Source organism: Streptomyces sp. Y309 (assembly GCF_056712025.1).
Genome location: NZ_CM160048.1, coordinates 2,529,593 through 2,582,500 on the forward strand (window position 1 = coordinate 2,529,593; position 52,908 = coordinate 2,582,500).

General features: G+C 70.9%; 40 protein-coding genes, 1 tRNA gene, 2 rRNA genes and 2 pseudogenes (2 of these 45 only partly in view). 17 read left to right on the plus strand and 28 right to left on the minus strand.

What is annotated here, in order from left to right; genetic code table 11:
* Window positions 1-530, plus strand: the 3' portion of a protein-coding gene (locus AC0KTA_RS09355) for an SAM-dependent methyltransferase (protein ID WP_481056366.1). The gene continues 259 nt to the left of window position 1, outside the view; only the last 530 of its 789 coding nucleotides appear in the window; the start codon falls outside the window, past its left edge; the stop codon is at window positions 528-530.
* Window positions 531-537: 7 nt separating this feature from the next.
* On the opposite strand, the gene AC0KTA_RS09360 is transcribed toward AC0KTA_RS09355, so the two are convergent.
* A complete protein-coding gene (locus AC0KTA_RS09360) occupies window positions 538-1,419 on the minus strand; it encodes an MBL fold metallo-hydrolase (protein ID WP_481054658.1) in 882 nt (293 codons plus the stop codon).
* 190 nt (window positions 1,420-1,609) lie between these two features.
* Here AC0KTA_RS09360 and AC0KTA_RS09365 point away from each other — a divergent pair, with 190 nt between their 5' ends.
* From AC0KTA_RS09365 to AC0KTA_RS09375, 3 genes are all read left to right on the plus strand, one after another.
* Window positions 1,610-2,107: a MarR family winged helix-turn-helix transcriptional regulator gene (locus AC0KTA_RS09365; protein ID WP_481054659.1), complete on the plus strand. Its 498-nt coding sequence runs from the start codon at window positions 1,610-1,612 to the stop codon at window positions 2,105-2,107.
* A gap of 107 nt (window positions 2,108-2,214) precedes the next feature.
* The gene (locus AC0KTA_RS09370) at window positions 2,215-3,156 is read left to right on the plus strand and encodes an aminoglycoside phosphotransferase family protein (protein WP_481054660.1); all 942 of its coding nucleotides are present in this window, start codon (window positions 2,215-2,217) and stop codon (window positions 3,154-3,156) included.
* 61 nt (window positions 3,157-3,217) lie between these two features.
* The gene (locus tag AC0KTA_RS09375; RefSeq protein WP_481054661.1) at window positions 3,218-4,213 is read left to right on the plus strand and encodes a TAXI family TRAP transporter solute-binding subunit; all 996 of its coding nucleotides are present in this window, start codon (window positions 3,218-3,220) and stop codon (window positions 4,211-4,213) included.
* 49 nt (window positions 4,214-4,262) lie between these two features.
* Here AC0KTA_RS09375 and AC0KTA_RS09380 read toward each other — a convergent pair whose 3' ends face one another.
* Both AC0KTA_RS09380 and AC0KTA_RS09385 read right to left on the minus strand, forming a co-directional pair.
* Entirely contained in the window at window positions 4,263-5,693 is a 1,431-nt protein-coding gene (locus AC0KTA_RS09380) for a sensor histidine kinase (RefSeq protein ID WP_481054662.1), read from the minus strand.
* Between the two features lie 9 nt (window positions 5,694-5,702).
* Window positions 5,703-6,392 carry a response regulator transcription factor gene (locus tag AC0KTA_RS09385; protein WP_481054663.1) on the minus strand — a complete coding sequence of 230 codons (690 nt, stop codon included), beginning with the start codon at window positions 6,390-6,392 and terminating at the stop codon, window positions 5,703-5,705.
* 362 nt (window positions 6,393-6,754) lie between these two features.
* Between AC0KTA_RS09385 and AC0KTA_RS09390 the strand changes: the two genes are divergently transcribed.
* The 8 genes from AC0KTA_RS09390 to AC0KTA_RS09425 all read left to right on the plus strand — a co-directional run bounded on the left by AC0KTA_RS09390 (window position 6,755) and on the right by AC0KTA_RS09425 (window position 13,524).
* Window positions 6,755-7,531, plus strand: a complete 777-nt coding sequence (locus AC0KTA_RS09390) for an amino acid ABC transporter ATP-binding protein (RefSeq protein WP_481054664.1) — start codon at window positions 6,755-6,757, stop codon at window positions 7,529-7,531.
* Window positions 7,532-7,577: 46 nt separating this feature from the next.
* A complete protein-coding gene (locus AC0KTA_RS09395; protein WP_481054665.1) occupies window positions 7,578-8,498 on the plus strand; it encodes a glutamate ABC transporter substrate-binding protein in 921 nt (306 codons plus the stop codon).
* A 199-nt stretch (window positions 8,499-8,697) separates the two neighbouring features.
* Entirely contained in the window at window positions 8,698-9,345 is a 648-nt protein-coding gene (locus AC0KTA_RS09400; RefSeq protein WP_481054666.1) for an amino acid ABC transporter permease, read from the plus strand.
* Window positions 9,342-10,223 carry an amino acid ABC transporter permease gene (locus AC0KTA_RS09405; protein ID WP_481054667.1) on the plus strand — a complete coding sequence of 294 codons (882 nt, stop codon included), beginning with the start codon at window positions 9,342-9,344 and terminating at the stop codon, window positions 10,221-10,223. Before AC0KTA_RS09400 ends, AC0KTA_RS09405 begins: the two co-directional genes overlap by 4 nt.
* Before the next feature lie 238 nt (window positions 10,224-10,461).
* A complete protein-coding gene (locus AC0KTA_RS09410) occupies window positions 10,462-12,261 on the plus strand; it encodes an FAD-dependent monooxygenase (protein ID WP_481054668.1) in 1,800 nt (599 codons plus the stop codon).
* A gap of 46 nt (window positions 12,262-12,307) precedes the next feature.
* On the plus strand, window positions 12,308-12,394 hold the full coding sequence (locus AC0KTA_RS09415; protein ID WP_346009348.1) for a putative leader peptide: 87 nt from the start codon (window positions 12,308-12,310) through the stop codon (window positions 12,392-12,394).
* A gap of 72 nt (window positions 12,395-12,466) precedes the next feature.
* Window positions 12,467-13,048, plus strand: coding sequence for a cupin domain-containing protein (locus tag AC0KTA_RS09420; RefSeq protein ID WP_481054669.1), 582 nt, complete (start codon window positions 12,467-12,469; stop codon window positions 13,046-13,048).
* 14 nt (window positions 13,049-13,062) lie between these two features.
* Entirely contained in the window at window positions 13,063-13,524 is a 462-nt protein-coding gene (locus AC0KTA_RS09425) for a rhodanese-like domain-containing protein (RefSeq protein WP_481056367.1), read from the plus strand.
* 110 nt (window positions 13,525-13,634) lie between these two features.
* On the opposite strand, the gene AC0KTA_RS09430 is transcribed toward AC0KTA_RS09425, so the two are convergent.
* From AC0KTA_RS09430 to AC0KTA_RS09465, 8 genes and pseudogenes are all read right to left on the minus strand, one after another.
* The gene (locus AC0KTA_RS09430) at window positions 13,635-16,193 is read right to left on the minus strand and encodes an FtsX-like permease family protein (RefSeq protein ID WP_481054670.1); all 2,559 of its coding nucleotides are present in this window, start codon (window positions 16,191-16,193) and stop codon (window positions 13,635-13,637) included.
* Window positions 16,190-17,023, minus strand: a complete 834-nt coding sequence (locus tag AC0KTA_RS09435; protein ID WP_481054671.1) for a helix-turn-helix domain-containing protein — start codon at window positions 17,021-17,023, stop codon at window positions 16,190-16,192. Before AC0KTA_RS09435 ends, AC0KTA_RS09430 begins: the two co-directional genes overlap by 4 nt.
* Before the next feature lie 100 nt (window positions 17,024-17,123).
* Window positions 17,124-17,948, minus strand: a complete 825-nt coding sequence (recX, locus tag AC0KTA_RS09440) for a recombination regulator RecX (RefSeq protein WP_481054672.1) — start codon at window positions 17,946-17,948, stop codon at window positions 17,124-17,126.
* A 3-nt stretch (window positions 17,949-17,951) separates the two neighbouring features.
* On the minus strand, window positions 17,952-19,085 hold the full coding sequence (recA, locus tag AC0KTA_RS09445; protein WP_481054673.1) for a recombinase RecA: 1,134 nt from the start codon (window positions 19,083-19,085) through the stop codon (window positions 17,952-17,954).
* Between the two features lie 368 nt (window positions 19,086-19,453).
* A pseudogene (locus tag AC0KTA_RS09450) lies at window positions 19,454-19,749 on the minus strand (DUF2267 domain-containing protein); the annotation flags it as partial.
* Window positions 19,718-20,139: pseudogene (locus AC0KTA_RS09455) on the minus strand (Hsp20/alpha crystallin family protein). The pseudogenes AC0KTA_RS09455 and AC0KTA_RS09450, both read right to left, overlap by 32 nt.
* A gap of 63 nt (window positions 20,140-20,202) precedes the next feature.
* On the minus strand, window positions 20,203-21,447 hold the full coding sequence (locus AC0KTA_RS09460; protein ID WP_481054674.1) for an AI-2E family transporter: 1,245 nt from the start codon (window positions 21,445-21,447) through the stop codon (window positions 20,203-20,205).
* A 124-nt stretch (window positions 21,448-21,571) separates the two neighbouring features.
* A complete protein-coding gene (locus tag AC0KTA_RS09465) occupies window positions 21,572-21,766 on the minus strand; it encodes a DUF3046 domain-containing protein (protein WP_189738749.1) in 195 nt (64 codons plus the stop codon).
* Between the two features lie 79 nt (window positions 21,767-21,845).
* On the opposite strand from AC0KTA_RS09465, the gene AC0KTA_RS09470 reads away from it, so the two are divergent.
* Window positions 21,846-22,787, plus strand: coding sequence for a prenyltransferase/squalene oxidase repeat-containing protein (locus AC0KTA_RS09470; RefSeq protein WP_481054675.1), 942 nt, complete (start codon window positions 21,846-21,848; stop codon window positions 22,785-22,787).
* A gap of 72 nt (window positions 22,788-22,859) precedes the next feature.
* On the opposite strand, the gene AC0KTA_RS09475 is transcribed toward AC0KTA_RS09470, so the two are convergent.
* The 3 genes from AC0KTA_RS09475 to AC0KTA_RS09485 form a co-directional block, all read right to left on the minus strand.
* On the minus strand, window positions 22,860-23,168 hold the full coding sequence (locus AC0KTA_RS09475) for an AzlD domain-containing protein (RefSeq protein ID WP_481054676.1): 309 nt from the start codon (window positions 23,166-23,168) through the stop codon (window positions 22,860-22,862).
* Complete coding sequence (locus tag AC0KTA_RS09480) at window positions 23,165-23,866, minus strand: AzlC family ABC transporter permease (RefSeq protein ID WP_481054677.1); 702 nt, start codon at window positions 23,864-23,866, stop codon at window positions 23,165-23,167. Before AC0KTA_RS09480 ends, AC0KTA_RS09475 begins: the two co-directional genes overlap by 4 nt.
* A gap of 131 nt (window positions 23,867-23,997) precedes the next feature.
* The gene (locus tag AC0KTA_RS09485) at window positions 23,998-24,969 is read right to left on the minus strand and encodes a helix-turn-helix transcriptional regulator (RefSeq protein WP_481054678.1); all 972 of its coding nucleotides are present in this window, start codon (window positions 24,967-24,969) and stop codon (window positions 23,998-24,000) included.
* 80 nt (window positions 24,970-25,049) lie between these two features.
* Between AC0KTA_RS09485 and AC0KTA_RS09490 the strand changes: the two genes are divergently transcribed.
* From AC0KTA_RS09490 to AC0KTA_RS09500, 3 genes are all read left to right on the plus strand, one after another.
* Window positions 25,050-29,720: an ATP-dependent helicase gene (locus tag AC0KTA_RS09490; RefSeq protein ID WP_481054679.1), complete on the plus strand. Its 4,671-nt coding sequence runs from the start codon at window positions 25,050-25,052 to the stop codon at window positions 29,718-29,720.
* Between the two features lie 546 nt (window positions 29,721-30,266).
* Entirely contained in the window at window positions 30,267-31,067 is an 801-nt protein-coding gene (locus AC0KTA_RS09495) for an Fpg/Nei family DNA glycosylase (RefSeq protein ID WP_481054680.1), read from the plus strand.
* Between the two features lie 135 nt (window positions 31,068-31,202).
* Window positions 31,203-31,979, plus strand: coding sequence for an SDR family NAD(P)-dependent oxidoreductase (locus AC0KTA_RS09500; protein ID WP_481054681.1), 777 nt, complete (start codon window positions 31,203-31,205; stop codon window positions 31,977-31,979).
* A gap of 80 nt (window positions 31,980-32,059) precedes the next feature.
* Here the strand turns inward: AC0KTA_RS09500 and AC0KTA_RS09505 are convergent, their stop codons facing one another.
* From AC0KTA_RS09505 to AC0KTA_RS09550, 10 genes are all read right to left on the minus strand, one after another.
* Window positions 32,060-32,299, minus strand: a complete 240-nt coding sequence (locus AC0KTA_RS09505; protein WP_481054682.1) for a hypothetical protein — start codon at window positions 32,297-32,299, stop codon at window positions 32,060-32,062.
* A 273-nt stretch (window positions 32,300-32,572) separates the two neighbouring features.
* A complete protein-coding gene (locus AC0KTA_RS09510; protein ID WP_481054683.1) occupies window positions 32,573-33,043 on the minus strand; it encodes a Dps family protein in 471 nt (156 codons plus the stop codon).
* A gap of 300 nt (window positions 33,044-33,343) precedes the next feature.
* Window positions 33,344-33,718: a helix-turn-helix domain-containing protein gene (locus tag AC0KTA_RS09515; protein WP_030778512.1), complete on the minus strand. Its 375-nt coding sequence runs from the start codon at window positions 33,716-33,718 to the stop codon at window positions 33,344-33,346.
* Window positions 33,719-33,827: 109 nt separating this feature from the next.
* The gene (locus AC0KTA_RS09520) at window positions 33,828-34,382 is read right to left on the minus strand and encodes a CinA family protein (protein ID WP_481056368.1); all 555 of its coding nucleotides are present in this window, start codon (window positions 34,380-34,382) and stop codon (window positions 33,828-33,830) included.
* A 65-nt stretch (window positions 34,383-34,447) separates the two neighbouring features.
* Window positions 34,448-35,158, minus strand: a complete 711-nt coding sequence (gene pgsA, locus AC0KTA_RS09525) for a CDP-diacylglycerol--glycerol-3-phosphate 3-phosphatidyltransferase (RefSeq protein ID WP_481054684.1) — start codon at window positions 35,156-35,158, stop codon at window positions 34,448-34,450.
* Window positions 35,155-36,687, minus strand: a complete 1,533-nt coding sequence (rimO, locus tag AC0KTA_RS09530) for a 30S ribosomal protein S12 methylthiotransferase RimO (protein ID WP_481054685.1) — start codon at window positions 36,685-36,687, stop codon at window positions 35,155-35,157. The genes pgsA and rimO overlap by 4 nt, the downstream gene beginning before the upstream one ends.
* An 83-nt stretch (window positions 36,688-36,770) precedes the next feature.
* Window positions 36,771-37,634, minus strand: coding sequence for a helix-turn-helix domain-containing protein (locus AC0KTA_RS09535; protein WP_481054686.1), 864 nt, complete (start codon window positions 37,632-37,634; stop codon window positions 36,771-36,773).
* A gap of 246 nt (window positions 37,635-37,880) precedes the next feature.
* Entirely contained in the window at window positions 37,881-40,679 is a 2,799-nt protein-coding gene (locus tag AC0KTA_RS09540; protein ID WP_481054687.1) for a DNA translocase FtsK, read from the minus strand.
* Window positions 40,680-40,918: 239 nt separating this feature from the next.
* Entirely contained in the window at window positions 40,919-41,602 is a 684-nt protein-coding gene (locus AC0KTA_RS09545) for a response regulator (RefSeq protein WP_189738697.1), read from the minus strand.
* 264 nt (window positions 41,603-41,866) lie between these two features.
* On the minus strand, window positions 41,867-47,395 hold the full coding sequence (locus AC0KTA_RS09550) for a HAMP domain-containing protein (RefSeq protein ID WP_481054688.1): 5,529 nt from the start codon (window positions 47,393-47,395) through the stop codon (window positions 41,867-41,869).
* Between the two features lie 262 nt (window positions 47,396-47,657).
* Between AC0KTA_RS09550 and AC0KTA_RS09555 the strand changes: the two genes are divergently transcribed.
* The gene (locus AC0KTA_RS09555) at window positions 47,658-50,339 is read left to right on the plus strand and encodes a SpoIIE family protein phosphatase (RefSeq protein ID WP_481054689.1); all 2,682 of its coding nucleotides are present in this window, start codon (window positions 47,658-47,660) and stop codon (window positions 50,337-50,339) included.
* 92 nt (window positions 50,340-50,431) lie between these two features.
* Here AC0KTA_RS09555 and AC0KTA_RS09560 read toward each other — a convergent pair.
* The 4 genes from AC0KTA_RS09560 to AC0KTA_RS09575 all read right to left on the minus strand — a co-directional run.
* Window positions 50,432-50,504, minus strand: a tRNA-Thr gene (locus AC0KTA_RS09560).
* An 87-nt stretch (window positions 50,505-50,591) separates the two neighbouring features.
* Complete coding sequence (locus tag AC0KTA_RS09565; RefSeq protein WP_481056369.1) at window positions 50,592-51,251, minus strand: DegT/DnrJ/EryC1/StrS family aminotransferase; 660 nt, start codon at window positions 51,249-51,251, stop codon at window positions 50,592-50,594.
* Between the two features lie 114 nt (window positions 51,252-51,365).
* Window positions 51,366-51,482: ribosomal RNA gene (rrf, locus tag AC0KTA_RS09570) — 5S ribosomal RNA — on the minus strand.
* A 95-nt stretch (window positions 51,483-51,577) separates the two neighbouring features.
* A 23S ribosomal RNA gene (locus tag AC0KTA_RS09575) occupies window positions 51,578-52,908 on the minus strand (it continues 1,793 nt past the right edge of the window).

Sequence of the window (52,908 nt, forward strand, 5' to 3'; positions counted from 1 at the left end):
CCCAACGGATCGCTCCGGAGTCACGCATCGTCTACGTAGACAACGATCCGCTGGTCCTCACCCACGCGCGGGCGCTCCTGACCAGCTCCCCCGAAGGGCGGACGGACTACCTGGACGCCGACATGCGCGACGTCGAGTCCGTCCTCGAACACGCCTCCCAGACGCTGGACTTCAGCCGCCCGGTCGCGTTGATGCTCCTGGGGGTGGTGATTTTCATCGAGGACGACCAGGAGGCATACGGTCTCGTACGCCGCCTCATGGACGCGCTGCCCTCCGGGAGCCACCTGGTGCTCTCGCACACCATCACCAGCCCGGCGATGCCCGACGTGGACGCGGCGGTGGCCTTCTGGAACGAGCACGGCACCCCGAAGCTGACGCAACGTACCCCCGAGCAGGTCGCCCGTTTCTTCGACGGCCTCGAACTGCTGGAGCCGGGCGTGGTGTCCTGCTCGCGGTGGCGCCCGGAAGAGACGGGCGACACCGAGCCGGACGAGGTGGCCATGTTCGGCGGGGTGGCCCGCAAGCGCTGAGCCCGGATCACGGCAGCGGAACCCACACCGCACGCCCCTCGGCGCCCTGTTCCGCCCGGCCGAACACCACGTCCGCGAAGTGGATGCCGAAGCCCAGCGTGCCCGGCTTGCCCAGCTCGTCGACGAGACGGTGGCGCTGCTCGGCAGACAGGACGGCGTCCTCGTCGACCCCCGCAGACCACTCGGGGTGGGCGACCTGGACGGGGGTGTGCAGTGCGTCGCCGAAGGCGAGGAGCCGCTCGCCGTCCGACGTGATCTCGAAGACCAGATGCCCCGGCGTGTGGCCGGGTGTCATGAGGGCGCGTACGCCCGGGAAGATCTCCTCTCTGTCGGTGACCGTGTGGACCTGCCCGGCGAAGACGGCCAGCTTCTCCGCCGGCGCCCCGTGTGCGGCGGCCAGGTGGCGCTGCTCCCACTCCGGCGCGCCGACGAAGTGGGGCGCGTGCGCGAACGGCGGCCGGGTCCCGCCGGGCGCGGGGCGCATGGCCCACCCGAGGTGGTCGCCGTGCAGATGCGTGATCGCGACCGCCTCGATGTCCTCCGGGCGGCGGCCCACCTGGCGCAGGCTGTCCAGGAGTTGGCCGCTCTGGAGCGCGCCGATGCGCTCGTTGGCGGGGTCGTCCGGGAAGGTCTGAGGACCGAAGCCGGTGTCGATCAGCAGGGCCCGGTCGCCGTGCTCCACGAGCAGGCCGCCGACGCTCGCCACCAGGTGTCCGCGCTCGTCGAGATGGTCCGCGTACGTCACCCAGTCGTCGGCGGTCGTCGCGGGCAGCCACCCGCGCGGCTTCAGGCCCACCGCTCCGTCCGCCAGGTAGCTGACCCGCAGGTCGCCCAGGCGGATGGTGCGGGTACGGGCAGGGCGGCGGAACCTGGCGTCCGAACTGGTCATGACACTCCCTAGTAATGGTGGCCGATGGTGGCCGACTGCTGCCGGGCAGGCGCCGGGCAGCACGGAATGAGCGGCCGGGCAGGGCTGTCCGAACCGAAGAGACAGCTCCCGGCCGACGCCATAACGTTAGAGCTGTAATCATTCGAGCTGCAACTATTACAGCTCGATGCGATTACGTAAGCTGGGCCACATGACGACATCGGGCAGGGACGGGCAGCCGCCGCGGCAGCCGCAGGCGCACTCGCAGACGCAGCGGGACGCGCAGGACGCCGCCGAGCTCCAAGCCGCCGCCGACCGCCGCGTCTGCGGCCTCGTGGGCAGCCTGGCCCGCCGGATCGACTCCCACGTACGCGACCGCGCCACCACCCTGGGCCTCACCGCCCCACAGGCCGTCGCGCTGCGCGAGCTCACCGGGCCGCTGACGCTGCGCGAACTGGCGGAGCGCATGAGCTGCGAGCCGTCCAACGCCACGTTCGTCTCGGACCGCCTGGAGGAGCAGGGTCTTGTCGAGCGCCGTCCGCACCCGAGCGACCGCCGCGCGAAGCAGCTCGTCCTCACACCGGAGGGCACCGCGCTGCGCGAGCGCCTCATGGCCCTGCTGTCCGACGAGTCGCCGCTCGCGCCGCTGACCCCGCAGGAGCAGGACACTCTGCACGACCTGCTCCTGCGTGCCGTCGGCCGCCCATAGCCATAGCCCCACAGGCCACCGTCGGCCGCCACCGAACCGGAACGCGCGCGCCCCCGCCACCAGGAATTCGCTTCCCCAGCACCCCCGCCACGATCAACAATGCGCGCATGCAGTCCTCGAACGACTCCCTCCCGCACGGCAAGCCGCACGGCAAGTTGCATGCCGACGAGCCGGACATCGACGTACCGCTCGTACGCGACCTGCTCGCCGCGCAGTTCCCGCAATGGGCCGAGCTGCCGGTCGAGCGGTTTCCTTCCCCCGGCACCGTGAACGCGGTGTTCCGGCTCGGGGACGACATGTCGGTGCGTCTCCCCCGCATCCCCGGGGGCGCCGACGACGTGGCCGTGGAGAGCCGCTGGCTGCCGTGGCTCGCGCCGCAGCTCCCGGTGGCCGTGCCGGCCGTGCTCGGCCGTGGTGAGCCCGGCGAGGGATACCCCTGGACCTGGTCGGTCCACCGCTGGCTCGACGGCGAGAACCCGGTCGCCGGGGACCTCACCGCACCGGGCCCGCTGGCCGCGGACCTGGCCGCGTTCGTCACCGCGCTGCGCCGCGCCGACACCGCGGACGCGCCGCCCGCCTACCGCGGCGGCCCGCTGGCGGCGGACGACGCCGAGACGCGGGCCGCGATCGCCGAGCTGCGGGGCCTCGACGTCGCCTTCGACCTGGACGCCGCGACGGCGGCCTGGGAGTCGGCCCTGCGCGCCCCCGCCTGGGACGGTCCGCCCGTCTGGGTCCACTCCGACCTCATGCCGGGCAACCTCCTGGTCCGCGACGGCCGTCTCAGCGCGGTGATCGACTTCGGGACCGCCGGTGTCGGCGACCCCGCCTGCGACCTGATCGCCGCGTGGAACCTCCTCCCCGCCGACGTACGCGAGGAGTTCCGCGCCCGTACGGGCGCCGACGAGGCGACCTGGGCGCGCGGGCGCGGCTGGGCGCTTTCCATGGCGCTCATCCAGCTGCCGTACTACACCGTGACGAACCCCTTGATCGCCGCCAACGCGCGCCACGTGATCCGCGAGGTCCTCGCCGACCACGCCCGCGGGAGCTGACGCCGCCGGCGCCGGAGCCGGCCCTGGCCAGCACGCCGCGCGAGGTGGCAGGATCGCGCCCATGTTCGCGGCCCTGCCCCACCTCAGCCGGCGCCGGGCCCTGCAGGGCTCGGCCGCCGCCTTCGTGGTGTGCGGGCTGCTCCTGTGGTGGCTGCTCCCGGTGGGCGAGAGCTCGCCCAAGGGACAGATGACCTTCAGTACGGGTGTGAAGGGCGCCGTCTACGAGACGTACGGCAAGCTGCTGCGCAACGCCGCGGCCAAGGACATGCCGGACCTCGACATCGAGCTGATCAATAGCCAGGGGTCGCAGCAGAACGTCGAACGGGTGGCCACGGGGCGGGCCGAATTCACCATCGCGGCGGCCGACGCCGTCGAGAAATACCGCCTCGACGGCCGGCCGGGCGCGGACCGGCTGCGGGGCTGCGCGCGGCTGTACGACGACTATGTGCAGCTCGTCGTGCGCCGCTCCTCCGGGATCCATGCGGCGCGGGACCTGCGCGACAAGCGCGTCGCCGTGGGGCAGCCGCGCTCGGGCGTGCGGCTGATCGCGGACCGGGTGCTCAAGGCCGCCGGTCTGCGCCTGGACAAGGACCTCACAGCGCTGCCCGCAGGCATAGACACCGCACCCGAACTGCTGCGGCGCGGCGAGATCGACGCGTTCTTCTGGTCGGGCGGGCTGCCCACGAGTTCCGTGCGCGAGCTGTCCGAGGGCTTCGCCATCCGTCTCGTACCGCTGGGCGACCTGGTCAACGCGCTGCACAAGCTGGGCGGCGCCTCCCGCTACTACCGCGCTGCCGTCATGCCCGCCGACGCCTACCCGCAGGCCCAGCAGAACGCAGCCGTCCCGACACTGGCCGTGGCGAACCTCCTGGTGACCACCGACCGCGCCGACCCGGAGCTCACCGAGGGCCTGACCCGGACGGTGATCGACAGCCGGGACCACATCGGCCTGCGCGTGCACGCGGCCCAACTCGTGGACCTGCGCACGGCCCTGTACACCGACCCGCTCGCCCTGCACGAGGGCGCGCGGCGCTACTACCGCTCGGTCAAGCCCTGAGGCACCGCTCGGCGGCTTCCAGGACGACCGCTGCACCCGGCCCGGACGGTCACCGCTTGGCCGCCTCCTGCCCCACAGGCGCCTGCCGCGGGATGCCGACCGTCACCTTCAGGCCGTGCGGTTCATGGCGCTCGTACGCCATGGTGCCGCCGCCCGCCGCGAGCAGCGCCCGTGAGATCGACAGGCCGAGGCCGGATCCCTTGACGTTCTGGTGGCGGTTGCTGCGCCAGAAGCGGTCGCCGACGCGGGACAGTTCGTCGTCCGTGAGGCCGGGGCCGCCATCGGTGATCACGACGGTGGTGGTCGAGTCGGCGGAGGCGACCCGCACCCGTACTTCCTCTCCCTCCGGTGTGAACTTCAAGGCATTGTCGATCACCGCGTCCAGCGCGCTGGACAGAGCGATCGGGTCGGCCCAGCCGGTGGTCGCCGGGCACTGCCCGGCGAGCCGCACGCCCCGCTCGTCGGCGAGCGGCCGCCAGGCGGCGACGCGCTCGGCCGCCAGCTCACCGATGTCGGTGAGCTGGAGATCCGCCGCCGCGTGTTCCGCGAGCGCCAGGTCGAGCAGGTCGTCGAGGACCTGCGCGAGGCGCTTGCCTTCGGTGCGCACCGAGGCGATCTCCTCGTTCCCCTCGGGCAGTTCGAGGGCCAGGAGCTCGATGCGGAGCAGCAGGGCGGACAGCGGATTGCGCAGTTGGTGCGAGGCGTCGGCGACGAAGGCGCGCTGCTGCTCGAGGACGTCTTCGACGTTGTCGGCCATCTCGTTGAACGACCGGGCCAGGCGTCTGAGTTCCGGCGGTCCGCCGGCGGCCGCGACCCGCGAGGCCAGGCGTCCGGTGGCGATGTCGTGGGTGGTGGCGTCCAGGACCCGTACGGGGCGCAGGACCCAGCCGGTGAGGCGCAGCGCGGCACCGACGGCGAGGAGCATCGCGGCGGACTCGCCCGCGCCGATGAGCAGCCAGCCGTGCAGGGTCTTCGCGCGCATGCGGCCGGTCGGCGAGTCGGTGACGACGACCGCCACGACGTCGCCGTCGCGGATCACCGGTGAGGCGACGACGATCCGCCCGCCCTCCTCCCAGGGCCACACCTGGGGCGGGTCGTGGCTGCCCCGGGAGCGCAGGGCCTCTTCGAAGGCACCGCCCACTCCGTCGCCGCCGGTGGGCAGGAACCAGTCGCTGGGGGCGTGCGCCATGGGGAAGCGGTCGCGGAAGAACACGCCCGCCTTGATGCCGTACACCTCGTGGTAGTAGTCGAGTTCCTTCTGGAGGGTCTCGCGCCGCTCGTCCTTGTCGCGCACGCGGGAGCCCGAGGGACGCTGGGTGACGAACTGCGCGAGCGAGGCGAAGCGCGCCGTGTCGTCGATGCGGTCGACGACCACCTTCTGCTGCTGTGCCGACGCCACGCTGACGGCGAGCGGGAAGCCCAGGGCCAGCAGCACGCCGGCCATCAGGACGATGAGGAGCGGCAGGAGGCGGGCGCGCACCTGTGCCCGCTACGACGCCGGGGCGACGAGTCGGTAGCCGACTCCGCGCACGGTCTCGATCAGGGCGGGCATGTGCAGCTTGGCGCGCAGGGACGCCACATGCACCTCCAGCGTGCGCCCCGTGCCCTCCCAGCTGGTGCGCCACACCTCACTGATGATCTGCTCCCGGCGGAAGACCACCCCGGGCCGCTGGGCGAGGAGCGCGAGCAGGTCGAACTCCTTGCGGGTGAGCTGGACCACGGCGCCGTCCACGCTGACCTGGCGGGTGGGCAGTTCGATGCGGACGCCGCCGAGCCGCAGCTCGGTGTCGGCGGGCGCCTGGGCCGCGTCGGCGGAGGGACGCCGGATGACCGCGTGGATGCGGGCGATGAGCTCCCCGGTGTCGTACGGCTTCACTACGTAGTCGTCGGCTCCGAGGTTCAGGCCGTGGATGCGGGAGCGTACGTCGGCGCGGGCGGTGACCATGATGACCGGGGTCGACGTGCGCTTGCGGATCTTCCCGCAGACCTCGTAGCCGTCCTGGTCGGGCAGGCCGAGGTCGAGGAGCACGACTCCGAAGGGGGCCGCTTCGCAGGGCAGCAGGGCCTGGAGTGCCTCCTCGCCGCTGCGGGCGTGGGTGACGGCGAAGCCGTGCCGGGCCAGGACCGCGGACAGGGCGGCGGCCACGTGGTTGTCATCCTCGACGAGCAGCAGTCTCATGCGGTCCCCCTCCAGCCCATCGGTTCCCCAGTGGTTCATCGGTCGTTTCGTTCCCGCTCAAACCGTGCTTCGCACGTGTTCGCGGCCGCCCGGCACGCGCGCGTACGCGCGGATTTTCAGCGGTGTGCGGACGCGCCCGTGCGCACCATGGCATCCACGCCGATGGATAAGGACCGCGTCAAGACCCTTCGGGTCACGGACACGTTCCGTTATGCACCCGGTACGCGGCCGGGGCGCCCTCTTCACACGGAGTGTCCGGTTGCGGCCGGATCGTTATGCTCAATTTCCCCTCAGATGTAATGACGCTGGTCGCACCGGGTTACTACTGTCCTCCCAACCCGAGGAGGATGGAGCAACAAGCCGTGACCGAAGTATCGGTGACCAAGGACGCCAAGCCCGCGGCGGACGACCTTGTCGTGCTGAAGGCTGTCAACAAGCACTTCGGCGCCCTGCACGTCCTCCAGGACATCGACCTGACCATCGCCCGTGGCGAGGTCGTCGTCGTGATCGGCCCCTCCGGGTCGGGCAAGTCGACGCTGTGCCGCACCATCAACCGCCTGGAGACCATCGATTCGGGAGCGATCTCGATCGACGGCAAGCCGCTGCCCGAGGAGGGCAAGGAGCTCGCCAGGCTCCGCGCGGACGTGGGCATGGTTTTCCAGTCGTTCAACCTTTTCGCGCACAAGACCGTGCTCGAGAACGTGATGCTGGGCCAGGTCAAGGTGCGCAGGACAGCCAAGGCGGAGGCGGAGGAGAAGGCGCGCGGCTTGCTCGACCGGGTGGGCGTCGCCTCGCAGGCCGACAAGTACCCGGCGCAGCTCTCCGGCGGTCAGCAGCAACGCGTCGCGATCGCCCGCGCGTTGGCGATGGGCCCCAAGGTGATGCTGTTCGACGAGCCCACGTCGGCGCTCGACCCCGAGATGATCAATGAGGTTCTCGAGGTCATGCAGCAGCTCGCCCGCGACGGCATGACCATGGTGGTCGTCACGCACGAGATGGGCTTCGCCCGGTCGGCGGCCAATCGCGTCGTCTTCATGGCGGACGGCCGGATCGTCGAAGAGGCGGTGCCGGACCAGTTCTTCAGCAACCCGCGCAGCGACCGGGCCAAGGACTTCCTGTCGAAGATCCTTAAACACTGAGGCTTCACGCCGTCTCAACGCCAGCCAAAACAAAGGATGTTCACTCATGAAGCTCCGTAAGTCCGCTGCCGTCGCAGCGGCCATCGCTGCGCTGTCGCTGACCGCCACCGCCTGCGGCGGCAAGGACGGATCCGCCGGCGACAAGCCGGAGGGCCCGGCCAAGTCCGGCGGCAAGGACCTCAGCTACACGGTCAAGAAGGACGTGACCGTCGACTCCTCGGTCTTCAAGGCGGCCAAGAAGCGCGGCAAGCTCGTCATCGGCGCCAAGGCCGACCAGCCGTACCTGGGCTTCGAGGACCAGTCCACGAAGGAGCGCTCGGGCTTCGACATCGAGATCGCCAAGATGGTCGCCGCCGACCTCGGCTTCTCCCCGAAGCAGATCGAGTGGAAGACGGTCGACTCCGGCGCCCGCGAGACCGCGGTCTCCAAGGGCGACGTCGACCTCATGATCGGCACGTACACGATCAACGACGAGCGCAAGAAGCAGATCGACTTCGCCGGGCCGTACTTCCACGCCGGTGCCTCGCTGCTCGTCCGCAAGGACGAGAAGGACATCAAGGGCCCGGAGACCGTCCGCGGCAAGAAGGTCTGCTCCATCGTCGGCTCCACGCCGCTGCAGAACATCAAGAAGCCGAAGTACGGCGCCAAGGTGACCGAGCTCTCCAAGTACTCGGAGTGCGTCGCCCAGATGCTGAACAACCAGGTCGACGCGGTCACCACGGACGACGCGATCCTGATGGGCTACGCCGCGCAGAACAAGGGCAAGCTCAAGGTCGTCGGCAAGCCCTTCTCGGACGAGCCGTACGGCGTCGGCCTGAAGAAGGGTGACGCCGCCCTGCAGAAGGCCGTCGCGGACGCCATCAAGGCGCACCAGGAGAACGGCGACTACAAGAAGGCGTTCGACGCCACCATCGGCATCTCCGGCTCCGAGTACAAGGAGCCGCCGGCCTTCACCGACCCGAAGTAGTCCCGGACGTCCCGCTCCGCGCGCGCCGACGCGCGCCCCGGAGCGGGACGTTCCCCGTAAGAGCCGATGCCGGAATCGCCGGAGCCGATGCCGGAATCGCTGTCGGACCCGTCGCGAAGACCTGCTGCCCGCCGACGTCGACGGCCTGGGCCTGTCGTGAACCCCCTGCGACCCGTCGCGAACACCTCGCGGAGAATTCATGGATGTATTGCTCGACAACCTGTCGCTCTTCCGCGAAGGGTTTTTCGGCACTGTCAAGCTGACTGTCGTCAGTGCGCTGGTCGCGATCGTGGTCGGCGTCATCATCGCCGGGTGCCGTGTCTCGCCGGTGCTGCCACTGCGCATATTCGGGACCGCCTGGGTCACCCTGCTGCGGAACACCCCGCTGACGCTGCTGTTCCTGGTGGCGTTCTTCATCGTGCCGAAGGTCCTCTACCCGGACCTGGACTCCTTCGTACTCGCCGTGGCCGCGTGCGGTTTCTACACCTCCGCGTTCGTCGCCGAGGCGGTGCGCTCCGGCATCAACACGGTGCCGCTCGGCCAGGCGGAGGCGGCGCGGGCCATCGGCCTCACATTCACGCAGAGCATGCGGCTCGTCGTACTGCCGCAGGCCACGCGGAACGTGGTGCCGCCGCTCTCCAGCATCTTCATCGCCCTGACCAAGAACACGGCCATCGCGGGCGCCTTCGACAACACCGATCTGTTCAATGTCTCGAAGACTCTGAGCAACGACGGCTACGACATCGTGATGATCTTTATCTGGATCACCCTCGCCTACCTGATCATCACGTACGCCATCAATGGTCTTTTCCGGGTCCTGGAGCACCGTTTGGAGGTCGCCCGATGAGTGCGAACGTCCTCTTCGACGCCCCGGGCCCCAAGGCCCGCGTCCGCAACATCATCTACACCGTCATCGGCAGCCTCGCCGTCATCGGCGGCATTGTCTGGATCATTCTGCGCCTGAACGACAAGGGCGAGTTCGACCCGGATCTGTGGGACATCTTCAATTACTCCGGAATCCGGCAGAACATTCTGGATTCGCTGGTCGCCACCCTCAAGGTGTTCGCCCTCGCCGGTGTCCTCTCGCTGGTGCTCGCCGTGGTGCTGTGCGTGGCGCGGCTCTCCGACCACCGTCCCGTGCGGTGGCTCGCGGTCGGCTTCATCGACCTCTTCCGGTCGATTCCGCTGCTCATCACGATCTTCGCGTTCTGGGTCGGCCTCGTCGGCGACATGACGCCGTTCTGGGCGCTGGTGCTCGGCCTGACGATCTACAACGGGTGTGTGCAGGCCGAGGTGCTCCGCGCCGGCATCAACGCCGTGCCCACGGGCCAGAAGGAGGCCGCGTACGCGCTCGGCCTGCGCAAGACGCAGGTCATGGCCACGGTGCTGTTCCCGCAGGCCATCCGGTCGATGATGCCGTCGATCATCAGCCAGCTCGTGGTGACGCTGAAGGACACCTCCCTCGGGTTCATGATCCTCTACCCCGAGCTGCTGCAGTCCGCCCGGCTCATCGCCAACAACACTCCGGTCAACGGCGTCTATCCGTTCGTGCAGACGGTCACCGTCTTCGGTGTCATCTACATTTCGCTCTGCATGATTCTTTCCGCGCTCGCCACCTGGATCGAGCGGCGCGGCCGCCGCGCGAAGACGGGCATCAAGGTGGCCGTCGCGGCCGAGCCCGCCGCGGTGGTGGAGATCGTCGACACGGCTCCGGAGACCAAGTGAGCATGCGGTGAGTACGCGCGCGTAAGACACCACCTGTATTGGCCCGTCGAGAATTCGGCGGGCCAATACGCTTTCCCTCCTCTGCACAGCACAAGGGGTTCTGTCCCCCAGCGTCCGGCTTGACGGGCTGCCACGCAGTCTGTTGCATACGTTCTGTGATCGTGCACCGGGCTCCAACTGCCAATTCCTGTACGTACGTCCAGCACTCGCGGACAGTCCTGGCAGGAGGCCGCGCGCCGTGGACCCGGTGATCGTCGTCGGCGCGGGTCCCGTCGGTCTCACGCTCGCCCTGTCCCTCGCGCGTCACTCCGTCCCTACCGTCGTCCTCGACGAAGGGCCCGGCAAGGACGAGCAGCGGCCCGCGCGGACCGCCGTCCTGCGCGACGACACCGCGGGCCTCGTCGAACGGCTCGCCGGGCGCTCGTTCGGCGACGCGGACACCGGTGCGCGCTGGACCGGCTGGCGTTCGATGCGCCGCAAGCAGATGATGCGTGAGCTCACGTTCAGTGACGAGCTGCCCTCACCTCTGCACGTACCCCAGCACGTGCTGACCGGCGCGCTGCGTGACGCCATCGCCGGCGAACACCTCGTCGAGCTCGCGGCCGAGAGCAAGCTCGACGCCCTGGAGCAGGACGCCTCCGGGCTCACCGCCCACACGCGCGGGCCGAAGGACACCTGGTGGCGGGGCAGTTACCTGGTGGGCTGCGACGGCCCCCGCTCGACCGTGCGCAAGCTGCTCGACGTCCGCTTCCCGGGGCGCACGGCCGTGGAGCGGCACGCGGTCGCCGCGCTGCGTACGGAACTTCCGTGGGCCGGTAAGGCGTTGTTGCATCGGAGCCCTCCTTGGCCCGGCGGCGGCGCCGAGGTGACGGGACGTCCGCTGGCCGACGGCGTCTGGCGGATCGACTGGCTCCTGCCGCCGCGCGGCGAGCTGGTGACGCCCGACGCCCTCGTGGCCCGCATCCGCGAGACGCTCGCCGGCTGGTGCGGCGGCGCCACACCGTCGTACGAACTGCTGGACACCGGCGTGCACACGGTCCACCACCGCCTCGCCCGCCGGTGGCGGATCGGCCGCGCCTTCCTCGCCGGGGACGCCGCGCACCTGCTCGGTGCGCTGGGCACCCAGGGCCTCGACGAGGGACTGCGCGACGCGGACAACCTCGCCTGGAAGCTGGCGCTCGCCTGGCACCACGGCCCGCGCCCCGCGCTGCTCGACAGCTATCAGGCCGAGCGGCGCGCCGTGGTCGCCACGCGGCTGCGCGCCGCCGACCAGGTGCTGCCGGTGCTGCGCGGCGGCAAGGGCCTGCGCGCGTACGTCCCGGGCGCGGCGCGCAGCCAGGACGCGCTGCTCACGGACGGCCATGTAGGAAGCGGGCAGTTGGGCGCGCCGGGGAGGTACGCCGACTCGCCGCTGGCTCCGCAGAGTTCGGACTCCGTGGTGGCGGTAGGCACGGCGCCGGGCGGCCCGGTCACCGACGTGGGCGTGACGGCGCCGGACGGTACGTTCGTACGGCTCCGGGACCGGCTCGGCCGCGGCCGGCTGCTCGTCGTGCTGGTGGCGCCCGGCACCGTCGTGTGGGAGCGGCGGCACTGGGTGACGGCGGGGATCATGCCCCGGCTCGCCGCCGCGGTCACCGCGCTCCCGCATCCCGCCGAACTCCTCGTCGCGGAGGCCTACCCGGGCGCGGCGGCGCACACGGTCCTTCTCGTACGTCCCGACGGCCATCTGGTCACCGCGCTCGGCGGGGTGCGTCCGGCCGAGCTGTACGCGGCCGCGGAGGCGGCGCTGGGTGTGGCGGCGGAGAGGCGGCGGCGTGCGCGCGGCCGCGAGGGCGATTCCGGGAGCGGTGCCGGGGGCGTGGGGTCCGGCGCGGATCTCGGTTCCGCGCCCGGGGCCACGCCCCGGGCGCCGTCCAGCGCTCCCGACACCACTCCGGGCACTGCCGCGAACACCGCCCCGAACACCGCTCTGACCAGCGGAAAAGGTAGCTCTGAAACACCCGCTGTCCCACCCGGGAGCGACCGACCGACCGGATGATGAACATGAGTTGACCGTCTCCCGGCTCCGTGGTCTACTCCGGACCATGACCGACACCGCTGTTCGCCTGTGGCGGAGGGTCCACATGGACCTCGTCCGCTACGCGGGCTGCGTGTGTCGGCCGTCTTGCTGAATTCGCCACCTCCCCCTTTCTGCGCGCGCCGTGCCTCGGCGCGCACTCTCGCGAACTCACAGGACGGCCCTCATGTCTGCCTCCGTACCGGCCTCTGCCTCCGTACCGGGCGCCACCCCTGCCTCCACCGCGGCTTCCGAGTCCGTACCGGCCCCGGGCCCTGCCCCCACCTCCGCCGATCTGCTCGACTTCGTGCGCCGTGCCGCGGCCGACTCCGACCTCATCACCTCACTGCCGCTTGATCCGGAGGGCCGCACCTGGGTGCGCCTCGAAGGTCCGCACGGCAGCGAGGCCTGGCTGATCGGCTGGCCACCGGGCACCGGCACCGGCTGGCACGACCACGCCGAGTCCGTGGGCGCCTTCATCGCCGCCGCGGGCGCCCTCAAGGAGAACTCCCTCGCCGCCCGCCTGCCCACCGACGGCTGGAAGACCCTGGAACTCACCGAAGGCGTCGACCGCGAACGCCGCCTCGCCACGGGCCAGGGCCGGGCGTTCGGCCGCAACCACGTGCACGAGGTGCTCAACGAGTCCACGACCGAACACGCCGTCTCCGTACACGCCTACTACCCGCCGCTGCCGCGGATCCGCCGCTACAGCCGCACGGGCGCCGTACTGCGCCTCGAACACGTCGAGCGTCCGGAGGACTGGCAGTGAGCGCGGGCCTGGAGCTGAACGGCGTCCCCGGCGTGCCCGCGACGGCGCACGCCTCCGGTGCACCCCAATCCCCCGTAGGGATCGACGAGTTGCTGGAACGGGTGCGGCGCGGACTCGACCGGGTCACTCCGGAGCAGGCGTACGACATTGCTGGATCGGGCGGGCTGCTCGTCGACACGCGGTACGCGGCGCTGCGCGAACGGGACGGCCTGATCCCGGGCGCCCTCGTCGTCGAGCGCAACGAACTGGAGTGGCGCCTCGACCCCCAGGGCAGCCATCGCGCACCCGAGGCGGTCAGCCATGAGCTGCGGGTCGTGGTGTTCTGCAACGAGGGCTACGCGTCGAGCCTCGCGGCGGCCTCCTTGCGGCAGTTGGGGCTGCGGCACGCGACGGACCTCGTCGGCGGGTTCCAGGCGTGGAAGGCGGCGGGGCTGCCGGTGCAGGGGCGAGGGCCGGGGCCGTCCGAGGCCGGGTGAGGGGCACGCGCGCGTAGGCGCTTGTGCGGGAGGCATGGGTAGTCGGGGAAGCGCGCGGTAAGGGGCAGCCCACAATGGTGGGCTGCCCCTTACGGCGTGCATACGACGCCTTACTCCCTGGCCGTCGCGACGGTGACGGGCCGCGGCTTGAGGGCGGCCCGGCCCGGGATGGCCGTCGCCGTCAGGGCGAGCAGTCCCGCGACGGCGACCACGGCCGCGTACACGAGGGGCAGGACCGCCGGTGCCGCGGCGCCGGTCATACCGATGCTGAAGCCGGTCAGGACGGCGAGCGCGATGCCGCTGCCGAGGGCCGTCGCGAGGAGCAGAACGGCCAGCACCTCGGTGCGCAGCATGCGCAGGATCTGCCGGCGAGTGGCACCCGCGAGGCGCAGCAGCGCGAACTCCCGGACGCGTTCGGAGACCGACATGGCGAGCGTGTTGACGACGGCGATCGCGGTGAAGGCCAGGATCAGGCCCATGGCCACGTAGTTCACTTCGGCGTTCTCCTGCCCGCGCTCGGCTTGGAGGGTGCCGACAGCGGAGGGTGACAGAACGCGTACGTTCGGGAACTTCTCGAGGGCGGCCGAGAGTTGATCCTTCGTACGGTCGGTCTTGACGAGGACCGTGGCAGCGAGCGGGTTGTCGACGTGGCGGGCTACCAGGTCGTGCGCCATGGTCAGGTCCCCGAAGCCGAGCCCGCGCGCGTAGACGGCGGTGACCTGGAGGGTCGTCGGGGTGCCGTCGCCGAGCGTGAGCTTGAGGCTGCTTCCCGGCTTCAAGTGGAGCTGGTCGGCGGCGACTTCACTGACGGCGACGTCGCCCGCGCCGAAGGACGTCAGCGAGCCCGCTGTGACGTCCGGGTCCCAGGTGTGGCTGAGTCCGGCGGGGGTCACGCCCTGCGCGGGGTATTTGTCGAGGCCGACGCGCACGGACGTGCGGACGACTTCGGTGACGGCGTCGACGCCTTCGGCGGTCCGGAGCTGCCGCGCGGCCTGCCCCGGCACGCCGGGGCCCTGCGCGCCCACGGTCCAGTCCGCGCGGACACCGTCGTGTGCCTGGGCGCGGGCCGCGGCGCCGAGCGTGGGCTGGACGAAGAGAACGGTGCAGGTCATGCCGATGAGCAGGACGAGGGGGGTGACGACGGCGGCCATCCGGGCGGCGTTGCCGCGCAGGTTGGCGTGCGCGAGGCGGCCGCCGGGGCCGGACAGCCGCAGCGGACGGGCGAGCAGGGCGGCGGTCGCCTTGACGATGAGCGGCCCGAGCAGGGAAACGGAGGTGGCGAGGACGACAACGGTCAGGAAGGTGACGGGAGTTGATGCGGGTTCGGTGCGCAGGATGCTGAGGACGGCGACGAGGACGACGCCTCCGGCGAGCAGGACGAGGCCGGCGCCGATCCGGGCCCAGCTGGGCCGGGCGGGCTCCACGCGCGCCTCCGCGAGGGCCTCACCCGGACGGATCCGCGCGATGCGGCGTGCCGAGAGGCGGGCGGCGGCCCAGGCGCCCAGGAGTGTCGCGGCGACGGCGGCGAGCGGCGGGAAGACACCGACGACGCGGTCGAGCGTCGCGGGGACGGCGCCACGGTCCACGAACGCGTCGTACAGCAGCGCCCCGAGCGGGATCCCGGCGAGCGCGCCGAGCACGCCCGCGACCGCTCCGACGATGAGAGCCTCACGGCCGAGCAGCTTGCGGATCTGCTTCGGACTCGCGGCGATGGCGCGCAGCAGGGCCAGTTCGCGGTGGCGCTGCTGGACGGAGAGCGCGAAGGTGCCGACGACCACGAGGACGGCCACGAGCAGCGAGGTGCCGCCCATCGCGCCGCCGATGCTGACGAGCTTCACCCGGGCGCCCGCGGCGTCGAGGAACTCCACCGGTCCACGGTCGCCACCGGTGCTGACCTGAGCCGTCGTCCCGGAGAGCTCCTTCTTGACCGCCGTCTTGAGCTCGGATGCGGACACTCCCTTGGCCGGCACGACGCCCACGGCGGTGACCTTGCCCGGGTGGGCGGCGAGGCGCTCGGCCTCCTCGGCGGAGAAGAAGAGTGAGGTCTGGTGCGCGAGGGCGCCGCCGCTTCCGGCGCCCCGGCCGGGGACGGCGATGCCCGTCACGCGGTACGTGCGCGGGGCCTGCGTCGACTGCACGGTGAGCCGGTCGCCGGGCTCGAGGCCGGCGCGGTCGGCGAGGCCGCGGTCGATGACGAGGTCGGCGGCGGCGCGCGGGGCCCGGCCGTCGGCGAGCCGGAAGGGCGTGAGAGCGGCAGACGTCCAGGCATGTCCGTACGAGGGGCGGCTCGCGTCCACCGCCCCGGCAGGCGTCACCGGCTGTGCCAGGAAGGTGAGTTCGGGTACGACCTCGCCGACTCCTTGAACGTCCTCGAGGCGTTGCGTGATGCCGCTCGGCAGCCAGGCCCGCTCGGCGATCGGCTTGGCCTTGTGCTTGACCTTGGTCTTGCCCTTCTTGTGCTTGACCGTCGTCTGGTGAACGTTCTGGTCCCCGGAGACGATCACGGGTGCGGCCGCATAGCGCTCGGTGCGGATGGTGCCGCGCAGGCCCGTATCCAGGAGCGTGCCGCAGGCCGTGATGAGCGCGGCGGCGCACATCAACGCGACGAAGGCGCCCAGGAAGCCGCCCTTGCGGTCCCGGATTGTCTGCAGTGCGTAGCGCAGCATCATGACGACTCGGTCTCTCTTCTGTTGTCTGCGGCGGCCTCGTCGGGCGCCGGGGCCGGGGTCGGGGTCGGGAAGGCCAGGAAGCGGGTGAGTACCGTGCGCGCGCCGGGCGGGGTGTCGGCGTCGGAGCGCTTGTAGCGGTTGAGGAGCGCGATGTACTCCTCGAAGAACTCCCGGAGTTCGGTCACGGTCAGCCGCATCGTGCCGCGCGAGTACGGGAAGGCGTCGGCCCATTCGCCCGCCTCGGCGCCGCCGGTCTCCCGCTGGAGCTGCTCGAAGAGTTCGAGGTCGGCGGCGTACGCGTGGTGGTGCAACTCGTCCATGACTAGCCGCATTTCGGCGCTCTGCCGACTGCGGGGCGGGAAACGCCGATCCCCCGGGATCAGTCGCCACCAGCGCTCACGGCCGCATCCGGAGACCTGGGCCTCCTCGACGAAGCCGTATCGGGCGAGCTCGCGGAGGTGGTAGCTGGTGGCTCCGGTGTTCAGCCCGAGGGCGCGCGCCAGCGTCGCGGAAGTGGCGGGCCCGTGCACGGTGAGGTGCTGCAGCATCTGCTGCCGCCGCGGCTGCGCGAGCGCCTTCAGAGCGCGGAGGTCGGTCAACTCCTGGGGCGCGGGCGGGAGGTCACCGCTCGCGGGGGCACCGCCGCGCGCACCCACCTCATCCGATGGGGCGCCGCCCATGGGTGCATCACCCGTGGTGACACCCTTCGTGGGGCCACCGCCCGGGGTGGCGACTCTCGTGGTGGCACCGCCCGCGGTGGCGCCCTTCGTGGGCGCACCGCCCGCACCGGTCACGACACCGTCGTCGGTCGTGCTCTCTTCCTGAGCCATGCGTACACAGTCGTCTGTGCACAGGGTTCTGTGCACTGCGGCGACCAGGCATCTTCAGGGTGGGGCTACCCCTACCCCCCAGGCCCCGAGGGGGCCTGGCTCAGAAGCCCTCGTACCCCAGCTCTTCCGTGTCCTCCCCCTCTTCCTCCAGCGCCTGCCGCACCACTCTGAGCGCCATGCCCTCCGCGTACCCCTTGCGGGCGAGCATGCCCGCGAGGCGGCGCAGCCTCTTGTCGCGGTCGAGGCCGCGGGTGGAGCGGAGCTTGCGGGCGACCAGCTCGCGGGCGGTGGCCTCTTCCTGCTCCGAGTCCAGCTGCCCGACGGCCTCGTCGATCACCGCCGAGTCCACGCCCTTCGTGCGCAGCTCCCGCGCGAGCGCCCGCCTGGCCAGGCCCCGGCCGTGGTGCCGGGACTCGACCCAGGCGTCCGCGAAGGCCTCGTCGTTGATCAGGCCGACCTCTTCGAAGCGGGACAGCACTTCTTCCGCCACGTCCTCGGGGATCTCCCGCTTGCGCAGTGCGTCGGCCAGCTGCTTGCGCGTGCGCGGTGTCCCGGTGAGCAGGCGCAGGCAGATCGCCCGCGCCCGCTCGGCCGGGTCCCCCGTGTCTCTTGTGTCCCCCGTGGGCGGTTCCCCGTCCTCGGCCCTCGACGAGGACGGGGAACCGCGGTCCTGTTGGCTGCCGAAGCCGCCGGAGCCGCCGGAGCCGCCGCGCCGCCGACGGCCGCTTTTGCCGCTCCTGCCGCCACGGCCGCCACCCCGCGGGCCACCGCCCTCGTCGACGCCCGGGGCCTCCGGGTCGGCGTCGTCCTGGGCGAGGCCGTCGAGGCCGAAGACATCCGGGCCGAAGGCGTCCGGGCCCACGGCAGTGGAGCGGCTTCGCCCCGTGGAGCCGGCGTGGTCCGCCCAGTCGGTTCGTCGCGTCACGGTCTAGCTCTTGGCCGCCGCGGCCTTGGACTTGGTGGCCTTGGCGGCCGCGGGGGCGGGCACCGTCTTGGCCGCGTCGTCCGCGGCGGGGGCGGCCGCGACCGCGGCATCCGCGCCCGGCTCCGCCGCCGGGGTCTCCGGGCGCACGCCGACGCCCAGCTTCTCCTTGATCTTCTTCTCGATCTCGTTGGCGAGGTCGGGGTTGTCCTTGAGGAAGTTGCGGGCGTTCTCCTTGCCCTGGCCGAGCTGGTCGCCCTCGTACGTGTACCAGGCGCCGGCCTTGCGGACGAAGCCGTGCTCCACGCCCATGTCGATCAGGCCGCCCTCGCGGCTGATGCCCTGGCCGTAGAGAATGTCGAACTCGGCCTGCTTGAAGGGCGGCGCGACCTTGTTCTTGACGACCTTGACGCGGGTGCGGTTGCCGACCGCGTCCGTGCCGTCCTTCAGGGTCTCGATGCGGCGGATGTCCATGCGCACCGAGGCGTAGAACTTCAGTGCCCGGCCACCGGTCGTGGTCTCCGGCGAGCCGAACATCACGCCGATCTTCTCGCGGAGCTGGTTGATGAAGATCGCGGTGGTCTTGGACTGGTTGAGCGCGCTGGTGATCTTCCGCAGGGCCTGGCTCATCAGGCGGGCCTGGAGACCCACGTGCGAGTCACCCATCTCACCCTCGATCTCCGCGCGCGGCACCAGGGCCGCGACGGAGTCGATGACGATCAGGTCGAGGGCGCCGGAGCGCACCAGCATGTCGACGATCTCCAGCGCCTGCTCGCCGTTGTCCGGCTGGGACAGGATGAGGTTGTCGATGTCGACGCCGAGCTTCTTCGCGTACTCCGGATCGAGGGCGTGCTCCGCGTCCACGAAGGCGACGGCGCCGCCGGCCTTCTGCGCGTTGGCCACGGCGTGCAGGGTCAGGGTCGTCTTGCCGGATGACTCCGGGCCGTACACCTCGACGACGCGGCCGCGCGGGATGCCGCCGACGCCGAGCGCGACGTCGAGTGCGGTCGACCCGGTGGGGATGACCTCGATGGGCTCGTTCGGCCGCTCGCCCATGCGCATCACTGCGCCCTTGCCGAATTGCCGTTCAATCTGTGCGAGCGCGGCGTCGAGCGCCTTCTCGCGGTCGGTTCCTGCCATGGGTTCCACCCGGTTTGCTTGAGTCGATCGCTTCACGTCAAAGACGCTAACGCCTGCCACTGACAATGCGCCCCGACGCCCGCCCCGCCTGTGGATAACTCGGGCTCTCCGCCCGCCGCAATCCACCGGCGCAGGCCCGGGGATCCCCCCGTGAACCCCCGGAACAGCGCCGCCGGAACCCCCATATGAATGGATGTTCGATTTTACTGTCAAGCGCACCACGCGGCGACGCCGCCAGGCGGAGGAGAGCGTCGGCAACCGACGACCACGCCGCAGATGCGCGTGCCGGACTCCGCGGGGCACCCCGCCAGGGCCCCGCGGACGCGCCTCAGGCCGCGGGCCTCAGTTGCGCCCGACCGAACAACAGGGCGCACCCGGGCCGGCGTGGCTCCCTCGATGCGGGCGGCAACGCTCTCGACGAACTCGGCGGCGTCCAGGGGCCGGGTCACCGGGATCTGGTCCGTGAGGACCGCGCGGCCTCGTCCGGCAGGCTCCGCGCCAGGTCGACGCGCTCGTCCCCCACCACATGCCCGCCCGAAGAGTTTCCTGGGCGCGCCCCAAGGAGCGCCCTCGGGGCGAGGCGCCACGGTCGCGCAGCTCTGGACGAGGGCGCGCGACTGTGGCGAGCGGCGTCAGCCGCTGATCTGCTTGCGCTTGCCGCCACCCGAGATCTGGATCTTGCTCGGCTTCGCCTGCTCGGCGACGGGAATGCGCAGCGTCAGCACGCCCGAGTCGTACGAGGCGTCGACACGGTCGGTGTCGAGCGTGTCACCGAGGAACAACTGCGGGAGAACGTGCCTGTGGGGCACTCGGCCGCGACCAGCTCGGCGCCCTCAGGGGCGGGCGAGCGGCGCTCGGCGTGCACGGTGAACACGTTGCGCTCGACGTTCAGGTCGACGTTCTCGGGATCGATTCCGGGCAGATCGAAGTGCACTACGAAGTCGTCGCCGTCGCGGTGGGCGTCCATCGGCATCGCGGCAGGCCGGGCGTTGCTGCCCAGGACCTGCTGGGCGAGACGGTCGAACTCGCCGAACGGGTCGGTGCGCATGAGCATCACAGGTCACTCCTTCCGTCGGCTACGGGGAAGGACCCGACCCAAAAGCCCTGGACCTGGGGCTCAGACCGGGCGGTCGTCGCCCGCCTCGTCCTGCCCCATCAGCGCGCGCCGCACGCGCGCGAGGAGGGGCGATCCGCCGCGGCGGTGGTGCCCGTGGACGCGGGGGTCGTCCATCACGTCGTACCGCTTCACGTACGCCCCCAGGAAGGCCTGCAGCGTCGCGACCGCCGGGATGGCGATCAGGGCGCCGACCGCGCCGAGCAGCGCCGTGCCCGCGACGACCGACCCGAAGGCGACCGCCGGGTGGATGTCCACGCTCTTGGCGGTGAGCTTGGGCTGCAGGACATAGTTCTCGAACTGCTGGTAGATCACGACGAAGATCAGCACCCACAGCGTGTACCAGGGGTCCACGGTGAAGGCGATCAGCATCGGCAGGGCGCCCGCCAGGTACGTGCCGATCGTCGGGATGAACTGCGAGACCAGGCCGACCCAGACCGCGAGCACGGGGGCGTAGGGCACCTCGAGGACCTGCAGCAGGATGTAGTGCGCTATCCCGGAGATCAGCGCCATCAGGCCGCGGGAGTAGAGATAGCCGCCGGTCTTGTTGACCGCGATCTCCCAGGCGCGCAGCACCTCGGCCTGCTTGGCGGGCGGCAGCACGGAGCACAGCGCGCGCCGCAGCCGCGGTCCGTCGGCGGCGAAGTAGAACGAGAACAGCAGGATCGTCAGGAGCTGGAACAGGCCGCCGAGCACCTGCGCCGAGACGTCCAGGACGCCGCTGGCGCTGTTCTGCACGTACTTCCGCAGCCAGTCGGAGTGGATCAGGCTGTCCTGGACCTCGACCCGGGACAGGTCCGTGTCGAAGGTCTGGTTGATCCAGCGGATGACCTTGTCCAGGTAGTCCGGGAAGTCCTCGACCATGTCGACGATCTGGCCGGCGAGCATGGACCCCATCATCGTGACGAAGCCCGCGCTCGCGACCACGACGCCCAGGAAGACGACGGCCGTGGCCAGGCCGCGGCGCAGCCCGCGCGCCGCCATCCAGCTCACGGCCGGCTCGACGGCGAGGGCGAGGAAGAACGCGATCAGAACGTTGATCAACAGCCCGGTGAGCTGATGGAAGGCCCAGCTGCCGAGCTGGAAGCAGGCGACCAGAGCGAGCGCGAGCACCATGGCACGCGGCAGCCAGCGCGGCATGCCGACGCCACGCGCCTGCTCCGCCCCGGCGGGGGCCTGGGCGGGCGGGGTGGTGCCGAGCGGTGCTGCCTCTGGCGTGATCTGTGCGGTCTCGTCTGTGGGTGCCACCGTGACAGTCTCGCCCACGCCACCGGCATTCAGCTGCCGCCCCCGGATTTAGCGGCCCAGCACACACGGGAAGCACACGGGAAGCGCTTTCCGCGCGCGTGGAGAGCGCATACGGGAACCGGCGTCAGCGCTTTTCGGCCGGTACGTCCATGGCCGAGCACACCACCCGCCAGACGTCCTTCGCCTCCCAGCCCGCGTCCAGCGCCTGATGGACCGTGCGCCCGCCGAGCTCCGTCATCACATGATCGCGCGCGAAGGTGTCGGCGTACCCCGCACCGAAGTGGGCCGCCATCCGCTGCCAGAAGACCGTCAACCGCATGCCTTCAGTATCGCGCCCCTGAGAGTGCAGCCCGGCCCGGAGGGCTTGCCGACGCCGCGTTCCGCCCTACCTTCGGAACATGGCCGAAAACGGAGCGTCTCCGCACGCCGCTTCCTCCCCGCTCGCTCGCGCCGAGCAGTTCGTCTGGCTCACCGCGCGCGTTCTCGAACAGCGACGGTTCGCGTACCACTTCCTGGACGGCGGTTCCTGGAACGCCGATGCCGTGGAGACCGCGCTGTCCGCGTACGCCAACGAGGACGGCGGATACGGCCACGCGCTGGAGCCCGATCTGCGCGGCCCCGTGAGCCAGCCGCTGCACACCGCGCACGCACTGCGCGTCCTGGACACCATCCGCCGCTGCGGCGGCATGCGCGTGGAGCGCGTGTGCCGCTATCTGACCGCGGTGTCGACGCCCGACGGCGCGCTGCCGGCGATCCATCCCAGCCAACGCGGCTACCCCTCGGCGCCGTTCGTCCCCGTGGTGGACGACCCGCCGAGCGAACTGCTCGCCACCGGGCCCGTGGTGGGCCTGCTGCACCGCAACGAGGTGTGGCACGCCTGGCTGTTCCGCGCCACCGACTTCTGCTGGCAGAGCGTGGAATCCCTGGAGAAGTCGCATCCGTACGAGATCATGGCGGCCGTCGCCTTCCTGGACGGGGCGCCCGACCGCCCGCGCGCGGAGGCGGCCGCCGACCGGCTCGGCCGCCTCGTACGCGAACAGCGCCTGGTGGTCCTCGACCCCGAGCATGCCGACGCCAACCCGGTTCCTCCGGGGTACGGCCCGGGCGAGCACCACTTCCCGCACGACTTCGCGAAGGCACCCGAATCGCTCGCCCGCGCGTGGTTCACGGACGACGAGATGGCACGCTCCCTGGACTTCCTGCTGAACGAGCAACAAGAAGACGGCGGTTGGCCGATCCGGTGGCGAAAGTGGGCTCCGGGTACGGCCCTGGAGTCCCGCCCGATGGTCACGATCGAGGCGCTGCGCACGCTGCGGGCGTACGGGCGGCGTATCGGCTGAGGCCGAGGCCGCCCGCGGCCGTCCGTACGAGCCCGTGGGCCACCGGATGAGACCCGCCGTCCCGGCCGCCCGTCAGCCCGCCATGGCCCGCACCCCCGCCGTGACGAGCACGGCCGCCGCGATGACGAGGAGGAAGGGCGCGCGCAGCAGCAGCGCCACGGCGGCCGCGGCGAGTCCCGCCGCCTTGGCGTCGAGCACGAGGGCCCGGCCGTCGGCGAAGGTCTGCTGGGCCGTGAGAGCGGCCAGCAGCGCCACCGGCAGCAGCGCGGCCATCCGCTTGACGAGCGGCCGCTCCAGGGTGCCCACGGGCACGAGGAGGCCCGCCAGCTTGACGGCGTAGCAGCCGACGGCGGTCACGGCGATGGCGGTCCAGATGTTCAACGGTCTTTCCCTTGCGTGCTGTTGGGCTTCGTGTCGTCCGCGCGGGATGCGGAGGCTTTGCGGCCCACTCCGTAGAGGACCATCGGAACGGCCAGCGCAGCGGCGAGAACCGGCACTCCCTGGGGCAGCACCGAAAGCAGTCCGAGGCCCAGAAGGACAGCGATCACGGCGACCGCGCGCTCCGTGGAGGTGCGCACCATCGGGGCGAGCAGCGCGAGGAACACGGCGGGGCCCGCGGCGTCGAGCCCCCAGGTGTCGGTGTCGCCGATCGCCTCGGCACCGAGCGCGCCCAGGAAAGTGGTGAGGCACCACAGGAGGTACAGGCTGATTCCGGTGACGGCGAAACCGATGCGGACGGCCCGTCGCCCTGACTGCGCCAGGGAGACGGCCGTCGTCTCGTCGATCACGAAATGGGCGGCAAGGGGGCGCATCGCGCGCGGGAGGGCGAGCAGTTGGGAGAGCCGCAGCCCGTAGAAGGCGTTGCGCATGCTCAGGAAGATGGCTCCCACTGCAGCCGTGAGCGGATTCCCGCCACCCGCGAGCGCGCCCACCAGAGCGAACTGGGAAGCACCGGTGAAGGCCAGCAGGCTCAGCGCACAGGTCTGCGGCACGGTGAGGCCGCTGCCGGCCGAGGTGACCCCGAAGGCGAAGCCGGAGAGCCCGACGGCGATTCCGACGCCGAGGGCGTCACGGACCACGGCGGAATCGGGACGGCCTGCGGCGTCGGCGGAATCGGCGCAACCCGTGACGTCGGAGGAGTCGGGGCAGCCGACGACATCAACGGCGTCGACGGCCCGCCCGCCGTCCTCGTGTGCCGATGCGTGCCCTCCTAGAGGTCCACCGGTGCGCTCGGCCCCGGCGCCGTCCCCACGATCGGGAGCTTCAGGGGCGCCGGTCCGGCACCCGGATATGTCTGCGGATGATGTTCGCTCTGCCACGCCGTGGACGCTACGAGGAGGGGGTCCGGGCGGTCTTGTACGTTCTTGCGCTCCCGCTGATAGGCGCCCGGAGGCACCCCGACGATCCGCGCGAAGTGCCGGTTCAGGTGCGGCTGGTCGGTGAAACCGACGGCGACGGCCGCCTCGGCGGGCGTGGTACCGGCGTCCAGGAGATGCCGGGCACGCCGCACGCGCGCGTCGGTGAGCCAGGCGTGCGGCGGCATGCCGTACGCGTCACGGAAGGCGCGCAGCAGGGCGAAGGAGCTCACGCCGAGACCGGCCGCGAGCCGCTCCAGGCTCGGCGGGTCGGCGAGCCGCTCCTCCAGGACGGCACGCGCGCGTGCGGCGACCCCCGCGCCCGCCGAGCGCACACCGCGCTGCGGCAGGTTGCCGCCGTTCAGCCGCAGCAGCCGGGTGACGGCCACCCGCAGGAACGTGTCGGCGGCGAGCGCGTTGCCCTCCTCGGCAGCCCGCAGCACCCGGTGGACCAGGGCCACGGCGTACGGGTCGTCGAGCACCGGCAGGACGAAGCCCGGCGTCCCCCGCAAGGTGGTCGTCTCCGCGGCGATGGCGGCGACCACGTCCGGGGCCGGGTAGACCGCTCCGTACAGCCAGCCCTCGGGGGCTCCGGCGCGGCCGGTGTGCGGGGTGTCGGGGTTGATGAGGGCGAGGCTGCCGGGCCCCGCGTGCCGGTCGGCGCCGCTGTGCCGGAAGACGTCGACGCCCTGGAGGATCGCCGCCATCACGAAGTGCTCGTGGGTGTGGCGCGCGAAGGTCTTGTGGACGTAGCGCGCCCGCAGCAGGTCAACGCCGGGCAGCTCCGCGTACGTCCAGTGCCGCGCCTGCTCCGCCGAACCTGCCATATCCCCATTCTGCGCCCCGGGCGCAAGCCCTTTTTCGCAGGTCGGAGGGCATTGTCAGTGGCGGGGTGCACGATGGGGTCATGGTCAGGTCCGCCCGCAGCCCCCGCGCTGTCCTCGACGGCTTCTCCCCCGCGACCCGCGGCTGGTTCACGGGGGCCTTCTCCGCGCCCACGTCCGCCCAGGCCGGGGCGTGGCAGGCGATCGGGGAGGGTTCGGACGTGCTGGTGGTCGCCCCGACGGGCTCCGGCAAGACCCTGGCCGCCTTCCTCGCCGCCCTGGACCAGCTGGCTTCGACCCCGCCCCCGGCCGACCCCAAGAAGCGCTGCCGGGTGCTGTATGTCTCACCCCTGAAGGCCCTCGCGGTCGACGTGGAGCGCAATCTGCGCAGCCCGCTCACCGGCATCCGCCAGGAGTCCGTGCGCCTGGGCCTGCCCGAGCCCGAGGTGCGGGTGGGCATCCGCTCCGGTGACACCCCCGCGGCCGAGCGCCGCGCCCTGTCCACCCGCCCGCCCGACATCCTGATCACGACACCCGAGTCGCTGTTCCTGATGCTCACGTCCGCCGCACGGGACGCCCTGACGGGCATCGAGACGGTGATCGTGGACGAGGTGCACGCCGTCGCGGGCACCAAGCGCGGCGCCCATCTGGCACTGTCCCTGGAGCGGCTCGACACGCTCCTGAAGCGCCCCGCGCGCCGCATCGGTCTGTCGGCGACGGTCCGCCCGGTGGACGAGGTGGCGCGCTATCTCTCGCCGCAGCGGCGGGTGGAGATCGTCCAGCCCGCCGCGGGCAAGGAATTCGACCTCTCCGTGGTCGTCCCGGTCGAGGATCTCGGCGAGCTGGGCGGCTCACCGGCGACCGACTCCGACGAGAACGCGGAGCGCCCCTCGATCTGGCCGCATGTCGAGGAGCGCATCACCGACCTCGTGCAGGCACACCGCTCGACGATCGTCTTCGCCAACTCCCGCCGCCTGGCGGAGCGCCTGTGCAACCGGCTCAACGAGATCGCGTACGAGCGCGCGACGGGCGAGGCCCTCCCGGAGGACCACACACCGGCCGAGCTGATGGCGGAGTCGGGCGCCGCCAAGGGCGCACCGCCGATCCTCGCCCGCGCGCACCACGGCTCGGTCTCCAAGGAGCAGCGCGCCCAGGTCGAGGAGGACCTGAAGGCGGGCCGGCTGCCCGCCGTGGTCGCCACGTCCAGCCTGGAGCTGGGCATCGACATGGGCGCGGTGGACCTGGTGGTGCAGGTCGAATCGCCCCCCTCCGTGGCCTCCGGACTGCAGCGGGTGGGCCGCGCGGGACACCAAGTGGGCGCGGTCTCCACGGGAGTCGTCTTCCCGAAGTACCGCGGCGATCTGGTCCAGGCCGCCGTCGTGACGGAGCGGATGCGCACGGGCTCCATCGAGTCCCTGCGCGTCCCGGCGAACCCCTTGGACGTGCTGGCCCAGCAGCTCGTCGCCATGGTGGCCCTCGACACATGGCAGGTGGACGACCTGCTGGCCGTGGTCCGCCGCGCCGCACCGTTCGCGTCGCTCCCGGAGTCGGCGTTCACGTCCGTCCTGGACATGCTGGCCGGCCGCTATCCGTCCGACGCCTTCGCGGAGCTGCGCCCGCGCGTGGTGTGGGACCGCGTCGCGGGCACGGTGACCGGGCGGCCGGGGGCGCAGCGCCTGGCGGTCACGTCGGGGGGCACGATTCCGGACCGCGGCCTGTTCGGCGTCTTCCTCGCGGGCGCGGACCCGAAGAAGGGCGGCGGCCGCGTCGGCGAGCTCGACGAGGAGATGGTCTACGAATCCCGCGTGGGTGACGTCTTCACACTCGGCACGAGTTCCTGGCGCATCGAGGACATCACCCGCGACCGCGTCCTGGTCTCGCCCGCGCCCGGCGTCCCCGGAAGGCTGCCGTTCTGGAAGGGCGACCAGCTCGGCCGCCCCCTCGAGCTGGGCCGCGCCCTGGGCGCGTTCCTCCGGGAGATCGGCTCGCTGCCCGCGGACGACGCGCGCGGACGCCTGCTCGCCGCGGGCCTCGACACCTGGGCCGCGGACAACGTCCTGACGTACCTCACCGAGCAGCGGGAGGCCTGCGGCCACATCCCGGACGACCGCACGATCGTGGTCGAGCGCTTCCGGGACGAGCTGGGCGACTGGCGCGTCGTGGTGCACTCCCCGTTCGGCGCCCAGGTGCACGCCCCCTGGGCGCTGGCACTCGGCGCCCGCCTCACCGAGCGGTACGGCATGGACGCCCAGGTGATGCACGCCGACGACGGCATCGTGCTGCGCCTGCCGGACGCCGATTTGATGGGCCTCGACCTGCTCGACCAGGAGCCGGTGGACGTCACGGTGGACTCGGCCTTCGATCCCGAGCAGGCCCCCGTGGGCGCGGGCGACGTGGCCTTCGACAAGGGCGAGGTCCGCCAGATCGTCACCGACCAGGTGGGTGGCTCGGCGCTGTTCGCGTCCCGCTTCCGCGAGTGCGCGGCGCGCGCCCTGCTGCTGCCGCGCCGCAGCCCCGGCAAGCGCACGCCCCTGTGGCAGCAGCGCCAGCGTGCCGCCCAGCTCCTCGAAGTCACCAGCGAGTTCGGCTCTTTCCCGATCGTCCTGGAGGCGGTCAGGGAGTGCCTCCAGGACGTCTTCGACGTACCGGGCCTGACCGAGCTGATGGGCGACATCGAGTCCCGCCGCGTCCGCCTCGTCGAGGTCACCACCCCGGAGCCGTCGCCCTTCGCCCGCTCCCTCCTGTTCGGGTACGTGGCGCAGTTCCTGTACGAGGGTGACTCACCGCTCGCCGAGCGCCGCGCCGCCGCCCTGTCCCTGGACTCCCGCCTCCTCGCCGAACTGCTGGGCCAGGCCGAGCTGCGCGAGCTGCTCGACGCCGACGTCCTCGCCACCCTGGAGCAGGAGCTCCAGTGGCTCACGGAGGACCGCCGCGCCAAGGACATCGAAGGCGTGGCCGACCTGCTGCGCCTCCTCGGTCCGCTCACGGACGCCGAGCTGGCCGAGCGCGGCGCGGAGCCCGAGTGGGCCGGAGAGCTGGCCGGTGCCCGCCGTGCCCTCCGCGTCCGCATCGCCGGAGCGGATCACTGGGCGGCGATCGAGGACGCCGGCCGCCTGCGGGACGCGCTCGGCACGGCGCTGCCGGTCGGTGTCCCGGAGGCCTTCACCGAGCCCGTCAAGGACCCCTTGGGCGACCTCCTCGCGCGCTACGCCCGCACCCACGGCCCGTTCACCTCCGCCACGGCCGCCGCCCGCTTCGGCCTGGGGACAGCGGTCACGGACGGGGCGCTGCACCGCCTCGCGGCGAACGGCCGTGTCGTACAGGGAGAGTTCCACCCGGCGGGGATCGGCCAGGAGTGGTGCGACGCCACCGTCCTGCGCCGTCTGCGCCGCCGCTCGCTGGCCGCCCTGCGACACGAACTGGAACCGGTGCCACCGGCCGCACTCGCCCAATTCCTGCCGCAGTGGCAGCACTTGAGCGGGCACGGCCTGCGCGGAATCGACGGCCTGGTGCGCGCCGTCGAGCAGCTCCAAGGCGCGTCGGTCCCGGCGTCCGCCCTGGAGAAGCTCGTCCTGCCCTCCCGGGTCACCGGCTACACCCCCGCGATGCTCGACGAGCTCACGGCGGCCGGAGAGGTCGTCTGGGCGGGCGCCGGAGCCCTGCCCGGCAAGGACGGCTGGATCAGCCTGTATCTGGCGGACGCGGCTCCGCTCCTCCTCCCGCCGCCGCACCCTTTGGAGCTCACCGCGCTCCACCAGTCCGTTCTGGACACCCTCTCCGGGGGCTACGGCTTGTTCTTCCGGCAGATCGCCGATCAGATCCGCGCCACCACGCATCCGGACGTCTCCGATCCACAACTGGCGGATGCCGTCTGGGACCTGGCGTGGTCCGGCCGCCTCACCAACGACACGCTCGCCCCGATGCGCTCCCTCCTGGGTTCGGGCCGCACCGCCGGTTCCACCGCCCACCGGGCCAAGCGCAGCATCCCGCGCGGGCGGTACGGCTCGCTCACGGCCGCGGCCCGCCCCGTCTCGCGCACCGGCCCGCCCACGGTCGCGGGCCGGTGGTCGCTGCTGCCCGCCCGCGAGCCCGACCCGACGCTGCGGGCCCACGCCCTGGCCCGCACGCTCCTCGACCGGCACGGCGTGGTGACACGCGGAGCGGTCGCGGCAGAAGGAGTCGAGGGTGGCTTCTCGGCTGCGTACCGCGTCCTGTCGGCCTTCGAGGACAACGGCCAGGCACGGCGGGGCTATGTGGTGGAGGGCCTCGGGGCCGCGCAGTTCGCGATGGACGGTGCGGTGGACCGGCTGCGGGCCGGGGCCAACGCCCGTGAGCGCGGGGACGGTTCCCGGCTGTCCGACGCCCAGACCGTCGTGCTGGCCGCCGCCGACCCCGCCAACGCGTACGGGGCCGCGCTGCCGTGGCCCGAGCCGCCCACCGAGGCCGGCCACAAGCCGGGCCGCAAGGCGGGCTCGCTGGTCGTCCTCGTCGCCGGCGAGCTGACGCTGTACATGGAGCGCGGCGGGAAGTCGCTGCTGGCCTGGTCCGCGGCGCCCGGCGACGCACACTCCTCGGAGGACCCGCGCCTCCCAGCCGCCGCCGCGGCGCTGGCCTCCGCGGCCAAGGCGGGCGCCCTGGGCACGGTCACCGTGGAACGGATCAACGGCTCCCCCGCCCTGACCTCCCCCTTCGCCCCGCTCCTGGAACACAACGGCTTCCACGCCACCCCACGCGGCCTACGCCTCCGCCCCTGACCCACCCCGGACAGCCACCAAGCCCCCCCACCGCGCCCACCTGCCGGACAGCCACCAAGACCCCCACCGACCGGACAGCCGCCAACAGACCGGAGGGGACGCGGCGGTACGTCCACGCGCGGCACGGATGCGCACGCCGTACAACACGCACCTACGCCCCCAACCTTCCGCCCCTGACCCTCACCGGCGAGGAACAGACACCAAGACCCCCACCGACCGGACGGCCGCCAACGGACCGGAGGGGACGTGGCGGTATGTCCGCGCGCAGCTCGGGTGCGCACGCCGTACGACACCGGACCAGCATCCGGCGCCCCAGGCGCGAGCACGGACATACCGCCGCGGCCCCGCCCCACAACCGAACCGAAGGCGGCGCAACCCCCACCGGGGGGACGGACAAGCAGCGCACCCCCACCGGAGGAACGGGCAAGCAGCGCACCCCACCGGAGGACGGACAAAGGCCGGGCCAGCAACCCAGCCACCCAACCCGCCCAAGGCACCCAACCCGCCCAAGGCGCCCCCGCCAGCAAAAGTGCAACGCTAGGCCCCATGCCCGAAGGAGACACCGTCCACCAAACGGCCCGCCGCCTGCACGCGGCCCTCGCAGGTCACCCCCTCACCCGGTCCGACCTCCGCGTCCCCCGCCACGCCACAGCCGATCTCACCGACCGCACCGTCCTGGACGTGACCCCGCGCGGCAAGCACCTCCTCACCCGCGTGGAAGGCGGCCTCACCCTCCACTCGCACCTGGGCATGGACGGCTCCTGGCGGGTGTACGCCCCGAAGGAGCGCTGGCGCGGCGGCCCCGCCCACCAGATCCGGGCCGTCCTCGCCACCGCCGGCCACACAGCGGTCGGCTACCGCCTGCCGGTCCTGGAGCTGCTCCGCACCACCGACGAACACCGCGCGGTGGGCCACCTGGGCCCGGACCTGCTGGGCCCCGACTGGGACCCGGAGCAGGCGCTGCGCAACCTCCGCGCGACCCCGGAACGCCCGCTGGGCGAGGCACTCCTCGACCAGCGCAACCTCGCGGGCATCGGCAACATCTACAAGAGCGAGCTGTGCTTCCTGCTCGGCGCCACCCCCTGGCTCCCGGTCGGCGAGCTCCCCGAGGAGACGGCCGCCCGCATCCCGGCGCTCGCGAAGAAGCTCCTGGAAGCCAACCGCGACCGCCCGGCCCGCACGACGACGGGCAGCACCCGCCCCGGACAGCGCCTGTACGTGTACGGCCGCGCACCGCGCCCCTGCCTGCGCTGCGGCACGTCGCTGCGCTCGGCGGAACAGGGCGACGGCGCACGCAGTCGCCCCACGTACTGGTGCCCGACCTGCCAACAGGGCCCCACTCCCTGAAGAACAGGGGCCCACCCCCTGAAGAACAGGGCCCGCCCCCTGAAGACACGGCACCCCACCTCCCCACAATCCACCCACAATCACGACGGCGCACACTAGTTGACGACCCGTCAGATTCCGCCGTACGGTCCCGCCATGCCCATCAAGGCGTACGACCTCACCGACCGCACCGCGTTCGTCACGGGCGCCGCCAGCGGAATCGGCCGCGCCACCGCCGTACTCCTAGCCGAGGCGGGTGCGGCCGTGCACTGCGCCGACCGCGACGCCCAGGGCCTCAAGGAGACGGCCACCCGCATCAAGGCGGACGGCGGCGCCGCGTACCCGTACCCCCTTGATGTCGCCGACAAGGCGCAGGTCGACCAAGCCGTGGCCGAGGCGGCCGGGACGGCGGGCCGTCTCGACGTCATGGCGGCCATCGCCGGGATCATGCACAGCAGCCCGGTCCTGGAGACCCGCGACGAGGACCTCGATCGGGTTCTGGGCGTGAACTTCAAGGGAGTGCTGTACGCGTGCCAGGCGGCGGCCCGCGCGATGATCGACGCGGGCACGGGCGGCAGCATCGTGACGATGGCGTCGAGCGCCGTCGACACCAGCCACCCGGGCCTGCTCTGCTACGCCTCCGCGAAGGCGGCCGTCGTGCAGTTGACGAAGACACTGGCGACGGAGGTCGGCGCGCACGGCATCCGTGTCAACGCCGTGGCGCCGGGGTGGACGCGTACGCCGATGACGCATCGCCACGAGGAGGAGGCCCAGGCGGCCGCCGAGGCCGCGCTGGCCCGCAGGTCACCCCTCGGCAGGGTCGGCGAACCCGAGGACGTCGCGCACGTCGTCCTGCACCTGGCGTCGGACGCGTCCTCATTCACGACGGGCCAGATCCTCCGCCCGAACGGCGGCGTAGCAATGCCTTGGTAACCCAAGCAAGCCCCCACTTCGGCCTCGGGCACAACCTCGCCCCGCCCCCTGACGTCCCTGCTCCCATCTCGCACCGCGCCCTACTCCCGCCCCGCGCCACTCCCCCGCGCACCCCCACGCGCCCGCCCCCGCCGCCCCGCCCCCACAGCCCGCGCCTTCGGCACGCAGTGCACCGGAAGCAGGCTCAGGCCCCACCCGCCGGCCGCCACAGCCCCCTCCAGCACCCCCGCGTCGGGCGCGAGCGCGAGCCGGAAGACGGCCCACCACCACAGCGCGGCAAGCCCCAGCGCAAGCCCCCACCGCAGCATGCGCCGCGCCACGGCTGTCACCTCCCGCCAGGAGCCGGACCGACCGCACGGCCACACCCCAGGAGCCCGCCACCCACCACCCGACCTGGACGCGAGCCTTCCGAGTCTCCCCCGCTGCCTGCCCCCGGGCGCCCGTCGAGGGAGCCCACCAAGGAGGCCCACCAAGGAGGCCCAAGGGGGCCCACACCAAGGGGACCTGCCAAGGAGCCCGTCAAGGCGGCCTGCCAAGGGCCCAGGCCAACCGCCCCCCGGGCCCGGGGCCCCGCACAAGGCCCCCGGCCAGCCCTACCCGTTCTCGGCCTGGAACATCCAGTGATGCTTCTCCAGGTCAGCCGTGATCTGGATGAAGATGTCCTGGCTCACCGGATCGGGCTCGCCGGTCGCCTCCACCCGCGCCCGCATCCGCGTGATCACCGCGCCGAGCGCGTCCACAAGCGCGCCCACGGCGTCCGTGTCCTTGACCCAGCCCTCGGCGATCTTGCCGATGCCGCTGCTCGACGCCACCGTCCCGGCCCGCCCGTCGGGCGAGACGCCGAGGGTCGAGGCGCGCTCGGCGACGGTGTCGGAATGCTGCCGGGCGGTGTCCACGACCTCGTCGAGCTGGAGGTGCACGGAGCGGAAGCGCGGGCCGACCACGTTCCAGTGGATCTGCTTGGCCACCAGGGACAGGTCGACGAGGTCCACGAGGGCCCCCTGAAGGGCCTCGGACACCGTCTTCAGATCGGCGTCGGGCAACGGGCTCTTCACGACGTACATCGGTTCCTCCGCGTCTCGGCTGTCAGTCAGAGTCGTCCAAAACCACCACCAACCATCGCGCAAGCATGTGATTGCGGCCACTTCGGACGCCGCACCCGGCACGACGCCGCACCCGCGCCCCCGGCTCGACGCCGCCCCGCCCACCCCGGCACTACGCCGCACCCGCATCCCCAGCACTACGCCGCACCCGCCCCCGACTCGACGCCGCCCCCAGCAAACTGCAAGCAAAAGGCCCCGGCGCAAGCAGAAAGCCCCGGCCGATGACCCGGCCGGGGCTTCTGTGCGCGTGCGTGCCTGACGTCAGGCGGCGACGACGTCGACCGCCTCCGCAGGCGCCTTGATGGTCACCCGTTCCGGTGGCACGCCGGTCACCGAGACGGAATTGAGCATCGGACGTACCGGTGCGCGCACCGGCTCCGTGACTGTTGCCGACTCGGCCAGCTCGGCGAGCGAGAGCTCGTCGCTCACTTCCCGCATGAGCTCGGACATCCGTACGTCAAGCGCGTCGCAGATCGCGGAAAGCAGCTCGGAGGATGCCTCCTTCTGCCCCCGCTCCACCTCGGAGAGATAGCCGAGTGAGACTCGGGCGGACGAGGAGACTTCGCGCAGAGTACGGCCCTGGCGCTGGCGCTGCCGACGCAGCACGTCACCCAGCAGGCGACGGAGCAGAATCATCGGTGGCTCCCTCCTCGGACCGCGTAGCCGCATCCTTCACGCCCCACCGTACCGCCTTGCGCGGCGGCCGTGCGGGGAGCGATGTCGTGTTCACTCAGGGCTGCAAACATCAAGTCCCCCCGTTCTGTTCCGTATCCTGTGCCCGCCCATTCCCGGCGCGTTCGCCGGAGAGCTGCCGAAGGAGCAGCCCCAGCACACTGCGTACACTCTCTCTACGGATTTCCGTACGGTTTCCGTTCAACCTCAGTGCGGCCACATTCCCCTCAGAGCGAAGCGGGGAACCCGGGCCCACGACCGCCAGGAACACCGTTCCGACGGGCTTGCCGTCCTGCGGATCGGGGCCCGCGACGCCCGTCGTCGCCAGCCCCCAGTCCGCCCCGAGCAGCCCGCGCACCCCGGCGGCCATCTGCAGTGCGACGTCGGCGTCCACAGCCCCGCGGGCGGCGAGCAGCGCGCCGTCGACCCCCAGGACCTGCTGCTTCAGCTCCGTCGCGTACGCCGTCACGGAGCCCCGGAAGACCCGCGAGGCACCCGGCACCGACGTCACCTCGGCGGCCACCAGGCCCCCGGTGAGCGACTCGGCGACGCCCAGCGTCTCCCCGCGCCCGGCCAGCAGCCGCAGCACCTCGGCCGCCGCCTCGGCGGCGTCCCCGACGGCAGCCACGGCCTCCGCGCCCACCGCGGACGGCGGAACCTCCGCGCCCACCGGCGACGACGGCTCGGGGCACGTCACTTCGCGGCCTCCTGGGCCGACCCCGGCTCGGCCTCCTCGGCGGCCTCGGGCGACCCGGACTCCGCCCTCCCCTGCCGCCGCAGCACGATGGCCTGCTTCACATAGTCGAGCCCGGTCACGACGGTGAGGACGACCGCGACCGCCATCACCCAGAACCGCAGCGTCGCCAGCGGTCCGGTCAGCGCCAGGACGTACATCCCGACGGCTGTGCCCTGCGCCAGCGTCTTCATCTTGCCGCCGCGGCTGGCCGGGATCACGCCGTAGCGGATCACCCAGAAGCGCAGCAGCGTGATCCCGAGCTCGCGCCCGAGGATCACGCCCGTCACCCACCACGGCAGGTCGCCCAGCCAGGACAGACAGATCAGCGCGGAGCCCATGATCGCCTTGTCGGCGATGGGGTCGGCGATCTTCCCGAAGTCCGTGACCAGGTTGTACGTGCGGGCCAGATGACCGTCGAAGAGATCGGTGATCATGGCGATGGCGAAGGCGGCCCAGGCGAAGGAGCGCCAGGCCGGGTCGTATCCGCCGTTCCCGAGCAGCAGCATCACAAAGCCGGGCACGAGCAGCAGCCGGACCATGGTCAGCAGATTCGCGACGTTCCACAGACTGGCCTGGTCGACCGCCGCGGCGCCCAGCTTTCCGCCGCGCACCGGCGTCGCGCCGTGCGCGCCGGAGCCGCCCGCCGCGGATGCCGGGACTTGGGTCATCTGCCCACCCCTTCCGCGGCGCCCTGGGACCGGCCCGCGGCAGGGCCCTCGGACCCGGCGCCACCGGGCCCGGCTCCCAGGAGCTCGCACTGCTCAGCCACCAGATCCACGCCTTCCGTGCCGATCACCTTTGCCACGACCATACGGCCGACACGCAAGGCCTCCCCAGCCGTCGCGTCCGCGAAGCGGATCTGGCCGTCCGTCTCGGGCGCCTGGTGCGCGGCACGCCCCACGGCGCCGTCCTCGTCGTCCACGGACTCGATCAGCACCTCGAGGCGCTCGCCGACGCGCTCCTCGGCGCGCTGCGAGGTCAGCTCCTCCGCGAGCCGCGAGACCCGCGCGAGCCGCTCGTCGACGACGTCCTGGTCGAGCTTGTGGTCGTACGTCGCCGCTTCGGTGCCCTCCTCGTCGGAGTACCCGAAGACGCCGATGGCGTCGAGCCGCGCACCCGTGAGGAACCGCTCCAGCTCGGCCACGTCGGCCTCGCTCTCGCCGGGGAAGCCGACGATGAAGTTGGACCGCACGCCGGCCTGCGGGGCCTTCTCCCGGATGGTGTCGAGCAGCTCCAGGAAGCGGTCGGTGTCTCCGAAGCGCCGCATCGCGCGCAGCACGCCGGGCGCGGAGTGCTGGAAGGACAGGTCGAAGTAGGGCGCGATCTTCTCCGTGGACGTCAGGACGTCGATGAGCCCGGGGCGCATCTCGGCGGGCTGCAGGTAGCTGACCCGGACGCGCTCGATGCCGTCGACGGCGGCCAGCTCGGGCAGCAGCGTCTCCAGGAGGCGGATGTCGCCGAGATCCTTGCCGTACGAGGTGTTGTTCTCGGAGACCAGCATGATCTCCTTGACGCCCTGCTCGGCCAGCCAGCGCGTCTCGCCGAGCACGTCCGAGGGGCGGCGCGAGATGAACGAGCCGCGGAAGGACGGGATGGCGCAGAAGGAGCACCGGCGGTCGCAGCCGGAGGCGAGCTTCACCGAGGCGACCGGGTTGCTCCCCAGGCGGCGGCGCAGGGGCGCACGCGGCCCGGAGGCGGGCGCGACGCCCTCGGGCAGGTCGACGGGTGCGTGGCCCGGCAGGGAGACGTCCGTGCCCGCTTCCTGGCGCTCCGCGGGGCTGATCGGGAGCAGCTTGCGGCGGTCGCGCGGGGTGTGCGAGGCGTGGATGCCGCCGTTGAGGATGGTCTGCAGGCGGTCGGAGATGTCGGAGTAGTCGTCGAAGCCGAGGACGCCATCGGCTTCGGGCAGCGCCTCGGCGAGCTCCTTGCCGTACCGCTCGGCCATGCAGCCGACGGCCACGACGGCCTGGGTTCTGCCGTGCCCCTTGAGGTCATTGGCTTCGAGCAGGGCGTCTACGGAGTCCTTCTTGGCGGCTTCGACGAAGCCGCACGTGTTGACGACTGCGACGTCCGCGTTCTCGGCGTCCTCCACGAGGTCCCAGCCGTCCGCCTCCAAGCGGCCTGCGAGCTCCTCCGAGTCCACTTCGTTACGGGCGCAGCCAAGCGTGACAAGGGCGACGGTGCGGCGTTCGGGCATGGACTCAAGACTACTTCGTCCATGCGTCGGCGCCCGCCGCCAGGGTTCCTGGTGCTCGCGACGGGCGCTCGGGACGGGGCAGGTCAGCCGACTTCCGGGTCACCCTTCGTGTACGAGAGGCGCTCGACCTGGCCCGGTTCGAATTCGTTGTCGACCTGCTTGCCGTTGACGAAGAGCCGGATGGCCCCGGCGTCGCCGAGCACGAGATCGATCTTCTTCTTGTCCTGGAAGGTCTTGGTCTCGCCCTGCTTGAGCAGCCCGTCGTAGAGCAGCCGGCCGTTGTGGTCCTTCACCGAGATCCAGCTGCGGCCGTCGGCCGCGTCGACCTTCACGGTCACCTTGTCCTGCGGCATCCCGGCGATCGCGCTGTCCGAGGGGTCCGGCTTGGGATCGGCGGGCTTGCTGCCGGTGGGCTTCGGGGCGGGCTTGCTGGGCGTGGAGCCCTCGGCGACCTGCTGGCCGCCGTCGCCGTCGTCGTCGCCGCTGAACGCGGTGTACCCGACGAAGGCGATGACGGCGACGATGGCGGCCACCATGGCGGCGGTCCAGTTCGGCCGGCGCGGGTCGGACCGGATCCGCTCGGCCTCGAACAGCGGGGCGGCCGGGGTGGGCGCGGGCGGCCTGCCGCCGTGCGCCTCGTCGTACTGCGCGATCAGCGGGGCGGGGTCGATGCCGACGGCCCGCGCGAGCGTACGGATGTGCCCGCGCGCGTACACATCGCCGCCGCAGCGCGAGAAGTCGTCCTGCTCGATCGCGTGCACGACCGGGATGCGCACCCGGGTGGACGTACTGATCTCGTCGACCGTCAGTCCCGCGTCGACACGTGCCTGCCGCAGGACCTGGCCGACCGAGGGGCGGTCTTCCGCGGGCCGGTCGGCTGCGGGGCTGTCCTCTGCGGGGCGGTCGTCTGAAGGGTGGTCGTCTTCAGGGGAGTTGCCGATGGACACGGGTGCGCCTTTCGAGCGTGTAGCCACCTGCCGGACATTCAGTCTAGGGGGGCCGAGAAAGGGTGGGGCAACCGGGCGGACGGACTTTGTACGCCATCAGAATGGCCGGACATCCTGATGGTGGGGCATGCTCCTGCTCTTCCCCTCAACTTGACGTGAGACGAAGAGAAACGGTTGCTTCCACCCTCGAAGGGGTGAGCCGCTCCCCGTACGGGTGACCAGGCTCCGTACGGGTTAACCGCTCCGTCAGTCAGCCTCCCCGCGGATCACGGCGAGCACGCCATCCAGCTCATCGGGTTTCACAAGAACGTCACGTGCCTTCGAACCCTCGCTCGGGCCGACGATGTTCCGCGACTCCATGAGGTCCATGAGGCGGCCCGCCTTGGCGAAGCCGACCCGCAGCTTGCGCTGGAGCATCGACGTCGACCCGAACTGGGTGGAGACGACCAGCTCGGCCGCCTGGCACAGCAGGTCGAGGTCGTCGCCGATGTCCTCGTCGATCTCCTTCTTCTGCTTGGTGGCCACGGTGACGTCGTCGCGGAAGACGGGCGCCATCTGGTCCTTGCAGTGCTGGACGACCGCGGCGACCTCGTCCTCGGTCACGAAGGCGCCCTGCATGCGGATGGGCTTGTTGGCGCCCATCGGCAGGAACAGGCCGTCGCCCTTGCCGATCAGCTTCTCGGCGCCCGGCTGGTCGAGGATGACGCGGCTGTCGGCGAGCGAGGAGGTCGCGAAGGCGAGCCGCGACGGAACGTTTGCCTTGATCAGGCCGGTCACGACGTCCACGGACGGCCGCTGGGTGGCGAGCACCAGGTGGATGCCGGCGGCGCGCGCGAGCTGCGTGATGCGCACGATCGAGTCCTCGACGTCGCGCGGCGCGACCATCATCAGGTCGGCCAGCTCGTCGACGATGACCAGCAGGTACGGGTACGGCTGCAGCTCCCGCTCGCTGCCCTCGGGGGCGCTGACCTTGCCCGCGCGCACGGCCTCGTTGAAGTCGTCGATGTGCCGGAACCCGAATGCCGCGAGGTCGTCGTAGCGCAGGTCCATCTCGCGTACGACCCACTGGAGGGCCTCGGCCGCGCGCTTGGGGTTGGTGATGATCGGCGTGATCAGGTGCGGAATGCCCTCGTACGCGGTGAGCTCGACGCGCTTGGGGTCGACGAGGACCATGCGGACGTCCTCGGGGGTGGCCCGCACCATGATCGACGTGATCAGACAGTTGATGCACGACGACTTACCGGAACCGGTGGCTCCGGCGACGAGGATGTGCGGCATCTTCGCCATGTTGGCCATCACGTAGCCGCCCTCGACGTCCTTGCCGAGCGCGACCAGCATCGGGTGCTCGTCCTCGGCGGCGTCCGCGAGCCGCAGCACGTCGCCGACCTTGACCATCTCGCGGTCGGTGTTCGGGATCTCGATGCCGACCGCGGACTTGCCGGGGATGGGCGAGATGATCCGCACGTCCGGGGAGGCGACGGCGTACGCGATGTTCTTGGCGAGGGCCGTGATCTTTTCGACCTTCACGGCGGGGCCGAGCTCGATCTCGTAGCGCGTGACCGTCGGCCCGCGCGTGAAGCCGGTGACGACGGCGTCGACCTTGAACTCGGTGAAGACGTTCGAGAGCGAGTCGACGACCGCGTCGTTGGCCGCGCTGCGGGCCTTGCCGGGGCCGCCGCGCTCCAGGAGGTCGAGCGAGGGCAGCGCGTAGGTGATGTCTCCGGAGAGCTGCAGTTGCTCCGCGCGCGGGGGCAGGTCGCGGGGCGCGTCGGGGGCCGCCTTGGTCAGGTCGGGGACGCCGGTGCCCGCGGGCTCCTTGGGCGGGTTCTTCCGGCCGACCACCGGGGCTCCGGTCGCGCGGGCGGGCGGCACCGGCGAGGACCGCTCCTGCTCGTCGCGGTCCACGGAGACGCCCTGCGTGAGGTCGGCCACCAGGGCGGAGGGCGGCATGCCGTGCATCACGGCCCCGTCGAGCGCCGCGGCCGCGGCGGCGGCGACGTCCACCGCGTCCATGGGCCGGTCCAGGTCGGGCTGCGCGGAGGCGCGACGCGGCCTGCGCCGCTTGGAGAGGGCCGCCTCCTCCGCCTGGTCCGGCGAGGGCTCCTGCGGGCCGCCTGCGGGCTTCCTGCGGCCCCGGGAGCGGCCGGGCAGGGCCTCGCGCCACTGCTCGTCGTACCGCTCGTCGTCATCGGAGTGGTCGGCGTACTCGATGTACTCGCCGTGCTCCCCGTACGCGCCCGCCTCCCCCACGGCGGGCTCCCCCTCGAGGATCCCGAGCCGCACGCCGAGCTGCCGCAGCCGCTGCGGAATGGCGTTGACGGGCGTGGCCGTGACGACGAGCAGCCCGAAGACCGTCAGGAGCACCAGCAGCGGTACGGCGAGGACCTCGCCCAGCGCCTTGTTCAGCGGCGTGGACGCGCCCCAGCCGATGAGCCCGCCCGCGTCCCTTATCGCCTGCATGCCGTCCGCGCGCGCGGGCGAGCCGCACGCGATGTGCACCTGGCCGAGCACGCCGATGACGAGCGCGGACAGGCCGATCACGATGCGGCCGTTCGCGTCGATCTTCTCGGGGTGCCGGATGAGCCGCACGGCGATGGCCGCGAGCAGTATCGGCACGAGCAGGTCGAGCCGCCCGAAGGCGCCGGTCACCAGCATCTCGACCAGGTCGCCCACGGGGCCGCGCAGGTTGGACCAGGTGCCCGCGGCGACGATGAGGGCGAGGCCGAGCAGCAGCAGCGCGAGCCCGTCCTTGCGGTGCGCGGGGTCGAGTCCCTTGGCGCCGCGCCCCACTCCCCGGAACATCGCTCCCACCGCGTGCGCGATGCCGAGCCAGATGGCGCGCACGACGCGGTAGAGACCGTTGGTCGGATTGGGCGCCGGCTTCGGGGCGGGCTTCTTGGCCGCGGCCTTCTTGGCGGGCGCCTTCTTCGCCGCGGACTTCTTCGCGGGCGCTTTCTTGGCGGCGGCCTTCTTCGCCGGAGCCTTGGTCGGCGCGGCCGCCTTCTTCGCGGGCGTCTTCTTGGCTGCGGGCTGACGTGAGGCCATGGGTGTGAGGTTACCGGGGGAGACGACGGTGGACACGTGTGCCTACTGCTTCACCCGTCTGTGTCGCCCTTGTCGAGGAGGCGAACTGACGGGTGCTCACAGCGGACGTACGGAACCTACGCTTCCGTTCACCGCGCGGACGCACGGAATTGTCGCTTCCGCACTCGGCGAATCATCGCTTCCGCAGTCAGCGCATTGCTGCTTCCGCACTCAGCGCGGCGTACGGGCCGTGGCTCGCGTCAGTTCTGTGACGGCACCGAAGCCGCGCCGCTGCCCGTGCCTGGCTCCAGAGCGTCAAGAGCCCTGCGCAAACCGGTCAGTTTGCGTTCGAGATGGGCTGCCGTGGCGACGGCGGCCGCGTCCGCGGAGTCGTCGTCGAGCTGCTTGGAGAGCGCCTCGGCCTGCTCCTCGACGGCCGCGAGACGCGCGGACAACTCGGCGAGCAGCCCGGCCGGCTCCTTGGTGTCCGCGGCCGCGGCCTTGGCGCCGCCCTCCAGCTGGAGGCGCAGCAGCGCGGCCTGCTCACGCAGTTGGCAGTTCTTCATGTACAGCTCGACGAACACCGAGACCTTGGCGCGCAGCACCCACGGGTCGAAGGGCTTGGAGATGTAGTCCACGGCGCCCGCCGCGTACCCACGGAAGGTGTGGTGCGGTCCGTGGTTGATGGCGGTGAGGAAGATGATCGGGATGTCCCGGGTCCGCTCCCGCCGCTTGATGTGCGCCGCGGTCTCGAAGCCGTCCATCCCCGGCATCTGGACGTCCAGCAGAATGACCGCGAAGTCGTCCGTCAGCAGCGCTTTGAGCGCTTCCTCCCCGGACGATGCCCGCACCAGCGTCTGATCGAGCGCAGAGAGGATGGCCTCCAGCGCCAGCAGATTCTCCGGCCGGTCATCGACCAGGAGGATCTTGGCCTTCTGCACCATGGCCCGCCCTCCTCGCCCCGGCGGTACACCGGGCGCCGCCCCAGAGGACGGCTCCCTTGCGCCGTCCGTCCTTGTGCCGGTCATGGTAGCCGCACCCCGCCTGTCGCCACACCCTGTCACCGCGATGTCACTGTGCACGTAGCAGAAACGCCGCGGCGGACCAGAAGGTTCCCCGAATACCGCGGTTCTACACGACGTCGGCCACACTCTGTCAGCAACTCCGCGTAATGGTGCGGCTTCTTCCGTAGTCCGCGCGCCGCCGCGTCACTCCCCGTGCATCCACTGCTCCATCACCGACAACAGGTGATCGGGATCGACCGGCTTGGTCACGTAGTCCGACGCTCCGGAGTCGATGGCCTTCTCCCGGTCGCCCTTCATGGCCTTGGCGGTGAGCGCGATGATCGGCAGCCCGGCGAACTGCGGCATCCTGCGGATCGCCGTCGTCGTCGCGTAGCCGTCCATCTCCGGCATCATGATGTCCATCAGCACGACCGTCACGTCGTCGTGCTGTTCCAGGACTTCGATACCTTCTCGGCCGTTCTCCGCGTACAGCACGGAGAGGCCGTGCTGCTCCAGGACGCTGGTGAGCGCGAACACATTACGGATGTCGTCGTCGACGATGAGCACCTTCTCGCCGTCGAACTGCAACCGCACGCGCGGGGCCGGCGCCTCCTGCCCCGCGCCGTCCTGCCACCGCTCCGGCGTCCCCGCGGTCCCGCCCCCGGACTGCCCCGGAAGGCCGCGCGCCGGCTCCCCGGCGGGCGGCGCGGACCGGCGGCGGCGCCGGAACAGCGCGGCGGGGCCGGGCTGCGCCTGCGGGGGCATGGCGGCGGGCGCGTCCGGTGCCTGGGGCTCGGGCCCCTCACCGTCCTCCGAGGACGCCGGGGAATCCAGGGACTCCAGGGCGATCAGTTCGGGCGTCGCGGGCGGCGGCGGGAGCTGGGTGTAGCCCTGCGGCGGCAGTTCGCTGGGGTGCAGCGGCAAATACAGCGTGAAGGTGGAGCCGCGGCCCGGTTCGCTCGCCGCGTGGATCTCACCGCCGAGCAGCCGCGCGATCTCCCGGCTGATCGAAAGCCCGAGGCCCGTGCCGCCGTACTTGCGGCTGGTGGTGCCGTCGGCCTGCTTGAAGGCCTCGAAGATCACCCGCATCTTGCTGGCGGCGATGCCGATGCCCGTGTCGGCCACGGAGAACGCGATCAGATCGGCGTCCGCGTCCCGCAGGGAACCGGCTTCGAGGAGCTGCTCGCGGATCTCGTTCGGCACGTCGTTGTTGGCGAGCCGGATGACCAGCTCCACCGCTCCGGAGTCGGTGAACTTCACCGCGTTGGCCAGCAGGTTGCGCAGCACCTGAAGGAGGCGCTGTTCGTCCGTGTGCAGCGTCGCGGGGAGCTCCGGCGACACGCGTACGGAGAAGTCGAGCCCCTTCTCCGCGGTCAGCGGACGGAAAGTGGCCTCTACGTAGTCGACGAGTTGGACGAGTGCGATGCGGGTCGGGCTGACATCCATCTTGCCCGCCTCGACCTTCGACAGGTCGAGGATGTCGTTGATGAGCTGGAGCAGGTCCGAGCCCGCGCCGTGGATCGTCTCGGCGAACTCGACCTGCTTGGGCGTGAGGTTCGCGTCGGCGTTGTCGGCGAGCAACTTGGCCAGGATCAGCAGCGAGTTGAGCGGCGTACGCAGCTCGTGCGACATGTTCGCAAGGAACTCGGACTTGTAGCGCATCGAGACCGCGAGCTGTTCGGCGCGCTCTTCGAGGACCTGGCGGGCCTCTTCGATCTCGGTGTTCTTGACCTCGATGTCGCGGTTCTGCTGGGCGAGCAGCGCGGCCTTGTCCTCCAGTTCGGCGTTGGACTCCTGCAGCGCCTTCTGCCGATTCTCCAACTCCTCGGAGCGCTCGCGCAGTTGCTCGGTGAGCTCCTGCGACTGCTTGAGCAGGATCTCCGTCTTCGTGTTGACGCTGATGGTGTTGACGCTCGTCGCGATCATCTCGGCGATCTGGCTGAGGAAGTCCTTCTGGATCTGCGTGAACGGCTGGAACGACGCCAGCTCGATGACGCCGAGCACCTTGCCTTCGAAAAGCACCGGCAACACGATGACCTGCGCCGGGGGCGCCTCGCCGAGCCCGGAGGCGATCCGCAGATAGCCGGACGGCGCGTTCTCCACGAGGATCGTGCGCCGCTCCTTGGCGGCCGTCCCGATCAGCGTCTCACCGGGGCGGAAGGACGTCGGCATCGATCCCATCGAATAGCCGTAGCTGCCGAGCATGCGCAGCTCGTACGCGTCCTCGTCACCGCTCAGGTCCTGCGCGTCGTCGGTGGGCATGGCCAGGAAGAACGCGCCGTGCTGCGCCGAGACGACCGGCGTCAGCTCGCTCATGATCAGCGAGGCGACGTCCTCCAGGTCGCGGCGGCCCTGCATCAGGCCGGAGATCCGCGCCAGGTTGCCCTTGAGCCAGTCCTGTTCCTTGTTGGCGAGGGTGGTGTCGCGGAGGTTCGCGATCATCGTGTTGATGTTGTCCTGGAGGACCTGGATCTCGCCCGCCGCGTCCACGTCGATCTTCAGGTTGAGGTCGCCGCGGGTCACCGCCGTGGCGACCGCCGCGATCGCGCGCACCTGCCGGGTGAGATTCCCGGCCATCTCGTTCACCGACTCGGTCAGGTCGCGCCAGGTGCCGTCGACGTCCCGCACCCGCGCCTGGCCGCCCAGCTGGCCCTCGGTGCCCACCTCGCGGGCGACACGGGTGACCTGCTCGGCGAACGACGAGAGCTGGTCCACCATCGTGTTGATGGTGGTCTTGAGCTCCAGGATCTCGCCGCGCGCGTCGATGTCGATCTTCTTGGTGAGATCGCCCTTGGCGATGGCCGTGGTGACCATCGCGATGTTGCGCACCTGACCGGTCAGGTTGGACGCCATCCCGTTCACGGACTCGGTGAGGTCCTTCCACGTACCGGACACCCCCGGGACGCGGGCCTGGCCGCCGAGGATGCCGTCCGTGCCCACCTCACGGGCCACCTTGGTGACCTGGTCGGCGAACGAACTGAGCGTCTTCACCATGGTGTTGAAGGTGTCCGCGAGCTGCGCGACCTCGCCGCGCGCCTCGATCGTCACCGTCTTCGTGAGGTCGCCGTTGGCGACGGCCGCGGCGACCTGCGAGATGTTGCGCACCTGCATGGTCAGGTTGTTGGCCATCAGGTTGACGTTGTCGCTGAGGTCCTTCCAGATGCCCGTGACGCCGACCACCCGCGCCTGACCGCCCAGCTTGCCCTCCGTGCCCACCTCACGGGCCACGCGCGTGACCTGCTCCGCGAACGACGACAGCTGGTCGACCATCGTGTTCACCGTCGTGACGAGCTCGAGGATCTCGCCCTTCGCGTCGACGGTGATCTTCTTGGAGAGGTCGCCCATGGCCACGGCCGTGGTGACCTCGGCGATGTTGCGCACCTGGAGGGTGAGGTTGTTGGCCATGCCGTTCACGGACTGCGTCAGGTCCTTCCACGTACCCGACACACCCTGCACCTCGGCCTGCCCGCCGAGGATGCCGTCCGTACCCACCTCGCGGGCCACCCGCGTCACCTGCTCGGCGAAGGCCGAGAGCTGATCCACCATCGTGTTGAGGGTGTTCTTCAGCTCCAGGATCTCGCCCCGGGCGTCCACGTCGATCTTCTGCGACAGGTCACCGCGCGCGACCGCCGTCGCGACCTGCGCGATGTTGCGCACCTGCGCGGTGAGGTTGCCTGCCATGCCGTTCACGGAGTCCGTGAGGTCGCGCCACACACCGGCGACACCGGGCACCTGCGCCTGGCCGCCGAGCCGTCCCTCCGTGCCCACCTCGCGCGCCACGCGCGTCACCTGGTCGGCGAACGCGGAGAGCTGGTCGACCATCGTGTTGATGGTGTTCTTCAGCTCCAGGATCTCCCCGCGCGCGTCGACGTCGATCTTCTGCGACAGGTCGCCGCGGGCCACCGCCGTCGTCACCTGGGCGATCTGACGTACCTGCGAAGTCAGGTTCCCCGCCATGAAGTTGACGGAGTCCGTGAGCTCCTTCCACGTACCGCTCACGCCGTCCACGCGCGCCTGGCCGCCGAGGCGCCCCTCCGTGCCCACGTCCCGCGCCATCCGCGTGACCTGATCGGCGAACGACGACAGCTGGTCCACCATGGTGTTCACGGTGTTCTTCAGCTGAAGCATCTCTCCGGAGACGTCGACCGTGACCTTCTGGGACAGGTCGCCGTTAGCCACCGCCGTCGTCACCTGCGCGATGTTGCGCACCTGCCCGGTGAGGTTGCGGAAGGCGGTGTTGACCGAGTCCGTGAGGTCCTTCCACGTCCCCGCCGCGCCCGGCACCTGCGCCTGCCCGCCGAGCTCGCCCTCGACGCCCACCTCCCGTGCCACGCGCGTCACTTCGGCGCCGAAGGAGGAGAGCTGGTCCACCATCGTGTTGACGGTGTTCTTCAACTCCAGCATCTCGCCCGCGACATCGACGGTGACCTTCTGCGACAGGTCGCCGTTCGCCACCGCCGTCGTCACCTGCGCGATGTCCCGCACCTGAGTCGTCAGGTTCCGGAAGACCGTGTTGACGGAGTCGGTCAGGTCCTTCCAAGTGCCCGCAGCGCCCGGCACGTTGGCCTGCCCGCCGAGCTGTCCCTCGGCGCCGACCTCGTTGGCGACGCGCGTGACCTCGTCCGCGAACGTACGCAGCGTCTCCGTCATCTGGTTGATGGTCTCGGCGAGCTGGGCCACCTCGCCGCGCGCGCTCACCCGCACCTTCTGCGACAGATCGCCGTTCGCGACGGCCGTCGTGACCTGGGCGATGCCCCGCACCTGCGCGGTCAGGTTGCCCGCCATCAGGTTCACCGAGTCGGTGAGGTCCTTCCACACGCCCGCGACACCCGGCACCTGCGCCTGCCCGCCGAGCTCGCCCTCCGTGCCGACCTCGCGCGCGACCCGGGTCACCTCGGAGGAGAACGAGGAGAGCTGATCCACCATGGTGTTGACGGTGTTCTTCAGCTCCAGCATCTCGCCGGCCACATGCACCGTGACCTTGCGCGACAGGTCACCCTTCGCGACCGCGGTCGTCACCAGCGCGATGTCGCGCACCTGCGCCGTCAGCCGGTACGCCATGGTGTTGACCGAATCCGTGAGGTCCTTCCACGAACCGGACATACCGCGCAACCGGGCCTGGCCGCCCAGCTTGCCCTCCGTGCCCACCTCACTGGCCACCCGCGTGACCTCGTCGGTGAACGTCGACAGCTGGTCGACCAGGTTGTTGACCGTGCGCCCGACCTTCAGGAACTCACCGCGCAGCGGATGGCCGTTGCCCTCGTCCGCCTGCGCGCGCAGCTCCATGCGCTGTTCCAGGTCGCCCTCCGCGACCGCGGACAGCACCCGGCCGACCTCGGAGACGGGCCGTACGAGATCCTCCACGAGGGCGTTGGAGGCGTCGATCGCCGCCGCCCAGGAGCCCTCCATGGCCCCGCCCTGCAGCCGCTCTGTGAGCTTTCCCTCACGCCCGACCGTGCGCCGCACCCGCGACAACTCACCGGTGAGATGCAGGTTACGGTCAGCTACCTCGTTGAAGACGGCAGCGATCTCCGACATCACGTCGTCGCCCGACACCGTCAGGCGCTTGCGGAAATTGCCGTCCCGCATCGCCACCAGGGCGGTCAGCAGCCTGTTCAGGGCCGCGGCGTCCACCGTGGCCGTCGTCCCGTTGCGCGGCTTGCGCTGACTGTTCAGGGACCGTCCGTCTTTCGCGCGCGTCTTAGCGGCCCGCGTCGCAGCGCCAGACTCCACTGTGTCCCTCCCGCAAGGGTCGACCGTACTGCTGGGGCTTCATCTGAAGCCTGTCCAGTGTTTCACCATGGCCGAACCAGGCCATAACAGTTCGGCAGCTTCGCACACCGTCCGCACACCCTCCGGGCGGAAAGACTGGCGACCGGCATCAGCATGGACGGCGAAGGTAAGTAACCTGGCATCCGGCTGTCCAACCACCCCGGTCCTGCCCGGCCAGGGCGGTGGCACACATAACAGCGGGCATCGGAGGGGCGGCCGCACCATGGGACTGCAGATTCCCGGGGGACAACGGCAGATTCCCGGGGGACGACGAACGAGGAGTTCTGTGATCACCGCGCGCGCGGCTGCGACTTTCGAACCCGTGGGGCGTTCCGTCGCGACGGCCCGTTCGTTCGTCAGGGACACCCTCCAGGGGTGGGGCTTCTCGGACGTCGTCGACGACGCGGTCGTGCTGACCAGTGAACTCGTCACGAACGCCGTCGTGCACGCGGGCACCGCCGCCGACGTCCTGTGCCTGCGCAGCGAGGACGCCGTCCGCATCGAGGTCTCCGACCACTATCCCGAGCGCGAGATCCCCCTCCAGAGCTCCCCCGCGACCATGGGCAGCCCCGACCGCGAGGGCGGCCGCGGCCTCCAGCTCTGCGCCGCCCTCGCCACCCGCTGGGGCGTCGACTACACCTCGACGCACAAGCAGGTCTGGTTCCAACTCGACCTGCCCGACCGCCCCGTGGGCACCCGGGCCGCCGGCCCCACCCTCCCGGCCGACCTGCTCCCGATCACCGACGGCCGCGTCCGCGTCGCCGTCGTCCAGATCGACCGCACCGGCGCCATCTCCGCGTGGAACGAAGACGCCGAGGAACTTTTCGGGTACGTCGCCGAGCAGGTCACCGGCAAGCCCCTCACCGACTTCGCCGCCTGGCCGCACACCCCCGGCACCAGCACCGGCATCGCCGACGCCCTCCAGCTCTCCCGCTGGGAGGGCAGCTACGGCATCCGGGACGCGGACGGCCGCGTCACCCCTGTCTACGCCTCGCACCTGCGCGTCCGCGACACCGACGGCGAGCCCTCCACGGTCTGCCTTCTCGTACGTGACGACGAGCGCGCCGTCCTCCAGACCCCGCTGCGCGGCCCGGCCCCCGAGTCCGGCACGCTCAGCGAGCCGCACACCGCCGACCCCTTCGAAGTCTTCATCGGCTCCCCCGCCCCCGACGACCTGGACGGCCTCCTCCAGCGCACGGTCGAGCGGGCCCGGGACATGCTCGACGGCGACGCGGCCTTCCTGCTCCTGGCCACGGACGACGAGACGGAACTGGAAGTACGGGCCTCCACCGGACTCCCCTCCGCCCGCCAGCGCTTCGCCCGCGTCCCCGTGGAGGCCGGCCCCGGCCGGTACGGCTCCGCGCGGATGCCCGCCGTCCACGAGGACCTCACGGTCGTCCCGGGCGCCGTGCCGCTCCTCAACGGCACCGGCATGCGCTCGGTCGTCACGGTCCCGCTGAAGGTCGAGGGCCGCCTCACGGGCTCCCTGGGAGTCGCCGCCGAGTCCCCCGACCGGTACTCGAACGAAGAGGCCCTGCGGCTGCAGTTCGCCGCCGACCGCATCGCCCTCGCCGTCGAGTCGGCCCGCCTCGGCGAGCTGGAGCGCCTGCGCCGCGGCTCCCTGTCCTTCCTCGTGGAGGCCTCCGACCTGCTCGCCGGCACCCTCGACCGCGACCAGACCCTGGCCCTCATGGCCCAGATGACGGTCCCCACGCTCGCCACCTGGTGCGCCGTCTACACGATCGCCGACCAGGCCTCGGAGCCGTACCTCTCGTACGTCCTGCACGAGGACGAGGAGCGCATCGACGGCCTGAAGGCCCTCCTCATGAAGGTCGACCCGCCGGACCCGGTCCCGACCCCGGGCGCCCGCGTCTGGACCGCCCCCTCCGAAGCAGCGCACCAGGCCGCCTTGCGTACGTCGATGCGCAACCTGGGCCTCGGCGAACCGATGACGGTCGGCTCGGGCATCGGCACGACGCTGTCCACGGCCTCCGCGGTGGGCGGCGAGACGGTCGTCCTGCCCCTGGTGGCCCGCAACCGCGTCATCGGCATGCTCGTCCTCGGCAAGCCCTCCGACGAGCACTTCCGCCAGGAGATCCTGGAGCTGGCCGAGGACCTCTCCCGCAGGGCCGCCCTGGCCCTGGACAACGCCCGTCTGTACTCGGAGCGCATGGCGATCAGCCAGTCCCTCCAGCGCAGCCTCCTGCCGCCCGGCCTGCCCCAGGTCCCGGGCGTCGAGGTCGAGGTCATCTACCGCGCGGCCGGCGAGGGCAACGAGGTGGGCGGCGACTTCTACGACCTCTTCCCGATCCGCGACGGCGCGTACGGCTTCGCGATCGGCGACGTGTGCGGCACGGGCCCAGAGGCAGCCGCGGTCACGGGCCTGGCCCGGCACGCGCTGCGCCTGCTGGCCCGCGAGGGCTTCGGCGGCCCCGCGGTCCTGGAGCGCCTCAACGCGGCGATCCTCGACGAGGGCGCCCGCAGCCGCTTCCTGACCCTCCTCTACGGCGAGTTGTGGCCCCAGGAGGACGGCTCGGCGGTCCTCAAGATCGTCTGCGCCGGCCATCCGCTGCCGCTGCGCCTGCGCCAGGACGGCACGGTCGAGCCGTACGCGGAGCCGCAGCCGCTGCTCGGCGTCATGGACGACCTGGAGCTGTACGAGCAGACGGTGACCCTCGACCCGGGCGACGTCCTGCTGTGCGTCACGGACGGCGTCACGGAGCGCCGCGAGGGCACGCGCATGCTGGGCGACGACGGCCTTGCCGACGTCCTCACCACGTGCACGGGCCTCACGGCGGGCGCGGTGGCGGCGCGCATCATGCGCGCGGTGGAGCGCTTCGCGACGGACGCCCCGTCGGACGACATGGCGATCCTGGCGATGCGCGTCCCGGGCCTCGACGACTGAGTCCGCTGAATCCACTGAATCCACGCCCTTTCCGGGGCGGACAACAAAGAAGGCCACCGTCCCCAGGACGATGGCCTTCTTTTTCTTCGCAGAGCCCCCAAGCGGAATCGAACCGCTGACCTTCTCCTTACCATGGAGACGCTCTACCGACTGAGCTATAGGGGCCAGTTGCTCCCTGCGCGGTTTCCCGCGCGGCAACGGAATAGATCATACCCGAACATGGCGCGGTCCCGAACCGCCCTCCTTGAACCCTCAGAAGGCGGGTTGAAGAAGCCCTCCGAGCGCATTGCACGCCGATACGATCCGCTGCAGTTCCCGCCGGGACTGCGAGGCGTCCACGGGAAGCGCCAGGGTCTCGTCGGCGGCCCGCTCGGTCTCGGGCAGTTCTATGTCGCGCCAGAACTTCGGCGTGCGGTGCAGCGGCGTCTTCACGGGTACGTGGCAGTCAACTCCCCTGGCCCGTATGGCCCGTGCGAACGCGTCGCGGTCCGGCCGCCCGTTGCCGGGCACTCGTACGACGTACTGGTGGCTGTGCGGGGCGTGCTCGGCCGGCGTTATCACTCCGGTCAGCCGCCCGTTCAGATAGGCGGCATACGCCCGCCGCTGCGGGAGCCCGTCACATGGTGCGTCCAACTCGCCCTGCTCCAGGACGAGGAGCCCGTGCCGCTGCGCGACACCGCGCAGACCGGCGAGGTCCGCGTGGTTCCCGAAGCGGTGTACGACGGCCACGGCGGCGGTGCGGGCGGTGACGACCGCGTCGACGGCCGCGGGGCTGAGGCAGTACGTCAGCGGGTCGATGTCCGCGAACACGGGCATGGCGCCCGCGAGCACGACGTCCTCGGCGACTTCGGCGTTCCCGTACGCGGGCACGATGACCTCGTCACCGCTCCCGACTCCGGCGGCTCGCAGCATTGCAAGTGTCCCCATGTCGCGGATGTTGGTCGCGCAACGTGAACAACGAGTGACGCACAACAAAAAAGAGCTGGTCCTCGAACCGAAGTTCGGGGACCAGCTCTTCTACATTTAGTTCGGCGGCGTCCTACTCTCCCACAGGGTCCCCCCTGCAGTACCATCGGCGCTGTAAGGCTTAGCTTCCGGGTTCGGAATGTAACCGGGCGTTTCCCTCACGCTATGACCACCGAAACACTATGAAACTCTCAACTACCGCACCACACCCGGTGGCCCCGGGCATGGGGTTGTTCGTGGTTTCAGAACCAACACAGTGGACGCGAGCAACTGAGGACAAGCCCTCGGCCTATTAGTACCAGTCAACTCCACCCGTTGCCGGGCTTCCATATCTGGCCTATCAACCCAGTCGTCTACTGGGAGCCTTAACCCCTCAAAGGGGGTGGGAGTCCTCATCTCGAAGCAGGCTTCCCGCTTAGATGCTTTCAGCGGTTATCCTTTCCGAACGTAGCCAACCAGCCATGCCCTTGGCAGGACAACTGGCACACCAGAGGTTCGTCCGTCCCGGTCCTCTCGTACTAGGGACAGCCCTTCTCAAGACTCCTACGCGCACAGCGGATAGGGACCGAACTGTCTCACGACGTTCTAAACCCAGCTCGCGTACCGCTTTAATGGGCGAACAGCCCAACCCTTGGGACCGACTCCAGCCCCAGGATGCGACGAGCCGACATCGAGGTGCCAAACCATCCCGTCGATATGGACTCTTGGGGAAGATCAGCCTGTTATCCCCGGGGTACCTTTTATCCGTTGAGCGACGGCGCTTCCACAAGCCACCGCCGGATCACTAGTCCCGACTTTCGTCCCTGCTCGACCCGTCAGTCTCACAGTCAAGCTCCCTTGTGCACTTACACTCAACACCTGATTACCAACCAGGCTGAGGGAACCTTTGGGCGCCTCCGTTACCCTTTGGGAGGCAACCGCCCCAGTTAAACTACCCATCAGACACTGTCCCTGATCCGGATCACGGACCCAGGTTAGACATCCAGCACGACCAGACTGGTATTTCAACGACGACTCCACACACACTGGCGTGCATGCTTCACAGTCTCCCAGCTATCCTACACAAGCCGAACCGAACACCAATATCAAACTGTAGTAAAGGTCCCGGGGTCTTTCCGTCCTGCTGCGCGAAACGAGCATCTTTACTCGTAGTGCAATTTCACCGGGCCTATGGTTGAGACAGTCGAGAAGTCGTTACGCCATTCGTGCAGGTCGGAACTTACCCGACAAGGAATTTCGCTACCTTAGGATGGTTATAGTTACCACCGCCGTTTACTGGCGCTTAAGTTCTCAGCTTCGCACGCCCGAAAGCGCACTAACCGGTCCCCTTAACGTTCCAGCACCGGGCAGGCGTCAGTCCGTATACATCGCCTTACGGCTTCGCACGGACCTGTGTTTTTAGTAAACAGTCGCTTCTCGCTGGTCTCTGCGGCCACCCCCAGCTCACCGTGTAAAACGGATCACCAGGTGTGGCCCCCCTTCTCCCGAAGTTACGGGGGCATTTTGCCGAGTTCCTTAACCATAGTTCACCCGAACGCCTCGGTATTCTCTACCTGACCACCTGAGTCGGTTTAGGGTACGGGCCGCCATGAAACTCGCTAGA

Coding starts and splice junctions, on each gene's coding strand:
- AC0KTA_RS09360 (WP_481054658.1), bottom strand. CDS start 1,419: ATGACCAGTTCGGACGCCAGGTTCCGCCGCCCTGCCCGTACCCGCACC.
- AC0KTA_RS09365 (WP_481054659.1), top strand. CDS start 1,610: ATGACGACATCGGGCAGGGACGGGCAGCCGCCGCGGCAGCCGCAGGCG.
- AC0KTA_RS09370 (WP_481054660.1), top strand. CDS start 2,215: ATGCAGTCCTCGAACGACTCCCTCCCGCACGGCAAGCCGCACGGCAAG.
- AC0KTA_RS09375 (WP_481054661.1), top strand. CDS start 3,218: ATGTTCGCGGCCCTGCCCCACCTCAGCCGGCGCCGGGCCCTGCAGGGC.
- AC0KTA_RS09385 (WP_481054663.1), bottom strand. CDS start 6,392: ATGAGACTGCTGCTCGTCGAGGATGACAACCACGTGGCCGCCGCCCTG.
- AC0KTA_RS09395 (WP_481054665.1), top strand. CDS start 7,578: ATGAAGCTCCGTAAGTCCGCTGCCGTCGCAGCGGCCATCGCTGCGCTG.
- AC0KTA_RS09400 (WP_481054666.1), top strand. CDS start 8,698: ATGGATGTATTGCTCGACAACCTGTCGCTCTTCCGCGAAGGGTTTTTC.
- AC0KTA_RS09405 (WP_481054667.1), top strand. CDS start 9,342: ATGAGTGCGAACGTCCTCTTCGACGCCCCGGGCCCCAAGGCCCGCGTC.
- AC0KTA_RS09415 (WP_346009348.1), top strand. CDS start 12,308: ATGACCGACACCGCTGTTCGCCTGTGGCGGAGGGTCCACATGGACCTC.
- AC0KTA_RS09420 (WP_481054669.1), top strand. CDS start 12,467: ATGTCTGCCTCCGTACCGGCCTCTGCCTCCGTACCGGGCGCCACCCCT.
- AC0KTA_RS09430 (WP_481054670.1), bottom strand. CDS start 16,193: ATGATGCTGCGCTACGCACTGCAGACAATCCGGGACCGCAAGGGCGGC.
- AC0KTA_RS09435 (WP_481054671.1), bottom strand. CDS start 17,023: ATGGCTCAGGAAGAGAGCACGACCGACGACGGTGTCGTGACCGGTGCG.
- recA (WP_481054673.1), bottom strand. CDS start 19,085: ATGGCAGGAACCGACCGCGAGAAGGCGCTCGACGCCGCGCTCGCACAG.
- AC0KTA_RS09465 (WP_189738749.1), bottom strand. CDS start 21,766: ATGCGGTTGACGGTCTTCTGGCAGCGGATGGCGGCCCACTTCGGTGCG.
- AC0KTA_RS09470 (WP_481054675.1), top strand. CDS start 21,846: ATGGCCGAAAACGGAGCGTCTCCGCACGCCGCTTCCTCCCCGCTCGCT.
- AC0KTA_RS09485 (WP_481054678.1), bottom strand. CDS start 24,969: ATGGCAGGTTCGGCGGAGCAGGCGCGGCACTGGACGTACGCGGAGCTG.
- AC0KTA_RS09490 (WP_481054679.1), top strand. CDS start 25,050: ATGGTCAGGTCCGCCCGCAGCCCCCGCGCTGTCCTCGACGGCTTCTCC.
- AC0KTA_RS09495 (WP_481054680.1), top strand. CDS start 30,267: ATGCCCGAAGGAGACACCGTCCACCAAACGGCCCGCCGCCTGCACGCG.
- AC0KTA_RS09500 (WP_481054681.1), top strand. CDS start 31,203: ATGCCCATCAAGGCGTACGACCTCACCGACCGCACCGCGTTCGTCACG.
- AC0KTA_RS09510 (WP_481054683.1), bottom strand. CDS start 33,043: ATGTACGTCGTGAAGAGCCCGTTGCCCGACGCCGATCTGAAGACGGTG.
- AC0KTA_RS09515 (WP_030778512.1), bottom strand. CDS start 33,718: ATGATTCTGCTCCGTCGCCTGCTGGGTGACGTGCTGCGTCGGCAGCGC.
- pgsA (WP_481054684.1), bottom strand. CDS start 35,158: ATGACCCAAGTCCCGGCATCCGCGGCGGGCGGCTCCGGCGCGCACGGC.
- rimO (WP_481054685.1), bottom strand. CDS start 36,687: ATGCCCGAACGCCGCACCGTCGCCCTTGTCACGCTTGGCTGCGCCCGT.
- AC0KTA_RS09540 (WP_481054687.1), bottom strand. CDS start 40,679: ATGGCCTCACGTCAGCCCGCAGCCAAGAAGACGCCCGCGAAGAAGGCG.
- AC0KTA_RS09545 (WP_189738697.1), bottom strand. CDS start 41,602: ATGGTGCAGAAGGCCAAGATCCTCCTGGTCGATGACCGGCCGGAGAAT.
- AC0KTA_RS09555 (WP_481054689.1), top strand. CDS start 47,658: ATGGGACTGCAGATTCCCGGGGGACAACGGCAGATTCCCGGGGGACGA.
- AC0KTA_RS09565 (WP_481056369.1), bottom strand. CDS start 51,251: ATGCTGCGAGCCGCCGGAGTCGGGAGCGGTGACGAGGTCATCGTGCCC.